The sequence below is a fragment of the Mesorhizobium sp. 10J20-29 genome (assembly GCF_054130485.1).
The window spans coordinates 1620634-1678304 of sequence record NZ_CP199156.1; the positions used below are offsets into that span (position 1 = coordinate 1620634).

44 protein-coding genes and 1 tRNA gene (2 of these 45 only partly in view) are annotated in these 57671 nt (G+C 59.8%); 19 read left to right on the forward strand and 26 right to left on the reverse strand.

The window, feature by feature from the left end; genetic code table 11:
- The 6 genes from ACT2BZ_RS07790 to ACT2BZ_RS07815 form a co-directional block, all read right to left on the reverse strand.
- A protein-coding gene (locus ACT2BZ_RS07790; RefSeq protein WP_457940310.1) for a complex I NDUFA9 subunit family protein crosses the window boundary here: on the reverse strand, positions 1-265 show its 5' end (the start). The gene continues 710 nt to the left of window position 1, outside the view; only the first 265 of its 975 coding nucleotides appear in the window; the start codon lies at positions 263-265; its stop codon lies beyond the left edge, outside the window.
- Between the two features lie 124 nt (positions 266-389).
- Positions 390-1397, reverse strand: a complete 1008-nt coding sequence (locus ACT2BZ_RS07795) for an Ldh family oxidoreductase (RefSeq protein ID WP_457940311.1) — start codon at positions 1395-1397, stop codon at positions 390-392.
- Between the two features lie 3 nt (positions 1398-1400).
- Positions 1401-2216 (reverse strand): ABC transporter permease, encoded by an 816-nt coding sequence (locus ACT2BZ_RS07800; protein WP_457940312.1) that lies wholly within the window; start codon positions 2214-2216, stop codon positions 1401-1403.
- Entirely contained in the window at positions 2213-2944 is a 732-nt protein-coding gene (locus ACT2BZ_RS07805; RefSeq protein WP_457941249.1) for an ABC transporter permease, read from the reverse strand. Before ACT2BZ_RS07805 ends, ACT2BZ_RS07800 begins: the two co-directional genes overlap by 4 nt.
- A gap of 143 nt (positions 2945-3087) precedes the next feature.
- On the reverse strand, positions 3088-3867 hold the full coding sequence (locus ACT2BZ_RS07810) for a transporter substrate-binding domain-containing protein (RefSeq protein ID WP_457940313.1): 780 nt from the start codon (positions 3865-3867) through the stop codon (positions 3088-3090).
- Positions 3868-3908: 41 nt separating this feature from the next.
- Positions 3909-4724 carry an ABC transporter ATP-binding protein gene (locus ACT2BZ_RS07815; RefSeq protein WP_457940314.1) on the reverse strand — a complete coding sequence of 272 codons (816 nt, stop codon included), beginning with the start codon at positions 4722-4724 and terminating at the stop codon, positions 3909-3911.
- A gap of 229 nt (positions 4725-4953) precedes the next feature.
- Between ACT2BZ_RS07815 and ACT2BZ_RS07820 the strand changes: the two genes are divergently transcribed.
- The 3 genes from ACT2BZ_RS07820 to ACT2BZ_RS07830 are packed head-to-tail and all read left to right on the forward strand — an operon-like array spanning position 4954 to position 8139.
- A complete protein-coding gene (locus ACT2BZ_RS07820) occupies positions 4954-5808 on the forward strand; it encodes a dimethylarginine dimethylaminohydrolase family protein (RefSeq protein ID WP_457940315.1) in 855 nt (284 codons plus the stop codon).
- Position 5809: 1 nt separating this feature from the next.
- Positions 5810-7399, forward strand: coding sequence for a 5-guanidino-2-oxopentanoate decarboxylase (locus ACT2BZ_RS07825; protein WP_457940316.1), 1590 nt, complete (start codon positions 5810-5812; stop codon positions 7397-7399).
- A 32-nt stretch (positions 7400-7431) separates the two neighbouring features.
- The gene (locus tag ACT2BZ_RS07830; RefSeq protein ID WP_457940317.1) at positions 7432-8139 is read left to right on the forward strand and encodes an SDR family NAD(P)-dependent oxidoreductase; all 708 of its coding nucleotides are present in this window, start codon (positions 7432-7434) and stop codon (positions 8137-8139) included.
- 26 nt (positions 8140-8165) lie between these two features.
- On the opposite strand, the gene ACT2BZ_RS07835 is transcribed toward ACT2BZ_RS07830, so the two are convergent.
- Entirely contained in the window at positions 8166-9809 is a 1644-nt protein-coding gene (locus tag ACT2BZ_RS07835) for an MFS transporter (RefSeq protein ID WP_457940318.1), read from the reverse strand.
- Between the two features lie 327 nt (positions 9810-10136).
- On the opposite strand from ACT2BZ_RS07835, the gene ACT2BZ_RS07840 reads away from it, so the two are divergent.
- Positions 10137-10457: a hypothetical protein gene (locus tag ACT2BZ_RS07840; protein WP_457940319.1), complete on the forward strand. Its 321-nt coding sequence runs from the start codon at positions 10137-10139 to the stop codon at positions 10455-10457.
- A gap of 119 nt (positions 10458-10576) precedes the next feature.
- Here ACT2BZ_RS07840 and rpsA read toward each other — a convergent pair whose 3' ends face one another.
- The 3 genes from rpsA to aroA form a co-directional block, all read right to left on the reverse strand.
- Positions 10577-12277, reverse strand: coding sequence for a 30S ribosomal protein S1 (rpsA, locus tag ACT2BZ_RS07845; RefSeq protein WP_457940320.1), 1701 nt, complete (start codon positions 12275-12277; stop codon positions 10577-10579).
- 201 nt (positions 12278-12478) lie between these two features.
- Positions 12479-13126 (reverse strand): (d)CMP kinase, encoded by a 648-nt coding sequence (gene cmk / locus ACT2BZ_RS07850; RefSeq protein ID WP_457940321.1) that lies wholly within the window; start codon positions 13124-13126, stop codon positions 12479-12481.
- Positions 13123-14478 (reverse strand): 3-phosphoshikimate 1-carboxyvinyltransferase, encoded by a 1356-nt coding sequence (gene aroA / locus ACT2BZ_RS07855; RefSeq protein ID WP_457940322.1) that lies wholly within the window; start codon positions 14476-14478, stop codon positions 13123-13125. The genes cmk and aroA overlap by 4 nt, the downstream gene beginning before the upstream one ends.
- Before the next feature lie 212 nt (positions 14479-14690).
- Here aroA and ACT2BZ_RS07860 point away from each other — a divergent pair, with 212 nt between their 5' ends.
- The gene (locus tag ACT2BZ_RS07860) at positions 14691-15080 is read left to right on the forward strand and encodes a TIGR02300 family protein (protein WP_457941250.1); all 390 of its coding nucleotides are present in this window, start codon (positions 14691-14693) and stop codon (positions 15078-15080) included.
- 178 nt (positions 15081-15258) lie between these two features.
- Positions 15259-15334: transfer RNA gene (locus ACT2BZ_RS07865), tRNA-Ala, on the forward strand.
- Between the two features lie 294 nt (positions 15335-15628).
- Here the strand turns inward: ACT2BZ_RS07865 and ACT2BZ_RS07870 are convergent.
- From ACT2BZ_RS07870 to ACT2BZ_RS07880, 3 genes are read right to left on the reverse strand one after another with little or no spacing between them, the layout of a single operon-like run.
- A complete protein-coding gene (locus ACT2BZ_RS07870; RefSeq protein WP_457940323.1) occupies positions 15629-17332 on the reverse strand; it encodes a recombinase family protein in 1704 nt (567 codons plus the stop codon).
- Positions 17329-17829: a DUF2924 domain-containing protein gene (locus tag ACT2BZ_RS07875; protein ID WP_457940325.1), complete on the reverse strand. Its 501-nt coding sequence runs from the start codon at positions 17827-17829 to the stop codon at positions 17329-17331. Before ACT2BZ_RS07875 ends, ACT2BZ_RS07870 begins: the two co-directional genes overlap by 4 nt.
- A gap of 5 nt (positions 17830-17834) precedes the next feature.
- A complete protein-coding gene (locus ACT2BZ_RS07880) occupies positions 17835-18194 on the reverse strand; it encodes a DUF3489 domain-containing protein (RefSeq protein ID WP_457940326.1) in 360 nt (119 codons plus the stop codon).
- A 365-nt stretch (positions 18195-18559) separates the two neighbouring features.
- Here ACT2BZ_RS07880 and ACT2BZ_RS07885 point away from each other — a divergent pair, with 365 nt between their 5' ends.
- From ACT2BZ_RS07885 to ACT2BZ_RS07900, 4 genes are all read left to right on the forward strand, one after another.
- Positions 18560-22009, forward strand: a complete 3450-nt coding sequence (locus ACT2BZ_RS07885) for an adenylate/guanylate cyclase domain-containing protein (RefSeq protein ID WP_457940327.1) — start codon at positions 18560-18562, stop codon at positions 22007-22009.
- A 390-nt stretch (positions 22010-22399) separates the two neighbouring features.
- Positions 22400-24076, forward strand: coding sequence for an adenylate/guanylate cyclase domain-containing protein (locus ACT2BZ_RS07890; RefSeq protein ID WP_457940328.1), 1677 nt, complete (start codon positions 22400-22402; stop codon positions 24074-24076).
- Between the two features lie 611 nt (positions 24077-24687).
- A complete protein-coding gene (locus ACT2BZ_RS07895; RefSeq protein ID WP_457940329.1) occupies positions 24688-26526 on the forward strand; it encodes a UvrD-helicase domain-containing protein in 1839 nt (612 codons plus the stop codon).
- Positions 26527-26530: 4 nt separating this feature from the next.
- Positions 26531-26980 carry a hypothetical protein gene (locus ACT2BZ_RS07900; protein WP_457940330.1) on the forward strand — a complete coding sequence of 150 codons (450 nt, stop codon included), beginning with the start codon at positions 26531-26533 and terminating at the stop codon, positions 26978-26980.
- A 486-nt stretch (positions 26981-27466) separates the two neighbouring features.
- Here ACT2BZ_RS07900 and ACT2BZ_RS07905 read toward each other — a convergent pair whose 3' ends face one another.
- The 3 genes from ACT2BZ_RS07905 to ACT2BZ_RS07915 all read right to left on the reverse strand — a co-directional run bounded on the left by ACT2BZ_RS07905 (position 27467) and on the right by ACT2BZ_RS07915 (position 30497).
- Positions 27467-28573, reverse strand: coding sequence for a hypothetical protein (locus ACT2BZ_RS07905; RefSeq protein ID WP_457940331.1), 1107 nt, complete (start codon positions 28571-28573; stop codon positions 27467-27469).
- The gene (locus ACT2BZ_RS07910; protein WP_457940332.1) at positions 28557-28991 is read right to left on the reverse strand and encodes a DUF5681 domain-containing protein; all 435 of its coding nucleotides are present in this window, start codon (positions 28989-28991) and stop codon (positions 28557-28559) included. The genes ACT2BZ_RS07905 and ACT2BZ_RS07910 overlap by 17 nt, the downstream gene beginning before the upstream one ends.
- A 192-nt stretch (positions 28992-29183) precedes the next feature.
- The gene (locus ACT2BZ_RS07915) at positions 29184-30497 is read right to left on the reverse strand and encodes a site-specific DNA-methyltransferase (protein WP_457940333.1); all 1314 of its coding nucleotides are present in this window, start codon (positions 30495-30497) and stop codon (positions 29184-29186) included.
- A 148-nt stretch (positions 30498-30645) separates the two neighbouring features.
- Here ACT2BZ_RS07915 and ACT2BZ_RS07920 point away from each other — a divergent pair, with 148 nt between their 5' ends.
- Positions 30646-31263 carry a hypothetical protein gene (locus tag ACT2BZ_RS07920; RefSeq protein WP_457940334.1) on the forward strand — a complete coding sequence of 206 codons (618 nt, stop codon included), beginning with the start codon at positions 30646-30648 and terminating at the stop codon, positions 31261-31263.
- 181 nt (positions 31264-31444) lie between these two features.
- Entirely contained in the window at positions 31445-32524 is a 1080-nt protein-coding gene (locus ACT2BZ_RS07925) for an alpha/beta hydrolase (protein WP_457940336.1), read from the forward strand.
- A gap of 1201 nt (positions 32525-33725) precedes the next feature.
- On the opposite strand, the gene ACT2BZ_RS07930 is transcribed toward ACT2BZ_RS07925, so the two are convergent.
- From ACT2BZ_RS07930 to ACT2BZ_RS07955, 6 genes are all read right to left on the reverse strand, one after another.
- Complete coding sequence (locus ACT2BZ_RS07930) at positions 33726-34850, reverse strand: hypothetical protein (RefSeq protein ID WP_457940337.1); 1125 nt, start codon at positions 34848-34850, stop codon at positions 33726-33728.
- A gap of 74 nt (positions 34851-34924) precedes the next feature.
- A complete protein-coding gene (locus tag ACT2BZ_RS07935; protein WP_457941251.1) occupies positions 34925-35653 on the reverse strand; it encodes an acylneuraminate cytidylyltransferase family protein in 729 nt (242 codons plus the stop codon).
- On the reverse strand, positions 35646-35891 hold the full coding sequence (locus ACT2BZ_RS07940) for a hypothetical protein (protein ID WP_457940338.1): 246 nt from the start codon (positions 35889-35891) through the stop codon (positions 35646-35648). Before ACT2BZ_RS07940 ends, ACT2BZ_RS07935 begins: the two co-directional genes overlap by 8 nt.
- Before the next feature lie 51 nt (positions 35892-35942).
- Positions 35943-36257 carry a hypothetical protein gene (locus tag ACT2BZ_RS07945; protein WP_457940339.1) on the reverse strand — a complete coding sequence of 105 codons (315 nt, stop codon included), beginning with the start codon at positions 36255-36257 and terminating at the stop codon, positions 35943-35945.
- Positions 36238-37770 (reverse strand): N-acetylneuraminate synthase family protein, encoded by a 1533-nt coding sequence (locus ACT2BZ_RS07950; protein WP_457940340.1) that lies wholly within the window; start codon positions 37768-37770, stop codon positions 36238-36240. Before ACT2BZ_RS07950 ends, ACT2BZ_RS07945 begins: the two co-directional genes overlap by 20 nt.
- 11 nt (positions 37771-37781) lie before the next feature.
- The gene (locus ACT2BZ_RS07955; RefSeq protein ID WP_457940341.1) at positions 37782-38876 is read right to left on the reverse strand and encodes a Gfo/Idh/MocA family protein; all 1095 of its coding nucleotides are present in this window, start codon (positions 38874-38876) and stop codon (positions 37782-37784) included.
- Positions 38877-39289: 413 nt separating this feature from the next.
- On the opposite strand from ACT2BZ_RS07955, the gene ACT2BZ_RS07960 reads away from it, so the two are divergent.
- The 5 genes from ACT2BZ_RS07960 (at position 39290) to ACT2BZ_RS07980 (ending at position 47341) form a co-directional block, all read left to right on the forward strand.
- Positions 39290-41023, forward strand: a complete 1734-nt coding sequence (locus ACT2BZ_RS07960) for an ABC transporter ATP-binding protein (protein ID WP_457940342.1) — start codon at positions 39290-39292, stop codon at positions 41021-41023.
- 460 nt (positions 41024-41483) lie between these two features.
- The gene (locus ACT2BZ_RS07965) at positions 41484-44219 is read left to right on the forward strand and encodes a non-ribosomal peptide synthetase (RefSeq protein WP_457940343.1); all 2736 of its coding nucleotides are present in this window, start codon (positions 41484-41486) and stop codon (positions 44217-44219) included.
- A 75-nt stretch (positions 44220-44294) separates the two neighbouring features.
- Positions 44295-45797, forward strand: a complete 1503-nt coding sequence (locus ACT2BZ_RS07970) for an ArnT family glycosyltransferase (RefSeq protein WP_457940344.1) — start codon at positions 44295-44297, stop codon at positions 45795-45797.
- Between the two features lie 51 nt (positions 45798-45848).
- A complete protein-coding gene (locus ACT2BZ_RS07975) occupies positions 45849-46565 on the forward strand; it encodes a sulfotransferase family 2 domain-containing protein (protein ID WP_457940346.1) in 717 nt (238 codons plus the stop codon).
- Positions 46562-47341, forward strand: coding sequence for a hypothetical protein (locus ACT2BZ_RS07980; protein ID WP_457940347.1), 780 nt, complete (start codon positions 46562-46564; stop codon positions 47339-47341). Before ACT2BZ_RS07975 ends, ACT2BZ_RS07980 begins: the two co-directional genes overlap by 4 nt.
- 75 nt (positions 47342-47416) lie before the next feature.
- Here ACT2BZ_RS07980 and ACT2BZ_RS07985 read toward each other — a convergent pair whose 3' ends face one another.
- Positions 47417-48379 carry a glycosyltransferase family 2 protein gene (locus tag ACT2BZ_RS07985; protein ID WP_457940349.1) on the reverse strand — a complete coding sequence of 321 codons (963 nt, stop codon included), beginning with the start codon at positions 48377-48379 and terminating at the stop codon, positions 47417-47419.
- A gap of 365 nt (positions 48380-48744) precedes the next feature.
- Between ACT2BZ_RS07985 and ACT2BZ_RS07990 the strand changes: the two genes are divergently transcribed.
- Both ACT2BZ_RS07990 and ACT2BZ_RS07995 read left to right on the forward strand, forming a co-directional pair.
- Positions 48745-49515 carry a hypothetical protein gene (locus tag ACT2BZ_RS07990; RefSeq protein WP_457940350.1) on the forward strand — a complete coding sequence of 257 codons (771 nt, stop codon included), beginning with the start codon at positions 48745-48747 and terminating at the stop codon, positions 49513-49515.
- Positions 49516-50381: 866 nt separating this feature from the next.
- Complete coding sequence (locus tag ACT2BZ_RS07995) at positions 50382-51806, forward strand: surface carbohydrate biosynthesis protein (protein WP_457940351.1); 1425 nt, start codon at positions 50382-50384, stop codon at positions 51804-51806.
- Between the two features lie 405 nt (positions 51807-52211).
- Here the strand turns inward: ACT2BZ_RS07995 and ACT2BZ_RS08000 are convergent, their stop codons facing one another.
- From ACT2BZ_RS08000 to ACT2BZ_RS08010, 3 genes are all read right to left on the reverse strand, one after another.
- Positions 52212-54932 carry an AMP-binding protein gene (locus tag ACT2BZ_RS08000; protein ID WP_457940352.1) on the reverse strand — a complete coding sequence of 907 codons (2721 nt, stop codon included), beginning with the start codon at positions 54930-54932 and terminating at the stop codon, positions 52212-52214.
- A 608-nt stretch (positions 54933-55540) separates the two neighbouring features.
- A complete protein-coding gene (locus ACT2BZ_RS08005; protein ID WP_457940353.1) occupies positions 55541-56869 on the reverse strand; it encodes a recombinase family protein in 1329 nt (442 codons plus the stop codon).
- Between the two features lie 83 nt (positions 56870-56952).
- Positions 56953-57671, reverse strand: a protein-coding gene (locus tag ACT2BZ_RS08010) for an IS3 family transposase (RefSeq protein ID WP_457936118.1) (it continues 633 nt past the right edge of the window). Within the gene, positions 56953-57671 belong to an annotated coding region that runs on past the window's edge; the region does not span the whole gene.

A 57671-nucleotide genomic window follows, 5' to 3' on the forward strand; every position in this document is an offset into this window, starting at 1 on the left:
CGAACAGGATGCCGACGAGGTTGACGACATGGTCGGCGCCGTGCACGGCGCGCTCGACCGACCAGCGCACGCGCAGATTGGCCTGCACCGCCTGGATCTGGCCGACATTGCCGAGCGGCTGCAGGTGGCCGGCCAGTTCGGGCCTGCGCGTCGCGACGCGGATGCGGTAGCCCCGCTTGGCCAGCGCCCGGACGACATGGCGGCCGAGGAAGCCTGATCCACCAAACACGGTGACGAGCTTCGGGGTTTGCAGGATCTCGGTCATGACGGGCTCCGGTGGCGTCTTGAGGCGCGGCTTTCAGCGCTTCTTAGTCGTTTTTGAGGGGAAGGCAAAGGCCATCATGCATGGCGCGACAGCGTGTCGTCGTGGGCATCTGCGGCCCGGGCGCCTAGGTCCGGCCGGCCGCTTCGGCGATGCGATCATGCACGGCGCGCTCGACCGCGAGGCCCGACGCTGCGGCCCGCTCGCGCATCGAAGCCTTGCCCTGACCCGGAACATAGACGCCGTAGTCCGTCTGCAGCCGCTCCACCTGGTCGCGCATGCGGCTCTCGAAGCCGGGGTCGAACAGTTTCGGGTCGAGCGCGAGCACGAAGAGCCCGGTGCCGGGGTTCTGCGAGCCGGACGCGAAGCTCGGCGCGTCGAGCGACCAGTTGGCGCCCGAGATGCCGGCGGCCAGCACCTCGACCATCAGCGCGATATTGGCGCCGCGCTCGCCGCCGAAGGCGAGCAGCGCGCCCTTCATGGCTTCGGCAGGATCGGTCGTTACATATCCCTCGGCATCCACCGCCCAGCCCTCGGGGATCTCATGGCCTTCGCGCGCCGCCTTGCGGATCGAGGCGAAGGCGGTTGCGCTCGACGACTGGTCGATGACGAGCGGCGGGCCGTCGGCGACGGGTGCCGCGAAGGCAAGCGGGTTGGTGCAGTAGACGGGTTTCGTCGAGCCTGAGCCGGCGAGCAGCGCCGGCCCGTTGGTGGCGGCGATCGAAACCAGTCCGGCCTTGGCGAGGCGGGCGGCGAAATAGCCCAGCGCACCGCTGGTATAGGCGTTCTTCTGCGCGAAGACCGCAACCCCGAACAGCCGGGCCGCCTTGGCGAAATCGTCGAAGCTGCGATCGAAGGCGGTGTAGGCCGAACCCGCCATGGCGTCGGCCAGATAGAGGGCCAGCGCCGGCCGCGTTACCACCGGTTCGGCGGCGCCGTCGAGCCGCCCTGAGCGCAGAGCGTCCAGGTAGGAGACGAAATGCGAAAGCCCCATCAGGGAATGGCCCTCGGCCTCGGCGGCGACCGCTGCGCTCGCAAGGCCGCGCGCGGTCTCCTCGCTTGCGCCTGAAGCCATTGCCGCCTCTTCGCAGAGCGCCTGCGCCTCGTCGATGCCGATGTAGACCATATCGGCCATGGCTCAGGCGATCCTCACCGGAATGCGCGCCTCGAGCTTCTTGAACGCGAGAACGATGATGCCGGTGATGATCAGGTAGATCAGCGCCAGCAGCAGCAGTGGCTCGTAGACGATGAACGTGTCCTGCCTGACGCGCGAGGCGACGGCGTAGATGTCGACGACGGTGATGGTCGCGACCAGCGGCGTTGCCTTCAGCTGCAGCACGGTCTCGCCGGCAAGTGTCGGCATGGCGCGGTAGAAGGCCTGAGGCAGCCAGATGCGGCGAAAAACCTTCCAGCGGCTCATGCCGTAGGCGCGGGCGGCCTCCAGCTGGCCGCGCGGCACGCCGGCAAAGGCGCCGCGCATCACCTCGCCCTCATAGGCGGCGTAGGAGATGGTCAGCGACAGCACGGCATAGGGCCATGCCTGCCTGAGATAGGGCCAGAGTTCGGACTGGCGGATCCAGGGAAATTGCGGGAACAGCGAGCCCAGGCCGTAATAGAGCAGCCAGAGCTGCAGCAGCAGCGGCGTGCCGCGAATGACGGTGCAGAAGGCCTGAGCCGGGATGGCCAGCCAGGCGGGTCCGGCGGCCTGCGCAAGCCCGAGCGGCACCGCGAGCAGGAAGCCCAGGATCACGGTGACCACCAGGATCCATAGGGTGCGCCAGATCCCTTGCAGCGCGAGGTCGTAATATTGCGGGATCCAGTCCCAGCGCATGAACATGGCCGCGGCGACAAACAGCGCCAGCGCCACCACAATGAGGACGATTCGGTGCGGCTGCAGCCAGAGCGAGGCGCGGGCCGAGGCGTCGACGATGCCGGCGGTGGGCTGCGCGCTCATTGTGCGCCTCCCGCGACGGAGGGCATGCCGCGCCGCGACCAGCGCTCGATGCGGCCGATGATGACGTTGGAGACCAGCGTAAGCGCCAAATAGAGCGCGCCGGCGGCCATGAAGAAGGTGAAGTACGCCTTGGTCTGGCCCGCCGCAGTGCGTGTTTCCTGGGTGAGCTCGCTGAAGCCGACGATCGCCAGCAGCGCGGTGTCCTTGGTGGCGATCAGCCAGAGATTGGCGAGGCCCGGAATGGCGAAGGGCAGCATTGCGGGCAGTGTGATGCGGCGCAGCATCATGCCGGGCGACATGCCGTAGGCGCGCGCTGCCTCGATCTGGCCCGCCGGCACGGACAGGATGGCGCCGCGGATGACCTCGGTGGCGTAGGCACCCTGCACGAAGGCGAGCACCCAGATGCCGGCGACGAGACCGTTGACGTCGATGCGGGCATAGCCCATCGCCTCGAGCACGCGGTTGATGAGGTCAGTGCCGGCGAAATAGAGCAGCAGGATCAGCACCAGCTCGGGTACGGCGCGCACGATGGTGGTGTAGACCTCGAGCAGGTCGCGCACCACCGGCCCGCCATAGAGCTTGCCATAGGCGCCGCCAGTACCGATCAGCAGGCCGAAGCCAAAGGCGCCGACCGCGATCTGCACGGAGTTGAACAGGCCGCGCAGCAGGTTGCCGCCCCAGCCGGGCGGGCTCAGCGCCAGCAGGTCGAAAATGCTCGCCTGCGACAGCGGAAGAAGCAGCGCTTCGATCGGCCCGGTTCCACTCTATGCCGGGCGGGCGCCCCTTTCCGGGGTCTGGTCCCGCCGTCCCCTCTGATGCTGGCCGCGCCCGATGGTGGTCAGGCGCGGCCGTGAGTCATGATGGCAGCCGATCAGCCGCCGTAGATGTCGAAATCGAAGTACTTCTTGGTGATCTCGTCGTACTTGCCGTTCTCGCGGATCGCCTTGATCGCGGCGTTGATCTTTTCCTTCAGCTCGGTGTCTTCCTTGCGCACGCCGGCGCCGACACCCGGTCCGAGAATCTCGAGGTCTTCGGCGACATGGCCCTTGAGGTCACAGCATTCCTTGCCCTGGTCGGTCTTCAGGAAGGCGCCGAGCGCGATCGAATCGGCCTGTGTGGCGTCGATGCGTCCGGCGGCGAGGTCCTGGTTGGCCTCGTCCTGCGTCTGGTATTCCTTGATCTCCGCGGCGTCGGCGAAATGCTTCTTGGCATAGGCCGAGTGCGTGGTGGAGACCTGCACGCCGAGGATCTTGCCCTTCAGGTCCTCGGGCGTGGCGCCAAAGGTTTCGCCCTTGGGGCCGACGATTGCGGTTGGCGTGTTGTAGTACTTGTCGGAGAAGGCGATGGTCTTCTCGCGCTCGGCGGTGATCGACATGGAGTTCATGATCGCGTCGATCTTCTTGGTGGTGAGCCCCGGGATCAGGCCGTCCCACGGGATCGGCGTCATGACGCAGTCGAACTTGGCCTCCTCGCAGATCGCGTTGACGATATCGACTTCCCAGCCGGTCCAGTTGCCCGAGGCGTCGGCCGAGTAGAAGGGCGGGTAGGCTTCCGGCGAGAAGCCGACCTTGACCTCCTCTGCATTGGCGAAGGCGATGCCGGAGGCGCTGAAGATGAGCGCTGCGGCGGCGGCTTTCAGGATATTCTGCATTGTATGACTCCCATTCTTGCAGGTGTTCTGACTGGTTGTTGCTAGTGGATGTTGCTGATGAACTGCTTCAGCCGGTCCGATTTGGGCGCGCCGAAGATCTGTTCGGGCGGGCCCTCCTCCTCGACGAGGCCGTTGTAGAGGTAGACCACATGCGTCGCGACCTCGCGGGCGAACTTCATCTCGTGCGTGACGAGGATCATGGTGCGACCTTCCTCGGCGAGGTCGCCGATGACCTTGAGAACCTCGCCGACGAGTTCCGGGTCGAGCGCCGAGGTCGGTTCGTCGAACAGCATGACGCGCGGCTGGATGGCGAGCGCCCGGGCGATGGCGCCGCGCTGCTGCTGGCCGCCGGACATGAAGGCCGGGTAGACGTCGCGCTTGTCCGCCAGGCCGACGCGGTCGAGCAACGCCCCGGCGGTGGCGACCGCCGCGTCGCGCTTGATGCCGAGCACGTGGACGGGAACCTCGATGACGTTCTCGAGCAGCGTCATGTGGCTCCACAGGTTGAAGTTCTGGAACACCATGCCGAGCTTGGAGCGGATGCGTTCGATCTGGCGGCGGTCGGCGGGCACGGTGTGGCCGTGGCTGTCGGCCTTGAGCTTGATTTCCTCGCCATTGACCCGGATGATGCCGCTGGTCGGGTTCTCGAGGCAGTTGATGCAGCGCAGCAGCGTCGACTTGCCCGAGCCGCTGCCGCCGATGATCGCCACCACGTCGCCGTCGCGTGCCGACAGCGAGACGCCCTTCAGCACGTGCAATTGCCCGAATTTCTTGTGCAGGTCTTCGATGTGGATGGCTTCGGCGGCGCCGTTCTGCGTCTCTGCGGTCGCAAGCGAAGTGGAAGCGGAGTCGCTCACGCCGACTGTTCCGCGCACCCGAAGGGCATTTTCAGCACTCGTCTACCCATAAACCCGTCACAACAATCATGTCCCTGATGCAGGATGGACCCGCCGCCTTGCCTCCGTCAACCCGGCATTGCTGGCCCTTGCGGCAGCCAGGATGCCTGTCTATTGACGGCCAGCAGCAAGCCCTTCCGGAGTATGTGAGATGAATGTTCAACCGCAGAGACTGTTTGGATCGCAATCCATGGCAGCGCCCCTGAAGCGCGTCCTGATGCGGTCGGCGGAAAGCGCCATGCGCCGCGCGCAGCCTGCGGAGTGGCACTACGGTCCGGGCTTCGATCCCGAGCGGGCGGCATTGCAGCACGCCATCTTCTCCGGCCTCGTGGAAGCCTCCGGCGCCCGCATCGACTGGCTGACCGAGGAGGATGACGGGCTGGCCGATTCCGTCTTCACGCACGACCCGTCGTTGATGACCGACCATGGCGCCGTCATCCTGTCGATGGGCAAGCCGCTGCGCAAGGCCGAGCCGGGCCTGCACGAGGCGGCCTATGGACGGATGGGCATTCCGGTGCTCGGCCGCATCGAGGCGCCGGGTACCGTCGAGGGCGGCGACTGCGTATGGCTCGACGCGATGACACTGGTCATCGGGCGCGGCGTCCGCACCAACCAGGAAGGCATCCGCCAGATGGCCGAGCTCCTGGCGCCGAACGGCATCGAGGTGCTGGGTTTCGACCTGCCGCTCTGGCAGGGCGAGGAAGCCTGCCTGCACCTGATGTCGGTCATCAGCCCGCTCGCCGACGATCTGTCGCTGGTCTATTCGCCGCTTCTGCCCGCCGCCTTCTACCAGCTGCTCAAGGCGCGCGGCATCCGGCTTGTCGAGGGCGATGCGGAGGAGTTCGCCGCGAGCAACGGGCTTAGCCTCAACGTGCTGCCGACCGCCCCGCGCGAGGTCATCGCGGTTGCCGGCTTCCCGAAGACGCTGGCCGCGGTGGAGGCCGCCGGCTGCACGGTCGTCACCTTCGAGGCCGATGCCCTCTGCATCGCGTGCGAGGGCGGGCCGACCTGCCTGACGCGCCCGGTCCTGCGCGGGCACGCCTGAGATGGCAACGGTCGGCGAAGCCCTCATCAGCCTGCTCGAGCAGCATGGTGTCGACACCGTGTTCGGCATTCCGGGAGTCCATACGGTCGAGCTCTATCGCGGCCTGGCAGGCTCGAAGATCCGCCACATCACGCCGCGCCACGAGCAGGGCGCGGGCTTCATGGCCGACGGCTACGCCCGCGTCACGGGTCGTCCGGGCGTCGCTTTCGTCATCACCGGGCCGGGCCTGACCAACACCATCACCGCGATGGGGCAGGCGCGCGCGGATTCGATCCCCATGCTGGTCATTTCCGGCGTCAACGCCACCGCCACGCTCGGCAAGGGGCTCGGCCACCTGCACGAGCTGCCCGACCAGCACGGCATGATGGAGAAGGTGGCGCTGTTTTCGCAGCGCATCACCGAGGCGGCAGAACTGCCGGGGGCGCTCGACCGCGCCTTCCAACTCTTCGCACGATCCCGGCCGGGACCAGTGCATATCGAGATCCCGATCGACGTCATGGGCCTGCCCGCGGATGCGATGGGCGCCGAGGCGCATGACTATGCGACCCTGTCGCCCGGCCCGGCGTCGATCGCCCGCGCAGCAACGCTGATCGCCGCGGCGACACGGCCGCTGATCGTCGTCGGCGGCGGTGCCAAGCGCAGCGAGCCTGCACTGAAGAGGCTCGCCGAACGGCTCGATGCCCCGGTGGTGATGACCACCAATGCGCGAGGCCTGCTGTTCGGCCACGCGCTCGGCGTCCCGGCGAGCCCGAGCCTGAAGCCCGTGGCCGCGCTGATGGCGGAGGCCGATCTGGTGATCGCCGCCGGCACCGAGTTCGGGCCCACCGACTATGACATGTATGGCGAGGACCGTTTCGTCGTGCCGCCCAATCTGGTGCGCATCGACATCGACATCGACCAGCTGTCGCGCTGGCCGGCGTCCGTCGCGATCGAGGCCGACTGCACGCTGGCGCTGGAAGCGCTGTGTGCCGCGCTCGACGGCGAGACTGTTCCCACGCGCGCCGACGGCGACGGCGCGGCGCGCGCGAAAGCCGCGCGGGATGCTGCCTATGAGGAAATCGGACCGGTACTGAGGTCGCAGGTCGCGGCCGTCGAGGCGATCCGCGATGCGCTCCCGGGCGCCATCATCGTCGGCGACTCCACCCAGCCGGTTTATGCGGCCAATCTCTATTACGACCACGACCGGCCGGGCGGCTGGTTCAACGCCGCGACCGGCTACGGCGCGCTTGGCTACGGACCGCCGGCCGCGATCGGCGCCTCGCTGGCGGCGCCGGGTGCGCCGGTCGTCTGCCTGACGGGCGACGGCGGCTTCCAGTTCACGCTGCCCGAGCTCGCCGTGGCGGTCGACGCCGGGACGCCGGTGATCTTCGTCGTCTGGAACAATTCCGGCTACCGCGAGATCGAGACGTCGATGCGCGCCGTCGGCGTCGAGCCGGTCGGCGTGTCGCCGGCCCCGCCGGACTTCTGCAAGCTCTCCGACGCCTACGGCATCGCGGCCGAAAGGCTGACCGCAATCGCCGGGCTGCCGGACGCCCTGCGGCGTGGACAGGCGACGGCAAAGCCCTATCTCATCGAGATAATCGTCGAATAGACGAGCCGGCAATACCGGCTCCCGGAGGCTTCATGGCTGGCATGTTTGAGGGAAGGCAGATCGTGGTGACCGGCGGCACCGGCGCGCTGGGCGGGGCGGTGCTGAAGCGGCTGCTCGACGGCGGCGCGACCTGCCACGTGCCGACCAGCCATGGCAGCGCGCCGGACGACTTCGCTTTCAGCGGCCATTCCGGGGTAAGGCTCGCGCCGGATGTCGACCTGACCGACGCGTCGGCGGTTGATGCGTTCTATGCCGCCGTTCCCGACCTCTTCGCCTCGATCCATCTTGCCGGCGGCTATGCCGGCTCGCCGATCGGCGACACCTCGGCGGACGACTTCTCCCGCATGATGGACATGAACGCGCGCACCGCCTTCCTGTGCTGCCGCGCCGCCGTCCGCGCGATGCGTGCCTCAGCGACCGCCGGGCGCATCGTCAATACGGTCGCGCGTCCCGCACTCGAGCCGCGCAACGGATCCGGCAAGATCGCCTATGCCGCCAGCAAGGCCGCCGTCGCCGCGATCACCGTGGCGCTGGCCGAAGAGGTCAAGGGCGACGGCATACTGGTCAACGCCGTGGCGCCTGCAACGCTCGATACGCCGGCCAACCGCAGCGCCATGCCCAAGGCCGATTTCTCGAAATGGGTTCCGCTGGACGACGCGGCGCAAGCGGTCTGTCATCTTGCCTCGGCGGAAAACCGCGTGGCGAGCGGCGCGCTGGTGCCGATCTTCGGCAGGGGCTAGTCCGCGAGGCGTTGGCAGCGCGCCGGTCAGTGCAGGTCGAGCATGCCCTTCAACTGCCCATGCGAGGCCGTCCAGTCGGTCGGCCGCTCGATCATGCGGTGCACGCGCGGCGGCTCGGTTCCGCTGTGCAACTGCCTGATCTTCTGGCCGACTTCCGCGTCGGCCTGGGTGATGCGGGAATTGTGGCGGACATATTCGATCCAGGTCGGCGCGTGGTAGCTCTCGATCCAGAGCTCCGGATTCTCGACGTCGCGCAGCAGCGTCCAGTTGCGCGCACCGTCGCGCCGGCGCACCCGCCGCCGCTCGGCCATGGTGTCAAGAAAGGCGTGCAGGTTCTCCTCGCGGATGATGTATTCGATCATCACCACGATCGGGCCGCTGCGCGGCTTGATGTCGAGCGCCAGATGCGGCTCGCGGAAACGGTTCAGCGGGTCGAGGTTGAGCGCCGTCTGGTCGGGCAGCCGGAACCAGAGACCGATGAGCGCGCCGACGAGCATCAGCGCCGCGGAGGAAATCAAAGCGACGTCGGGACCCTGCGCCTCCGCGATGACGCCCCAGATCCAGCTGCCCAGCGCCATGCCGCCGAAGGTTGCCATCTGGTAGAGCGACAGGGCCCGGCCGACGACCCAGCGTGGCGTGGACAGCTGCACCGTCATGTTGAAGAGCGACAGCGTCATCACCCAACTGGCGCCGCCGATGAGCAGTCCCGCGCAGGTCAGCACGGCATTGCTGCTCAGGGCAGAGACGGTGGCGGACACGGCGAAGGCGACGAAACCCAGGCGCACGATCCATTCGTTGGAAAGCATGGCGCGCAGCCGGCCGACCAGCAATGCGCCGCCGATCGCGCCGACACCATAGGCGCCGAGCAGTACGCCGTAGAGCAGCGGTCCGCCCTGGATAAGGTCGCGTGCCACCAGCGGCAGCAGCGCCAGCGTCGAGATGGCGCTCAGGCCGAAGGCGAAGCCGCGCAGCAACACCTTCTCGATGTTGGGTGACATGGCGACGTAGCGCAGCCCGGCCGAGATGGCGAGGCCGATGGATTCGCGCGGCAGCGCATTTGCCGGCAGCGCGGGTTTCCAGCGGTAGAGAACGACGATCAGTGCCGCATAGCTGACCGCGTTGGCCGCAAACGCGGCAGCCGCGCCCGCCGCCGCGACGATGGCGCCGCCGATCGCCGGGCCGACGCTGCGCGTCAGGTTGAAGCTCATCGAGTTCAGCGCCACGGCGGCGGGAAGATGGTCGCGCGGCACCATGTCTCCGACGGCCGCCTGCCATGACGGGTTGTTGAGCGCCGTGCCGCAGCCGATCAGGAAGGTGAAGCCGAGCAGCAGCCACGGCGTCATCACGCCGGCATGGGCGGTGACGGCGAGCGCGACCGAGACGCCGAGCATGAAGACCTGCGCCACCAGCATGACCGAGCGGCGGTTGTAGTTGTCGGCGATGGCGCCCGAGACGAGCGAGAACAGCATGATGGGCAGCGCCGTCGACGCCTGCACCAATGCGACGAGATCTGCCGAGGTTGAGATCGACGTCATCATCCAGGCAGCACCGACACCCTGGATCAGCGCGCCGAGGTTCGAGGCGAGGCTGGCAAACCAGACTTTTCGGAAGATGTCGTGTTCGAACGGAGCCATGGCCGCGGCCCGCCCGAGTGCGGGTTGATCTACCATGCGCGGTCGTTGCTGGGGCTCATTGGATTCTCGCGATGCGTAGCCGGCAATCTGGGTCAGCGGCCAGACAACGGCAAGGGTGATGCCCTGGCAAGCCGCCGGTTCCGGTCCGCCGATCGCGCCAGCGGCAGCGAATTTCCCTGGCCACACGGCGAGCCTGCCGCCGCATGCTGCGGAAAAAATCGTTTCAGGACAACCGGTTGGCGTGCCGCGGAGCCCGTCGGACGGGAATGGCGAAAAATTTTCATGAACCATCTGCGAGGGCGGCACGACTGAGGATCAGGAACCGAGGTTCCACCCGAAGAAACCAGCCAAGGATTACCGAGAATGAACAGTTCCACCTTTCGCAAGATCGTCCAGGCCGCTGCCATTGTCGGCATTGCCACCGTCTCGATGTCGGCCACCGCGACCCCGTCGCTGGCCTATTCCTGCAAGGCCTACCCCGAGCAGGCCGACGCCTACCTGAAGACCAAGTTCGCGGCCCGCGCCAAGGCGATCAAGAACTGGTCCTACAAGACGAAGAACCAGTACGGCCTGGCATGGTCGGTCTGGGATATCGCCAAGGACAAGTCCGTCGAGTGCAAGAAGGTCAGCGGCAAGTGGTCGTGCAAGGCCAAGGCCAAGCCCTGTCTCTACGTCGTTCCGTGACCTGACGCGGCCGCACGCCTAACGCATGCACCGCACCGAATGCAGAAAGGCCCGCCGGATTGCTCCGGCGGGCCTTTCGCTGTCCGTTGACTGTCGCCGCCTGGGGCGGCGTCAGGCGACTAGTTTTCGCCCTGCTTCTTCAGGGCAGCGCCCAGAATGTCGCCGAGCGATGCGCCGGAGTCGGTCGAACCGTACTGCGAGATCGCCTGCTTCTCTTCGGCGATCTCGAGGGCCTTGATCGACACCGTGATCTTGCGCGTCTTCTTGTCGAAGGCGATGACACGGGCATCGACCTTCTGGCCGACCGAGAAACGCTCGGGGCGCTGCTCGTCGCGATCGCGCGACAGGTCGTTACGCTTGATGAAGGTATCGATGTCGTGGTCGACGAGCTTGACTTCCAGCCCGCCGTCCTTGACGCCGGTGACCTCACAGGTGACGACGGCATTCTTGCGCAGTTCGCCGGACGTGGCGGCTTCGCCGATCGCGTCCTTGCCGAGCTGCTTGATGCCGAGCGAGATGCGCTCCTTCTCGACGTCGATGTCGAGAACCTGCGCCTTCACCATGTCGCCGCGGTTGTACTCCTCGATGGCCTGCTCGCCCGGACGGTTCCAGTCGAGATCGGAGAGGTGCACCATGCCGTCGACGTCGCCCTCGAGGCCGATGAACAGGCCGAACTCGGTCTTGTTCTTGACTTCGCCCTCGACGACCGAACCGGTCGGGTGGTTGTGCAGGAAGGACTCCCACGGATTCTCGAGCGTCTGCTTGAGGCCGAGGGAGATGCGGCGCTTGGCCGGATCGACCTCGAGCACCACGACCTCGACTTCCTGCGTCGTCGACAGGATCTTGCCGGGATGCACGTTCTTCTTGGTCCACGACATTTCCGAAACGTGGATGAGACCCTCGATGCCCGGCTCCAGCTCGACGAACGCGCCGTAGTCGGTGATGTTGGTCACCGTGCCGGTGATCTTCTTGCCGATCGGGAACTTGGCGCCGATGTCGCTCCACGGATCCGCCTCGAGCTGCTTCATGCCGAGCGAGATGCGGTGGGTTTCCTGGTTGATGCGGATGATCTGCACCTTGACCGTCTGACCGATGTTGAGGATTTCGGTCGGATGGTTGACGCGGCGCCATGCCATGTCGGTGACATGCAGCAGGCCGTCGATGCCGCCGAGGTCGACGAACGCACCGTAGTCGGTGATGTTCTTGACGACGCCTTCGACCACCTGGCCCTCTTCGAGGTTCTGGACGATCTCCGAACGCTGCTCCGCGCGGCTCTCCTCGAGCACGGTGCGGCGCGACACGACGATGTTGCCGCGGCGGCGATCCATCTTGAGGATCTCGAACGGCTGCGGGTTGTGCATCAGCGGCGTGACGTCGCGGATCGGACGGATGTCGACCTGCGAGCGCGGCAGGAAGGCCACGGCGCCGTCGAGATCGACCGTGAAGCCGCCCTTGACCTGGTTGAAGATGACGCCTTCGACGCGTTCACCCTTCGAGAATTTCTCTTCGAGCTTGACCCAGCTTTCCTCGCGGCGCGCCTTGTCGCGCGACAGCATGGCTTCGCCCAGCGCGTTTTCGATGCGCTCGACATAGACCTCGACGATATCGCCGACCTTGAGGGTGGAGTCCTTGCCCTTGACGCCGAATTCCTTCAGCGGCACGCGGCCTTCGACCTTGAGGCCGACATCGATGATGGCCATGTCTTTTTCGATGGCCGTGATGATGCCCTTGACGACCTGGCCTTCACCGGAATGTCCGTCAGAAAAGGACTCTTCGAGAAGCGCCGAAAAATCGTCGCGGGTTGGGTTGGATTCAGACATTGTATCTCCTGCAGAGGTCCGCATCTTCGATGCCGGACCGGCGCCGTGGGTTAGTGTTGCGTTTGCCTGTCAGTGTCTCGGGCCAATGGCCCTGCGCCGCTTTCGCGGCGGCTCCGGCGCAGGAAGACTCTGGCAGGCGGGTTTCCGGAGGCTCCGGGACGGTTTGATCGGCGCCACAGCGGCAATCGCGGGTCCAGAGCTTCAGGCAGTGCTTCTCTTGGCCATGACCACGTCTATGATCGATTTGGCCGCGAGAAACGCGGCTTCTATAGACATTTCCGACGTATCGAGCAAGTGCGCGTCTGCTGCCGGCCTGAGCGGCGAGTCGGCGCGATCCGTGTCGCGCGCGTCGCGCAGCACGATATCCGCCAGAATTTCGGCGAGCTCGGCATGGCCGCCGCGCGATTCGATGTCGCGCAGCCGCCGCCCGGCGCGCACTTCCGCGCTTGCCGTCACATAGAGCTTTACGTCGGCGTTCGGGCAGACGACGGTGCCGATGTCGCGGCCGTCGAGCACGGCGCCGCCGGGCTGCGCGGCAAAGGCGCGCTGCTTGTCGACGAGGATCTTGCGCACCTGCGGGAAGACGGCAACGCGCGAGGCGGCATCGGCTACCGCGTGGGCAGACAGCGTGTGCTTGTCGAGGTTGGAGAGATCGACCTGGCGGGCCGCGGTCTCGGCGGCCGATTCATTGTCGAGCGGCAGGCCGTGCGTCAGGAGCGCATGCCCGACCGCGCGATAGGTCAGCCCGGTGTCGAGCAGGCGCAGGTGATAATAGTCGGCAAGCCGCCGCGCCAGCGTGCCCTTTCCCGAGGCGGCGGGGCCGTCGATAGCGATGGTGAAGGAATTCACGCAGCCGCCTGGGCGGTTTCGATCTCGGCGCCCAGTCCCGTCATCAGCCCCATGAATTCCGGAAAGCTGGTGGCGATCATGGCGGCATCGTCGATTGTCACCGGCTTTTCGGTGGCGAGCCCGAGCACCAGGAACGCCATGGCGATGCGGTGGTCGAGATGCGTCTTGACGGTGCCGCCGCCAAACCCCTTGCCGCCAGGCCGGCCGCTCACGGCGAGCGTTGTCTCTGCCTCGGTGCAGTCGATGCCGTTGGCTTCGAGGCCGCGCGCCACGGCGGCGAGACGGTCGCTTTCCTTGACCCGCAGTTCCTCCAGCCCCTGCATCAGCGTCTCACCCTCGGCGAAGGCGGCCGCGACCGCAAGCACCGGGTATTCGTCGATCATCGACGGCGCGCGCTCGGCCGGCACGGTGACGCCCTTGAGCTCGGAACCGCGCACGCGCAGGTCCGCGACGTCCTCGCCGCCCGCATTGCGCGGGTTGAGGATCTCGATGTTTCCGCCCATTTCCTGCAGCGTCAGCAGCAGGCCGGTGCGCGTCGGGTTCATCAGTACGTTCTCGATAACAATGTCGGAGCCCGGCACTATGAGGGCCGCGACCAGCGGGAAGCCGGCGGACGAGGGGTCGCCCGGCACCGCGATTGTCTGGCCGGTAAGCTTGCCCTGGCCCTCGATGAAGATGTGGCGCACGCCCTGCTCGTCGGTCTCGACGGTGAGATTGGCGCCAAAACCCTGCAGCATCCTCTCGGTATGGTCGCGCGTCATCACCGGTTCGATGACCTCGGTGATGCCGGGCACGTTGAGGCCGGCGAGCAGCACCGCCGACTTTACCTGCGCGGAGGCCATAGGCACACGGTAGCTGATGGGTGCTGCCACTTTCGGACCGCGCAGCGTGATCGGCATGCGGTCGCCGGGCGAAGCCTTCAGCACCTGGACGCCCATCTGGCGCAGCGGGTCGAGGACCCGACCCATCGGCCGGCCGCTGAGCGAGGCGTCGCCGATGAAGGTGGTTTCCATGTCGTAGGTGCCCGCCAGACCCATGGTCAGGCGTGATCCGGTGCCCGCATTGCCGAAATCGAGCGGCGCTTCCGGCTGCAACAGGCAGCCATTGCCGGTGCCCTGGATGATCCATTCGTCGCCGTCCTTCCGGATCCTGGCGCCAAAAGCCTTCATCGCCTCGCCGGTACGCATCACGTCCTCGCCCTCGAGCAGGCCGGTGATGCGCGTCTCGCCCGCTGCCAGGCCGCCGAACATGAAGGAGCGATGCGATATGGACTTGTCGCCCGGCACGCGCGCCGTGCCCTGGAGCGAGGAGGATCGCCGGGCGGTGGCCGGCCGTGGAAGCGCTTGGTGCATCGTGATTTATCCCGTGGCGGGAGGCCCTTGCGAGGAAGAACGCTCCCGGTCGTTTCGGCGGTCTCCTAACATGCCCCGCCGCGATGGTCATCTGTTTCGGTCAGGCCTTTCCAAACAACAAGTCCACGCCGCGAATATTAAGTGACTTTTGACTTTGACAGAGCCGCTGCTAGTGGCTATGGGGACCGACCTTTCAGGAACGAGGCTTGGCAGTGGCGAAACCCGAACTTGGCACAAAGCGTGTCGACCCGGAGACGGGTCAGAAATTCTATGACCTGAACAAGGACCCGATCGTGTCTCCCTACACGGGCAAGACCTATCCGCGGTCCTATTTCGAGTCCGGCAGCGAAAAGGCGATCGAGGAAGAGGTCGAGGAGAAGGAAGAGGTCGAGACCGAGGACGATGCACCCGAGGTCATTTCTCTCGAGGAGGCCGACGAGGACAGCAAGAGTTCCGACGACGCCCCCGAAATCGAGGACGAGGAAGACGTCGACCTCGGCGATGACGACGACGACGACACCTTCCTGGCCGACGACGACGAGGAAGACGACGACGACGTTGCCGACATCATCGGTGTCGGCGAGGACGACGACGAGAGCTGAGTCGTCGGCGCGCGCCGTCACGGCGCGGCGTGCCACCCGGGCGGCTTGAAAATAAGCCGGCCCGGAACACTTGATCTTGCCGCGCGGCGGCGCTAGAAGCCGCCAGCACCAGAGGCGAGGACCGGATGTCCCCGCCTAGCGACTTCGCCGGAAACGGCGCGCCGGCGAAAGCCGGCATGGGGCCATAGCTCAGCTGGGAGAGCGCCTGCATGGCATGCAGGAGGTCAGCGGTTCGATCCCGCTTGGCTCCACCATCCAGTCTTCTCCATTTCGGTGGATATTGAAGACTCAGAAATTACTCCGACATTTCAGCGGCTTAGCGCAGTAGAGACGGCATTGCGTGGGCAAGAAACTGCGTTTTCGCTGCAAACCCAGCACTTCCTGGCTGCCGGTCTCTCAGGCCCCATTTTCGTGACCACTTAGATTCGAGTTTGGTGCTCGGAGCATCACGATGATGCTGCCGTGATGCGCTCAAGTTGCGCGCGCGCTTCAAGACTGTTTGGGCGGGCGCGGGTCGATCGGGACTGGAAGTTTATGCCGTGCCGATTTCAGAACCGGAGCGCGGCTTCCTGATCGTGCCAGGCAAGCGGCAAATCAATGAGGCGGGCTAGTCGTCTTGATGTGAGGTCGACTGGTTGGCGTCCGATGAGGATCGCCTCGACGATTTTCGGTGAGAGGAAGGCAAGTGGCATGACGCGACTAATGTCGGCGCGATGCACGCCGCATTGTTTCGCAAGGTCTGCAATGCTTTGCACCGTGCCGTCTGTAAGCCTTGCCAGATAGAAGTGCGCTCTTGCGATGGTATCTACCAGAGTTGCATCTGGCAGTCTGGCCTGGACGTGATTGGCGATGATCGCACGGGTCTCTACGCCACGTCGCTTGATTGTGATTGGCAGCTCGATTGTGAACAAGGTCGATCCCGTGTCCGACTCGGCTTCGATGTCAGCATCTTGCGTCGGCTTGATCTCGACGCCGAGTTGCTCAAGCAGGGTCTGTCGATTGATTTGGAAGCTGATTCTGCTGGGGCTCAGTGTGATCCTGGGGAAGACCGACCGAAGGATTGCTCTTTGATCGTCAGCGTTCAGTTCAAACGCTTTGGCTTTTTCGAGGACCGCCATAACGCTGTTGCCGGAGGCGGTGCAATGCTGGACCCAATCGGCAAGCCGGGTTTGATTGGCGAGAAGGTCCTGGAATTGATGCCTGACGAGGCCTTCCAGTTCGCTCGCGGGAATCCTCCATCCGCCATCGCCCTTTGATTGTGAGCTCTTCAGTCTGGACGAGATGTAGTAGCGATATCTCTTCCCATGATTCCTTGCATGAGTTGGGCTGAGACGATCCCCCGTTTCGTCGAACACAATTCCGTTGAGAAGATGGAAATCAGTGATATTCGGCGATGAGCCTTTGCGTCGCTGCGATTGTCCTTTGAGAAGCGTCTGAACTTCCGCGAATTGGTCAGCGTCGATTATCGCCGGATGCTCGCCATCAAAATGCTGGTCGTGATGCTTGACCCTTCCGACATAGATCTGATTCGAGAGCAGGTAGTAGAGTTTCCCCCGGCTCCACCTTGCTGGTTTTGAACGGGGTTCGTCTCCCGGATCTGAATGGCGGTCGTCATCAAGCTTCTTGTTGAACTCCTCCGCCAGGGCAAGCACTGACTTGAGCTCGAGATAACGGCGAAACAGATAGCGGACGGTTTCCGCATCTTTCGCATCGACCACAAGTTTTCGATCTTTTACCGCATATCCGAGTGGGACCCGTCCTCCCATGTACATGCCCTTCTTGCGGGATGCGGCAATCTTGTCGCGGATACGCTCCGCCGTGACCTCACGTTCGAACTGGGCGAAGGACAAGAGGACATTGAGTGTCAATCGTCCCATGGAGCTTGTCGTGTTGAAGGACTGCGTAACCGAGACGAAGGAAACCCCGCTTGCGTCAAAGATCTCGACGATCCTGGAAAAGTCCATCAGCGATCGGGTTAGCCTGTCTATCTTGTAGACGACGACAACATCGATCCGGCGTTCACGAATGTCCTGAAGCAGGCGCTGTAGGGCAGGCCGCTCCATAGTGCCGCCAGAGATGCCGCCATCATTGTAAAGTGAAGGGATCAGTTTCCATCCCAGGCCAGCCTGGGAGGCAACATAGGCGGCACATGCCTCTCTTTGTGCATCGAGGGAGTTGAACTCCTGGTCGAGACCTTCTTCCGACGACTTTCGGGTATAGATCGCGCAGCGAAGCTTGGCTGGCCCGCTCATAGTCCAAAGAACCTTGGCCCGGACCAGTGGGCATCGGTGATCTTGCGGGCAATCGCGGAAAGGGAGCGGTAACTTTTGCCCTCGAAGAGGAAGCCACCCTGGACCACATCGACGACGTTGGTGCGGCCGTTCCATTCCCGGATGAGTCTGGCGCCAGTCTGAAGGTCCGTGCGCTTGATTGGTACTTGGTTAGAAGCCCTCTCGTCCGAAGCAGGCAGACCTTCGTCAACACTGGCAGCAGTTTCGCAAGGTGGTGGCGGCGCCAGCCTTGATGCCACATCCGCAACTGCTGCTTTGAGCGCCTTTCTGGCTTCTGCGGGCAAGCCGCCGAACCGCTTGGATTGCAGCTCCGAGGCAACGGCGTATCTCAGCAGGTCACGTCGTACCCCAAGAGGCGGTGGATATCGATAGATTCTTGTCCAATGCGCGACCAACTCGTCGCGATCAAGGCCGCCGACACCGGAAATCGCGAAGTCGGTCTGATCCGTCGCAGACATGCCGATCACTCCCCTACTGCGGGTTTTGCAATCCGATAGCGCCGTGTACCATCCTTGCCGACTTCGCTATCGACCGTATGGCCGAGTTTCTTCTTGACGGTGCCTGAGAGAAATCCCCGAACCGAGTGCGCCTGCCAGCCGGTTGCCTCCACCAGCATCTGAATGCTGGCGCCTTTCGGCGATCCGAGCTTCCTCAGAATAACATCCGCCTTACTCGGTCCTGGCCGAGCCTGCTTCATCTTGCCTGATCGGGGTGCGGATTTTGATGATCTGGCGAGGCGGCGACTTGGGACCGGGTCGTTAGTGGGCCTACCGCTCCGGCCAGAAGCCGTCGCCGAATCGTTGTGTTCAGCAATCTGCGTCATGTTGATCTCCATCAGTCAGGGCCGGCCAATCTGGCGCCTGTACCGACGGAAGCCCGCGATCAGGCGGGCGAGCTATGAGATGGGATGGTTCGTCCAGCCTCATGAGGACAGCAATGCTTCCTGTTCGACGGAAGTCCAGAGGAATCTGCAGTTGAAAAGTGAGAACGACGCTTCGTCATAGGACGGTAGTCAGAACGCCTATGCCTGGACGACTGAAACGGTGCCGGCAGCGGACCAGCAGCTTATAGCTTCCAGAGAACTATTGCGGTCATTTGAACGAGGTAGGGCCAGCGTCAAGCCAACTTAACCGGCTGACCGCAGCCGACGATCGTCAACTGCCAATGTGTTGAGCGTTCTTATCTGGTATGAAGTCGGTTGGGGGGCATGATGACGTGAATGAAGACATCAGGACCTGGCTGACAATCCTGGGGCTCGGAAAGTACGCGGATGCCTTTGTCTTCCATGACGTCGGTCCCGACGTGCTTGCCGACCTGACGGAAGAACATCTGAAGGAGCTTGGGGTCTCGCTGGGCAATCGGCTGCGCCTGCTCAAGGCGATCAGGGTCGGCTCTACCGGCATGATCAAGCCAGACCAGCTGCCAGAAAGCAGCACCGACAACCCAACCCCGCCGCTGGCCGAACCTGCAGCCTCACCACCGCTTCCGAGCGATGCGGAGCGACGGCCGTTGACGGTCATGTTCTGCGACCTTGCCGACTCGACGGCGTTGTCGACCAGGCTCGATCCGGAGGATTTGCAGGACGTTATCCGGACCTACCAGGAAATGTGCACCGGACTTATCCGGGAGTATGGCGGCTACGTCGCCAAATACATGGGCGACGGCATCCTGGTCTATTTCGGCTACCCGAAGTCGCTCGAGCGCAACGCCGAGCGGGCGGTGCGCAGTGCGCTTGGCATTGTCGAGGCGATGGCCGGGTTGAACCAGACGCTGGGCCGCGACAGGGACATTAAAATCGCGGTGCGCATCGGTATCGCCACCGGCATGGTGATGGTCGGCGAAGTCGTCGGCGAGGGGATGGCGCAGGAACGCACGGTGATCGGTGAGGCGCCCAACATGGCCGCCAGGCTGCAGGGCCTGGCCGGGCGCAACGGCGTCGTCATCGGCTCTCTAACCAAGGAGCTTTCGGGCGATGCGTTTGCTTACGAGGACTTCGGTACGCATGAATTGAAAGGCATAACCGGACTGGTCCACACCTGGAGTGTGACCGGCCTGCGCGGCGATACCGCCAACGAGGATGAGGATCGCGAGACAGACGGGACCACAGTGGTACTCGAACTGGTCGGGCGCGACGAAGAGACGGGGCTGCTGCGCCGCGCCTGGCAGAGCACCAAGGACGAGGGCCGCGGCCTGGTGGTGACCATCAGCGGCGAGGCCGGCATCGGAAAGAGCGTGCTGGTCGACGGGCTGAAGGCGGAGGTTCGGGCCGAAGGGCTGCCACGGCTGACGCTGCGCTGTTCGCCTTACCACGCTGGCAGTGCGCACTATCCGGTGATTGAACACTTCAAGCGGCTGGCCGACTGGCAACCCGATGACGATGCCGAGGCGCGCCTCGCAAAGCTCGAGGCGATGCTTGCGGAATACAGCCAGCCGCTCGCCGAGACGGTGCCACTCATCGCTTCGCTCCTGGCGCTGCCGCTGACGGACGATCGCTATCCAGCGCTGACGCTGCCGCCACAACAGCAGAAGCAACAAACTCAGGATGCCATTGTCGCCATGACGCTTGAGGTTGCGGAACGACAACCGCATCTGCAGCTTTGGGAGGATCTGCACTGGGCCGATCCCTCGACGCTGGAACTGATCGGGCTGCTGATCGAGCAGGTGCCGACCGCATCGCTGCTGATGGTGCTGACGGCGCGACCGGAATTCGTGTCGCCATGGCCGGCCCGTTCGCACGTTACGCCAATCACGCTCAATCGCCTGGAGCGCCCGCATGCCGAGGCGCTGGTCGCCCGCATCGCCGGCATGAAGCCGTTGCCGGCGGAGGTTGTCGACCATGTTGTCACCAAGACCGACGGCGTGCCGCTCTATGTCGAGGAACTGACCAAGACGATTCTCGCATCCGACATCCTGCGCGACACCGGCGAAAGCTATGAGTTGACCGGGCCGCTATCGTCACTGTCGATACCCGACACGTTGCAGGAATCGCTAATGGCCAGGCTCGACCGGCTACCGCAGGTACGCGAGTTGGCCCAACTTGGGTCCGTGCTGGGGCGCGAATTCGCCTACGAGATGATTTCCGGGCTCTCCACGCTCGGCGACACGCTGCTGCAGGAAGGCCTCAGCCAGCTCGTCGAGACCGAACTGCTCTACCAGCGCGGCCGCCCGCCACGGGCCCGCTACATCTTCAAGCATGCACTGGTGCAGGACGCGGCTTACGGCTCGCTGCTCCGGCGGACCCGCCAGCAGACGCACCTGCAGGTCGCCGAGCTTATGGAGAATCGCTTTCTCGAAACAGCGAAGGCCCATCCGGAACTGCTGGCGCACCATCTGGGCGAAGCCGGACAACCCCAACGGGCGGTCGGGTATTGGCTGAAGGCCGGCAAAAGGGCGGCAAAGTCATCAGCAAATGCCGAGGCCTTTGCGAGTTACATGCAGGGGCTTGAGCAAATAGCGTTGCTTCCTGAAGGCATGGACCGCGATCGACTCGAACTCGATCTACAAATCGCGCTGATCAATCCCCTCATCGCCTTCAAGGGCTACTCGGCGCCGGAAACCAAGGCCGCTTCCGAACGCGCCACTGTACTTTGCCGGCAAACAGGACAGGAATCCCGCGTCTTCGAGGCCATCTACGGTCAATTGGCCTACTGCTATGTCTCCGCCCAGATCAGTCGCTACCAGGAGCTCGCCGTCGAATACCTCGACCTGGCAAACGGCCAGCAGGAAGTCGTTCATCGCGCCGTGGGACAAAGAATGGTGGGAACCGCGTCGCTGGTCGCCGGATCATTGACGCCAGCCGTACAGCATCTGGAAAAGGCTTGGGCGCTGTACGATCCGGAGCGCGACGCCGGTTCAGCCCTCGTCTATGGCCAGGATCTTGGAACCGCAACCTCATCCTATCTGGGCCTTGCCTCGGTGCTTTGCGGACTTCCGGATCAGGGCCGTGATTGGGGGCATAAAGCTGTCGCTCGCGGCCAGGATGTCAATCACGCAAACACGCTGGGCTTTGCACTGCTGCATGCCATCCTCGCGGCTTTTGTGGCAGGGGACCGTACGACGGTGGAGCAGCACCTTGGTCAGTTGCAAGTCCTGATCGACGAACACGATCTGCCGGTATGGCGGGCGAGCGCGTTGACGCAGCAGGGCGCGGTTCTGGGCTGGCAGGGGTTGCCGCAGGACGGGCTAGTAAAAGTCGAACAAGGCTTCGCAATGATGGCCGACATGCAGTTCAAGCTGTTCAGGCCGCTGTTTTCACTGATCCGCGCCGGCCTGCTAACCGAGCTGGGTCGCTCGCAAGACGCGCTGGTCACCATCACAGATGCCCTGGCTGCTATCGCCATAACCGGCGAACGCTGGACCGAAGCCGAACTGCACCGCGTTCGCGGCGAACTCCTCCTGTCGCAGTTCAAGGAAAGCGAAGCCGAGGCGGCATTCACGACCGCCCTGACGGTCGCGCGCGAACAGGGCGCCAAATGGTGGGAACTGCGCGCCGCTACCAGCATTGCGCGTCTGTGGCAACAGCAGATCAGGCTGGTCGAAGCGCGCGACACGCTGTCGGGGGTATATGGCTGGTTCACGGAAGGCTTCGACACTGCCGATCTGAAGGAGGCCAAGGCATTGCTGATCGAACTGGCCTGAATTTAACTAATGCGCAACGTTGACGTAGAGTTCGCTGTCGCCGACGCCAGCTATTGCGCGCTGCCAAAGACGACTTGAATGACCACTATGAGGCGCGAAGCAAACATTCGAATGGTGAGCAACAGGGCGTCTTGTTCAGGTCGGAATTGACATCTGGCGGGTGGGCTTTTCGTGCTGATGTTGTGGCCAATTAATTTCGGCTTTGCCCCGGTTCGCTGGATTTCTGCCTTTGGGCTAGGATCTGACCGGCAGCTTGTAACCTAAGCTGGTTGATTTGGCCCGAACTAGCGTGGCGGTCGAATTACGAATACAAACTGACTTATGACTGTAGAGCGTTCCAACCGGCGATTGTCCGCAATCCTCGCCGCAGATGTTGTGGGCTACTCGCAAATGATGGGCGCCGACGAAACCGGCACTTTTGACGCTCTCAGACGGCACCGAGATGCAGTTTTCAACCCTATTGTTGCTGCCCATGGGGGGCGCGTCTTCAAGATCATGGGTGACGGGACTCTGGTAGAGTTTGCCAGTGTCGTCGACGCAGTGAACTGCGCGATCGACATTCAACGCACCATACAGGCTGAGCAGCCGAAAGACGGCAACAGCATTGTCCTGCGGATTGGTATCAACCTCGGTGACGTCATCGTCGACGGTGACGACATCTACGGCGACGGAGTGAATGTTGCAGCCCGGCTGGAACCACTCGCCGAGCCTGGTGGAATTTGTGTTTCGGCGATCGTCAATGACAGCGTCGCCACTCGTATCAACGACTCGTTTTGCGACGGCGGCGAGGTTTCCGTAAAGAACATCGCGCGGCCGATCAAAGTGTGGAGATGGCATCCTGACCAGCTAGCGACCGGCAAATCGGCCGCGCAGGCCGGTCAGCCGACAGAACTGCTGCGCGAAAAACCGTCCATCGCCGTGCTGCCCTTTGTTAACATGAGCGGGGACGCCGATCAGGAGTACTTCACTGACGGGCTGACTGAAGACATCATCACCGATCTCTCGAATGTACCCGGTTTCTTCGTAATCGCCCGCAACTCCACCTTCGCATACAAGGGCAAGCCCAGTGATGTCCGTCAGATCGCTCGCGATCTTGGGGTCAAGTACATACTCGAGGGCAGTGCACGGCGATCCGACAAGCGGATGCGTCTCAATGTGCAGCTAGCCAATGGGTTGGAAGGCGGCAATCACGTCTGGGCTGAGCGCTTCGACCGTGATGTCGCTGACATTTTCAGCGTGCAGGACGAGGTAACGCGACGCGTCGTTGAAGCAATTTCTGGCAAGCTTGGTGTCAAGAATATTGTTGCCCGTGCACGACCGTCAAATCTCGAAGCCTACGATCTTTGCGTTAGGTCGCGAGACAAATGGAACATTTCGTCTTCGGATAACCGTAGGGCGTGTGCTGATTTGGAACGTGCCGTTCAGATCGATCCAAACTACTGTGAAGCGCACAGCAATCTCGCCATCTCGTTGCTATTTGGCTGGATTATCTGGGGAGAGCCACAGATACCCGGCCGTGGAAAGGCCCTGATGCACGCGCAGCGAGCCGTGGAAATCGATCCAAGCGATTCCCACGCCCGCAGGATCCTAGGTTGCGTTCAGCTGTATGAGCGAAATTGGGATGACGCAAAATTCCAGTTCGATGCTGCTGTTCGGCACAATCCCAACAATGCAGATGCTGTTGCATGGATGGGTGAGCTTCAAATCTACCTAGGCAACTCGCATGATGCGCTGATGGCTTGTGCCGAGGCCCTGCGCTTAAATCCTCGTCCACCCGGTTGGTATTTCTGGATCATGGGAATGGCGCAAATTTCATCTGGTCAGTATGTAGACGCTGTTGCGTCCTTGAGCCGGGAAGAAACCTACGGAACGGGTTCGAGGGAGCACCTGATTGCCGCGCTTGCCCTTTCGGGCCGGCTTTCTGAGGCGCAAGAGGAAGCCCGCCTATTTATTGCGAGCAATCCCAATTGGAAAATCGGGGATGTGACGGCGAACTCACCCTTCAAAGGCATGAGCATTCCAAAGCCGTTTGTTGATGGCTGGCGTCTGGCCGGCCTGCCGGACTAGGCAAAATGGCAGTTAGTCCCGAGCACCTAGTTTGTCCAAGACTGTAGCTGAGTGACTGTGCCTTCCTCTACGGTGGCCAGTATAATATTTGAGACGCGAAGCAGACTCGATTGGTGAGCAACAGGGCGTCCTGTTCAGATCGGAACTGACATCTGGCGGGTGGGCTTTTTCGTGATGATGTTGTGGCCAATTAATTTACGTTCTGTGTCGGTTCACTGAACTTCTGCTTTTGGGCCATCACTATTTTTGGGAATGAGCAGTCGAGTTCAGCAATCGCACCAGCCGCGACAAGATGATTGCGGAATTGCACAGTGACGGTGATATGTTCGAAACCATCGATCGCGACCTTTACGCTGAATTGGCTCCAATCCGTGAGAAGCTCGGGATGAGCGGCGAAAATTTTAAAAGTATCTCGCGCAGTTTTACGCTGCACACAACGTCGTCTTTTCGACGGAATAGCCGTCGCTGCCAATGGGGACATAATACTTTTTGGGGGTAAAATGCCTTGGTCTGATGGGTTAGCGGTAGGAAGTCCTGCCTACCAGATTGCGTCGTCAACGAGTCTCCGCGTGCGCGTCGTGGCAGGTCCCGGCACAGGGAAGTCGTTCGCGATGAAACGGCGGGTGGCACGGCTCTTAGAACAAGGAATCGCGCCAGCTTCAATCCTGCCGGTCACGTTTACTCGCGTCGCAGCAGAAGACCTCCATCGTGAGCTAGTCAGCATGGACGTGGCAGGTAGCAACGGACTGATGGGCGTGACGCTCCACAGCCTCGCCATGCGTATGCTGATGCGAAATCACGTGCTTGGCGCAACCGGCCGAGTGCCAAGGCCGCTTAACGACTTTGAACTGGAACCGCTCATTTGCGACTTGATGGGCGCACATGGAGGAAAGAAGGCGGTAAAGAAGTTTAAGCAAGCGTATGAGGCGGCCTGGGCTCGACTGCAACATGAACAGCCCGGATATTTCATTGATCCCGCAGACGCGGCGTTTCAGCAGGATCTGCTAAGTTGGCTCCGCTTCCACAGCGCTATGCTAATCGGCGAGGTAATCCCTCAGCTATACCAATATCTCCGAAACAACCCGACAGCGCAGGAGCGCAGCGAGTTCCAGCACATTTTGGTTGACGAATATCAGGACCTCAACCGCGCGGAACAATCGGTCATCGTGCTTCTTTCCGATCACGCACACGTCTGCATTGTTGGTGACGACGACCAATCGATATACAGCTTCAAGCACGCTCATCCGGACGGGATTCGCGAATGGCTTGTTGCAAATGCCGGCGCGGATGATCTTGGGCTAGATGATTGTCGCCGCTGCCCGACTCGCGTCGTTCATATGGCCAATAGCCTGATCGGCCACAATCAGATCAGGCCAGTCCCTCGCACGCTGGTCCCGCTGCCCGCCAATGGGTCGGGCGATGTCCGGATTGTTCAATATCAGTCGCTCGCGAATGAGGTGAACGGCGTTGCGAACATCATCGCGGCGATGGTGGCGAACGGCACGCCTCCCGGCGACATATTGGTGCTTGCGCAGCGTGGCGTGATTGGAACGCCGATCTATGAGGCGCTTGTGGCCCGGCAAATTCCAGTACGGTCTTACTATGCGGAAGCGGAACTGGACGCATTGGAAGCCCGTCGCGCGTTCGCGAAGCTGAAACTCTTCATCAACAGAGACGACCGTGTCGCCCTGCGATGGCTGGTAGGCATCGATGGCAACAATTGGCACGCAGCAGGCTACCGTCGTGTGCGCGAGCATTGCGAGGCTTCCGGTCTGACGCCGTGGCAGGCGCTAGAGCAAATCGCAGCCGGAAACCTCTCCTTGCCTCATACAGGCGGGATCGTCGTTGCCTTCAACGAGCTCGTGGCTGAGCTTGATGCCTTAGAGGCACTTCCCGATCTAGCGTCTATCGTGGATCAGCTATTTCCGGACGGGCAGATTGCAACACGCGATATCCGGCAACTGTCGCTCGACATTCTTGCGGAATTGGACATGGACGAAGGCATTGAAGGTGAGGACATCAACGGCGAGTTCCTGTCGCGGCTTCAAGAGGCAATAAACCAGCCTGACATCCCTTCGGAAATCCAAGACGTGAGGATTATGAGCCTTCACAAGAGCAAGGGGCTCAGCGCGCCTGTCACAATCATTGCGGGCTGCGTTCAAGGTTTGCTCCCAAAGCAGCCCGACAACACCCTTCCCCCTGCGCAGCAAGCGTTGGAAATGGAAGAGCAACGGCGGCTGTTCTATGTCGGCATTACGCGAGTGAAAGCAGCGCCAAATGCTGGCAAGGCGGGCACGCTGATTCTGGCCTACTCACAGACCATGCCGGTGGCATCCGCCCTTGGGGCTGGCATCGCGCCAGCGCAGATGCAGTATGGCCTCGCATCTCTTCATGCGAGCCAATTTATCGCCGAACTAGGTCCGGCAGCACCACAACCAATCGCCGGCTAGGCCATTGGCGACACGCGATGAACTCTACGCAAAGTTCGGCATAACGGCGGAAGCCGCACAGCTATTCGAGGTTGAACTAGGCTCGCTGCTTCTGTGCGCCCGCGCGATCGAACGAGGCTTGCACTTCAAAGCGGACCCCGACAAGGCGCAGAAGCTTCTTCACGACATTGATCGAAGTACGCTGGGCCACCTGCTTGGTAGCTTGAAAAAACGCGTAGAGCTGGGCGATGGATTGGCTGACCGCTTCGTGTCCGCGCTGCAAACGCGGAACAGGCTGTTTCATCGCTTCTATGAATCTCACAACTTCAAAATCCAGACCGACCAAGGACGCGATGCGATGATGGCCGACCTTGAGACTATGCACGTCGAGCTTTTCAACGCATGGCAGGTAGCTAGCGGCATGACCGCTGCGGCGACAGCATTCTTGATTGAACTAAGAAGCAAGAAAGCTTAGCCGCCGTATCGATCTACGGTGCATATTCGCCCGGGAGGTCCGCTTTTCGGCGAGGGCAAAGTCTGCTTGAATGTCTGTATTGAGGGCGCATTTCAGACCAGCAGTTTGCGGCATCGCCGCAGCCAACCCAACCATTTGACGGTCTAAAAGTTGGTTCAGGTTGAATTGGCGCGATCTGTCCGAGTTCTGCGATCTGTCCGAGTTCTAATGACAACCCTATCGATCGACGAAATATCGCATTAGGACGAATTTGCGATAATCCGGCGATGAGGTTTCGCCGACATTCTCGTTGGTCCGCAACTGGCGGACATCTTCGCACCAAGCAGCAGCCAGTTCCGGGCAATGCCGCTCATTGGGGACAATGGCGAACAAAGATGATTCAGGACATATTGTTGGGTGCCGCAATCCTCGGCCTATTTGGGCTTGTCGCATATCGTCCGCTATCAACGGTGGGCCGGCCGGTCAGGGCATCGAAGTCGTAGACCCCTAGGTGGGTCTTTCACGATCAGGAGCGGAATGGAGCTCCTGCAAGCGCCGGCTATTCGCGACGGCCATCACGGTCCATTCCTCCAGCGAAAGTGGCGAGTGACCCAGCCACTTTGCATGTTCCGGCAATGGATGGCCGAACGCGCGGTGCATAATCATATATTGATACGCCAGTCTATATAAGCCGCCGCGAAGATGTGAGTTTTCCGGTGTCCAGTTTGGACCCTTTGGTTCAAACAAGAACCTCCGTGGACCGTTCGTGGAGCCACACGTATCTTGCAGGTACTGCGTCGCGTAGACAAAGTCGCCGACCTGATTCCAGAGTTCTGCTTGCTTCTCCGGGCTGTCGATGGCGGAATTCAAGACGCTGCCCTGTTTTCGGATCAGGCATTGTCCATCCGACAGGATCCATTCCTCGTCGTCAGTTGCGATTGAGGGCAGTACGACAGATTCGAATTTCTCGGATCCGGACTCGAGATGGCCTGACAGATCACCGCCGCGCACGCGTTGCATTACCAGAACCATTGCGCCCTTGTCGCGGTTGTTCAGACGCTGAAGGACCTCTGCGACCACCCAGTTATTCACCTCCTGGCAAAGATGATCATCGGCCGCGTGTGAGGGTGACAGCGGGTCGTCAATGACAACCAGATCAGCACCATGGCCACTGAGCTGCTGGCCGACGGTCACTGATCTTACGCCACCGCCGTGACCGGTCTGAATCGTTGTGCCGGCCATCGCCAACCGCATATGCGGAAAGATGCTGCGATAGCGATCGGATCCCATCAGCCGACGCAGACGTTTCATGAGTTCATTTGCCAACGCTGGGTGGCCAGTGATGAGCAAAACTTGTTTGGTCGGATCGCGACCGAGATATAGCGCGATAGATGCAAGCGTCGCGATGAGGGTCTTTAGTGTTCTTGGAGGAGCATTGATAATCAGGCGATTGGTCCGGCCCTTGATGACGGCGTCAACTCGGTCGGCGATGACATCGAGGTACCAATGCCAGATCAGCTTCTGGCCTGGGTGGAGTACGCCGAACGCAAACTTAATAAATGCCTTGGTGTCTGTCCTGTAGAGGGCAATGACTGCATCATTCCGACTGATCATCCGGGGGGACTCCCTCATCGTCTTCCCCGCCGCCGCTCTTCTGACGGCGACGCACACGCTCCAGGAATTCATCGAGTACGGACTCATCCTCCTCGGTGGCCACGAATGGTTCGGGTGGCGGCGCAACGTCCAGTAACTTGAGCAGATCGGACCGCGCACGCGGCTTGTTGTTGATTGCGTCATTGACCAGTGACGTCATAAACGCTTCCCGTTTAGTAATCTGACGTTCCTTGTTGCCGTCGCGAACCACGATCAGCTTGTCGAGTTCGATCTGCAGCAATGTGGAGGCGTTCGTCACACGGGGCTTGCGACCTTTGGGGTTGCCGCTTTGTCCCTTCTTGAAGCGGGTGTGGTTAGGCGGCTTGCGGTAGCCGATTTTATCATTCGTAGACGGATCGTCATCAGACTGGTCGCTCATCGTGCGGGATCCTTTTCGTCGCAGTCGCGGGTTGTGGATTTCAGACAGCGGAGTTTTCCGAGGGAGAAATCGTCTCCAAGTTGGCAGACTCCTTTTTTGTCGCGCTTCGGGCGACTTTTCGGGTTATCGCTCCCTTCCTGAACTGCCGTTCTTTCGGCGGTTCGCCAAACCCGACATGGTTGTCCTCGGCGCTCATGCTGCGTCCTCCGCAAGGTGTCCGCGCTGTGCCCGAATTTGCGAAAGTGGGATCTTGTCGGGCATGAGGAGGGGTTCAATGCCCGTCTGTTCGTGAAAGCGGCGCAGCGTGACGTCGACAAACTTTGGTTCGATTTCGATCAGTGCCGCACGCCGGCCGGTAGCTTCTGCGGCCAGCAAAGTGGTGCCCGCGCCCCCAAATGGGTCCAACACAAGATCGCCAGGCTTGGTCGCGTCACGAATAGCATCCGCCACCATCGCAATCGGTTTGACCGTCGGATGATCCGCTAGGTCTTTCTTCCGTGACTTGGAAAAGCCGGAGGCGCCAGGGTATTGCCAAAGGTTCGAGCGATACCGCTTCAACCGGCCAAGCTGGACATTGTTCACATGGGGCGCATCGCCGTTTTTGAAGATGGCGCATAGCTCATGCTGGGACCGATATAGGCTGCCTAATCCCCCATTGGCCTTAGCCCAAACTGCGACATTCATCAGCTTGGAATAGATTGAGCGACCGACAAATATGAGGTCGGCTATGCCACGCCAATCCATGCACACATAGTGCAGTGAGCCATCGCTTGAAAACGAGCGGGCGTGCTGAAGTGCCGTCGTCAGAAATCCCGTGAACTCGTCCAGTGTCATCTCACCGGAGGCCATTCTAAACTCGTCGTGGCGGGTCTCGCCGTTGCCGCTCACATGGCCAGAAATCGGCACGTTCCACGGCGGATCTGTGAAGACCATTGCCGCCAATGAACCACGCATCAGGCCAGCAAAAGTCCATGAGTCGAGCGTGTCGCCACAGATGATGAGATTGTTGCCGAGAAGCCAGAGGTCACCTGGCCGGGTGACCGGGACCACCGGTGGTTCGGGATACGGTGCTTCATCACTGCCGGCCAACGACACGCTGGGGGCAAGGATCTGGTCGAGTTCTATGGCATCGAAACCTGTGTCGCAAAGATCGTATTCTAGGTCGATCAGGCCCTTCAATTCGATCGCCAGAAGGTCCGGCGCCCACGAGGATTCTTCCGATACGCGATTGTCAGCAATGCGTAGGCCGACTTTCTCTGAGTCAGTCAGACCGATAATGCGGACCACCGGCACGGTTTCCAGCTTCAGAGAAAGCGCCGCTTCGAGCCGGCCGTGGCCGGCAAGGATTACCCAATCCTCGTCACAAACGATTGGCTGCGTGAAACCGTACTTGCCGATCGATGTCGCGATCTTACGAATGCCCGCCCTCGTGCGTTTCCGCGGGTTCCCGGGGTAGGGCTTGAGAAGGGTCGGTTCGGCAAGTTGAGTGGGAAGGATGGTGGGCATTAGAATCTCTCAATTGACTATCGGGACGCCGCAGACTATCGAGTGTTTTATCGTCGATAAGTGAATATTGGTTGTAAAAGAGTCGATTGTCAATCCATCGATTGGAATGAATCCGACGTGAGAGCTGACGCCGGTTTGAGGAGTGCGAATGGCAAGACCTGGAGAGTTGGCACAGCTCATCGCAGACGAGTTCTTGCTTGATCCCAAGACAGTCAGGGAACAAGCGCGTGCGCTGCGCGATGCAGGCTACATGGCTAAAGAGAAGGGCGGCCGCGGACCGGGTACGATGTCGGTTCGAGACGCAACCAATTTGCTAATTGCAGTTGCGGGTACGGGCAAGGTACGGGACAGCGTGTTGCCGGTAGAACAACACGGAAACACGGAAACGCAGCAGGGAAAGTGGACCGGCGTCAGTACATTGCCCGAGCTCTCCAAACTTCCGCGCAACCACAAATTCGCTGACGCCATCGAAGCGCTCATTCGATCTGCGATGAACGGCGCTCTCGAGAGCCCGCTTTCAGTGAGCGTGAAGCTGCATGAGCCGATCGCACGATCCAGCATCAGCATTACTCGCCGAACCGTCGATGAAGAGGGCTCCCTGCAAGAGGAGCCTATCGAAGAGAAGCTCTATGAAACCCAGATCTCTCCGAGGCCTGGTATTAGCTTCGACCCGCCTCTGGCAGCTAGGCCAGAAAGCGGTCTTTGGCATGAGCACATGTTCACGGCTGGGGTGATAAGAAGGATTGCCGATCTGATGCGTAGTTGAAATCGGTCCTTTCAAAAGCTGCGACTTGGAGTCCTCGGTGATGGGAAGAAAGAGTCTACGAATCAAAGGGCTATGCAAGGTCCCCGATTGTCCGCCTTTTGATCGATATCCGACGAGTATTTACAGAACCTAGAGGTTTCGCCAGGCTTGGAGTAAAGTAGACGATATGGGAGTGTTGGTTATGTCGAGATTGCTTTTTGCTATCTTCCTAGTGAGCGCACTCAACCTTGGAATATCGGGACTGGCGCTTGCCCAGTCGTCGTCTGACGCTGACAGCCGCCTGATTGAGATCGAGGTTCCTGCCCCTGCGCTGGTTGGTAATCTGCTCGGAACGTCCGACGTTCAGGATGTAGCTGTCTATCTGCCGCCGAGCTACGACAGCGATCCCGAACGCCGCTATCCTTCAATCTACCTGCTGCACGGTATCTTTGACGACTACGGCGTCTGGCTCAAGTTCGAGGAGGTTCCGGCACGCCTCGACCGTCTGATTACAGCGGGGGCGATTCCGGAGATGCTGGTGATCATGCCCAATGGCGGCAACAAGTACGGCGGAGGCTACTATCGCAATTCGCCCATCAGCGGGCACTGGGCAGACTACATAGCTGATGATCTCGTCGGTCATGTCGATGCGGAGTTCCGTACCATTGCCAGAGAGGGAAGCCGTGCAGTCGTGGGCCATTCGATGGGTGGATACGGAGCGCTTCATTTGGCGATCAGCCGACCTGGCGTGTTCTCCGTCATCTGGTCGATGAGTCCCTGCTGCCTGGCTGCTACCGATGATTTCGGTTTCGGTAATGACGCGTGGAAGCGGGCTGCAAGGGTTGAAACCTCGGAGGATATTGAAAATCTCATGGCCAACCGAGATTTCTATGCCGTCGCTGCGTTGGGTGTCGTGTCGGCTTTCAGCACCGAGGTTGGAGAGCCTCCGGTCTTTGGCGATTTCCCTTTTGATATCGTGCGCGGTGAGGTGGTGCTCGACAATGCCGCCTATGACAAGTATCTCGATTCTCTACCAATCCGTCAGGTTCGCCAGGCGCGCGATAACCTGCGCAGATTGCGCGGACTGGGGATTGGCGTTGGCTTGGGCGATCAGTTCTTGCATATCCCGCCCGGGACCATCGAGCTTTCACAGCGTCTCGGGTCGGAGCGCATACCCCACCTTCTTGACGTTCATGATGGGGACCACCGCCAGAGAGTGGGCGAACGTCTCGAGACCCTTGTGTTGCCGTGGGTCGGTGCGCGTATAGCGCACGCCGACTAGACCGGTCCTACTCAAGGATTGCCGCTGTTGCACCCGATGCACTCGCGCTGGAACATTGACTGACGAGCCGAAAGGATCTGGGCATAGGACAGTCACCGGTTGCGCCGCTCGCGGGGCCTCTGCACGCGGAACCGACGCCGCTTCGAAACCTTGAGACTATTTTGCCTAGCCAAGTTGCTCTGGAACGCAGGACGATCGCCGATGACTTGCACGGCGCTGTCCGCCGCCGGGCGCGATGCCGACATGAGTAGGCCGTGCGCGAGCTCGACACAAATCGGAATAGGCAGAGCTTTAAGACGAGACAACGCTGCTAACAAAACTCTCAAGCGAATTGCTGTTGTCTATTATACGGTGTCGATGTGCTTCCTTCTTTGCAGCATCAATCCATGCTGCATAAATGCAATTGTATAAGCGATCGTCTCGCTTTTTGTATATCGCATCAAAAACATGTGACTCACGCGTATGAAATTGACCGATTCGCTTTTCGATGCTCCTGGACAATCTCCGCATAAATGATCTTTTATTTATCAGAGATCGCTTCTCTACACGCTCGACTGCAACCAAAAAATCGCACGTGAGCGTAACAACAAATATCTTTTCATAATGGCCAAACATTGTAGAAAAATATCTCTGAAAGAACTCAGAGATTTGTATACGATCGATAAAACGCAGATCTCTCGGATACTCATTCTCAATTAGTTTGCATATATCGAAATGCAGCAGAACTGGAACATTCAGTCTAAGAGTTGATTGATCTGCAATATCAGGGCCATGTAAGCAGATTTTTCTTATTATTTTCTTGTCGACGCCGTATTGCGGACATTTAATGTATTTGAACTGAAAGAAATCATCGCTATTCCCAAACAGGGGGATCTTGTTTTCTAGGCAGAAAGTGATGATCGTGCTTTTCCCAACTCCTGGAGCGGAGGCGACAATGTACAGATTGTTGAACATCGGCCTCCTCGGTGCGAAACAAGTTTTCCTTGGGTTCTAGTTAGCACTAGAATGTTGGGTGTCGGTTAGGCGGTAGCGCAATTGGCAAATTGCATGATGCGATTTGGGAATCATATTATGCGGTGAGGTTGCCGTGCAGCAAGTTCCTCCTGTCGGGAGGGTGTCGGTCGACCAACGTAGGCGTCGGAGAGTATCCCATTGTTTGAGCGCTAGGTGAGCCCGTGGTTCGCTACATCGCACATGGGGCTCAACCACCACCTAGTTCGGGGGCATACCGCCGGACAGTCGACAGAACGACAGCGGCGTTTTCCTCTAAATGGGCTTTGAGACGGACTGATCCGGCCGGATCCAGTCGCTTGCCCGCCGCGATGCAAGAAAGAAAGTGAAAGTCGTAGTAGCGCATGGCGTTGCCGAGTACGAGTAGTTCATCCATCAGATTAACTGTCCCCATCGGCGAAGTTATGTCGCAGACATTGTCGGAGCCTATTTTTACCTGCACGCCATTCGCGACCAGATCCAGTACCCGAGCAATGCAGTTGTAGGTGGGCGACGGGAATTGTCGGTACTGCCGCATGCTAATGGCCGCACTCGGGCACGAAATGACGCCAATGTTCAGTAATGCCATCTCTTCGACCAGACGCGAAAATCGGTCTTCGTCATAGGTCGATGGCGATATGAAGTGGACGAGCCAGATGAAGGGGTCGGCCTCGGCCGTGGTTCCGAGGCCCATGTCGCGCACGACGCGCACGATCAGTTCTGAGCAGCCCTCGTAGCGGTGGAAGGCTTGGTCGGCGTGGATGTGGATTTGCTTTCCCAGCCGATGCGCCAGCGACAACGCGCGGCGGCAACTTTCCTCGAACCCGATATGGTCTGGATAGTCGGCCTTGTCGTCCCGCTCCGGCAGCAGCCCGATGAAATCGGCCATCGCCGCGCCCTCTTCGAGCAGCGCCCAGCGCTGCGGTTCATCGTCGCGGAATCCCAGCGGTGAATACGCGCCGAACCGCAGATCGATCCTGTCGGCGTGGCGCTCCTTGAGGCGCGCGAACGTCTCGAGCGCAGTCAGGCCGACGCGATCGGCGGTGGTGTCGACGACGGTGTCGGCGCGCGCCGTGCCGACCGAGATCATGTCGAGGACGTAACGCTCGACCCGGTTGTAGAGCTGGGCCGGATCGTAGCAATCGCTGGCATGAATACCCGGAATCACCGCGTGCTTTCCCGGCAGCGACAGCGATGCGCCGTCCATCACCCCCTGGGCGCGCAGCAACTCGACCGTCGGGTGGAAGGTTCCGGCGCGATCAAGGTGGAGGTGGGCGTTGAAAAAGCCTCCATGAGACTGGATGAGTTCGTGCAGTTCCTGAAAATATGGGGTCATGGGATCCTGAGCCGCGCGGGCAGTCCTGTTGCCCACAATTTGGGCGAACTGTTTGACCGAAACCGCAAGTGGAATCAAGGCGCGGGAGCAAGCGGGTCGCCGTTGCGGCGAAGCAGGAATTCGGCCCATTCGAGGTCGAGCTCTGTGTCGATATTGGGCACCAACTGGTCGACCACCACAGCACCCGTTCTGGCTCCCTTGATAGTTTTCTTCTCAAAGAGGCATTCGCGGGTTACAGCGTATGCGAGCCCGTTGCGGTAGTACACGGGCTGCAGCTGCTGGCGCGCAATGATGGCGGCGCCGCGCGGATCGTAATACTCTAGGCAACCGTCTTCACCGACTACAAGCTGTTTCAGCGGATGGCCTTTGCTGTCCGTCTCGCTGACCGTCCAGACTGCATCGAACTGCCGGTCGACGAGATGGCGCAGCGTTGTTTCCACATGCGCCGGTGTACGGCCGGGCGACGTCGGCTGCAGCATCAGCACGATGTCGTAGGTAGTGTCGTCCAGCGTCTCCATGGTGAGTAGCGCATGGTGTAGGACGTCCCAGTCGGCTATCCGGTCGCCCGACAGCGCCTCGGGTCGCCGGAAGGGAGCGGCCAAGCCTGCTGCTTCGGCAGCAGTAGCGATCTCGTCATGATCCGTCGAGACAACGGCTCGATCGATCGACGAGACTCTGCAAGCGGCCATACCTGCACGCGCGACCAAGGATATTCCACCCACGGTGCGCAAGTTCTTCAACCGAATTCCCTTGCTGCCGCCTCTGGCCGGAACGACTGCCAGAACCCGCCTTTGTTCAATCATCGCCACCCACCATATCCAGCATCTTCGCCGGCCATCCCGGCACAGGCTCGAGGTAATGGCGTCGCGTGACGCGAGCCGCCTCGGCATCGCTGACGCCGTAGCCGACCACCAGTATACGCCCTGGCGGGCATCGATGCCGACCGGGCAGCGTCTCGAGGATCGCCGGTTTCCGGTTGCGATAGCTGTAGGCCTGCCTGATCCACTGCCCCCAGCCGCGTTGCACGATGTGAGCCAACATTTCTTCTCGCGATGTCATCGAAACGGTATAGACAGAGGCATTTTCCGACGCCTATTGCAACGCGCCCGCCGCCTCTGGCACATCGCCCGCATCGCTCATGCCGGCCGCGACGCGCGCGGCATAGGCCTTGATCAGGCCTTCGGCGGTGATTCCGGATGTGTCGATATCATTGGCCGCAGTCGCAGCGAGCATGGCGGGGATGACGGCGTAACGCGAGCCGTCCGGATCACGTGACAGGACAGACGCTACCGCCGTCTCGCAGCCTGGCGGAAAGATCTCGGAGAATGCCTGAAGCTTCACACGTGCCAATTGGACCAGCGTGTCGTCGAAGTCGAACACGAGGACGTCAAACTCTATGCCGGTCACGGAAATAGGTAAGCCAGTGATCGACCTTGGTCTTGCGCTCGGCGCGAGGCAAGCTCGCGATTGACGGATCCTCGTAGAAAGAGTCGTCGGCATAGCTGGTCGAGGAGACTTCTTCGAAAACGCACCCTTCCAAGGTGTGGAACTTGTGCCACTCGCCCGGTTCGACGAGCAGGGTGTCGCCCAGCTCGAGAGCAAAGCGGTGACCTTCCTTGATGATCTCGACATCGCCGGCAAGCAGCTGGAAGGTCTCTTCCTTGCGCTTGTGGAAGTGATATGGATGCTTCTGCCGCGGCAACTGGATTACCAGCTTCTTGGCGTAGTCACGGTTGATGCAGGTGATCAGGACGGCGCCGAACTCGCGAAAACGGTGCAGACCGTAGTGATGCGAAATTTCAATGGTCGCAGCTTCGTTGATGTAGATGCCGGCCATGTTCAGCAGGCCGCGCACCTGCAGCATGATCTGATAGACGATCTGGTCGTCCGACATCCCGTGTGGCACAATTGCCGTCGACAGTCCCTCATTCGCGGCATAGTCGCGGTCCGCTATCATGCCGATGCGGAAGCCGCCCGATGTCATAGAGCCGTCGCTATACGGCATCGCGAAGAAGACATCGGCGGCCTTCAGCACGTCGCCTGCCTTGATGTCGTGCCGCGCGAAAACACCGCGCTTCAGTTCGGCCAGGGTCTGGTGCTCGTCGGGCCGGGCCGGCGCGCGTTCTCTTGCGCCCAACATGGCGCGGGCGCTGTTGAAAGCGCCCAGCCAGCTTTCGACCTGCGAAGGGGTCGATGAATAGGCGTTAAGATTGTACTTTTCCGTATTGAGGCCGACATGCCGCTCAAACATGCGGGCTCCCAACGCATAGGCGATCTGGATTGCGTTCAGATTGTCGGGCGATTCATGCGTCGACCAGCCAATCTCGATGCCGCGGTAGCGTTCCTTCATCTGGCGGATCTGATCTAGCTGCAGCTTGTCGTCCGGCGTCGGATAGAGCGCCACGCAATGCATGAGGGAAAAGTTCACCCGCTCAAATTGCATGAAGTTCACCAGCCAGTCGATGTCGTCGATGCGCAGCCCGGCGGTCGAGATCACGACGGGCTTGTTAACGCGGGCGACCTTCTCGAGAAGGGGGCGATCGTCGGCCGAACAACTGGCGATCTTGATGACGTCGAGATCCATGTCGCAGATTATGTCGACCGATTCTTCGTCAAAAGGGGTGCTCATGGTCAGCAGTCCCGCCTGTCTCACGATCGGCACGAGATCGCGAAATTCGTCCATCGACAGCCGTGTCTCGGTGAACCGCTTGACGTATTTGTGGTCGGTTCGATTCTTGAAATCCGGATGGATGAACGTGTCGAGTTGCCTAAACTGGAACTTCAGCGCTCCACGCACGCCGGCAGCGTTGCTCGCCTTGCCGATCTCGCGAACTATGTTTGCCGCGTGGTCGACATCGCCCTGATGATTGTTTGCGAGATCGTAGACGAAAAGATTTTCGAAAGAGAATGCGTTCCGCATTGACAGGGCTTTCAATCCATGGCTTCGGGCAAATAGCCGCGTGACCAGTCGATCTGCACGCGTCGACCGAGTTGATGCGATCGGTAAACTGCAGCGATTACCATCATAGTGTCGAGGCCGCGTTCAAGCGAGATGGGCGAGATCTGGAGATTGCCGGCCATGACGTCCGCCAGGTGGTCGATTTCAGCGATAAAGTCGTCCGGCCTGGACTTGTCTATCAGAATTTCCTCGGTCGCGCCGTCCATTGTGCCGAAAGCCACCTTGTCCTTGCCGGGAGCGGCATTCACCTTCCATTCGAGAAAGCCCTTGTCACCCTGCAGCCGGGCGGACTTGTCGGCAGGCGCCGTGACGACATCCTGCACCACATCGCCGACGAAACCCGTGTCGGTCTTGAGGGTGATGAAGGCGGCGCGGTCGTAGTCCAGACCGTTTGCAGTGACGCGGTCGAGCGCCGCCGAGACTTCAACGACCCGCCCAGCGCCTGTCAGATGCGCAAAATGCTGCCAGATGTTGATGGCGTGGGAGTGTTCCCCCGTTGCGCCGCCGCCACGCACGGAAAATCCGAGATATGAATCGGCTGGGCCGGAAAGCCAGGGATGCGCGTTGAAAATCCCTTGCCAGTGCTCACGTGTGCGGGCGGAGATCGTGATAACGCTGCCCAACCGTCCGCTCCGGACAAGCTTTTCTGCTTCGATCGTGTTCTTGCCCAGGCAGTGGTTGTAGCCAACAGCACAAAAGACCCCAGCGTCCTGAGTGGCCCTAAAGAGCTCATCGCAGCGGGCCAAACCTGGGCCGGCCAGCGGCTTTTCGATGAGCAGAACCTTCGGCTTCGCATGTCCGAGCGTCTCGATCGCCAAGGCGACGTGGGTGTCGGGCGGAGTGCCTATGAACACGACGTCTGCGTAGTCATCGACTGCATCGCGGGACAGCTTCAGACGGATAGCAGTATCCCATGCACCGTAGCGGGCCGGATAGATCTGGTCGCGGGTCCGATCGAGAGCCGCCGGGTCAACATCGGTCAGCGTTACGCGCCAATCGCGCGACCGGGCAGCATGCGCCAGATGATTGCCGATCGAGCCTGCGCCGACGATCCTGATGCTGTACATTCAAATTCCTCGGAGACGAACTCCGAACCACCTAGCGGCAGTCCATACGGAAGTCCAGAATTCCTGAATGCCGAGGAAACGGCGGTACATCCCGACGTGCTCGGCCCGGTCGGACAGCCTATATTGCCTGATCTGTCTCGCTGGTCGTTTCTATCTGGGTTGGGTCCAGCGACGATCCGCAAGACTTGGATAGTTGTGGTGAATGACATGAACCGCTATTTTTGGGCGCCTCGGCTCCCTAGGAAAGATGTCAGATATCTCAAGGTAGTCACTTCCACGCGCCAAGGGTTCTCCGACAGATTGAAACAATTGGTACGAAACGCTGCTAGGTTTGGATATCCAACGTCATGAGTCGAAAGTGGAGGAAAGAGCGTGTCGAAACTGGCCGGGCGCTCGAGCTAGGGAAGCGGGTCGTGCGGGAATCCATTCCGCCAAACCTTAATATGTATATCCTTTCGCTGATTTGCGTACTCGCCCTCGCGAGCTCAACTTCTGGGCTCGCACTGGCCATGCGCTATATCGTCAACAACATTTTCGTGAACCGCAATTCAGGACAGGTGCTGCTGATAGCCGCCGCCATTGTGGCCCTGTCCTTCATAAAAGGGCTCGCGACATACTTCCAGACCATTACGGTTGGCCATATCCGTCGTACGCTCGTAACCGACTTTCAGGTGCGGCAATTCTCGAAACTAGTTTCGTCTGAGTTGCGCTTCTTTGGAACTCGACATTCAACGGAGTTTGTATCGGACCTTCTTTATGCCGCGCGAGGGGCCGCCAGCGCGGTGCTGACCCTGACCAACAACCTCATCCGTGATTTGTTGACGCTTGTTTTTCTGGTTGGCGTAATGATTTCGCAAGATCCGATGATGTCGCTCTGCACCATTGTCATACTGCCGGTCGTCATCCTTGCGCTCAGCTTCGTAGTCAAGCGGCTAAAGAAACTCGCCAACCAACAGGTGCAGCTCAACGCTCAAGTCTCTGCGGTGGCAACGGAAGTTATAGCGGGAATCAAGGTGATAAAGTCCTTCGGTTTGGAGGAAAGAGCGCAACACGCATTCCGCAAATCCGTGATAGCGCTTGAGCGGAGTAGTCTGAAAATCAACCGTGTGACGGCCCTAACCAGCCCCATCATGGAGACGCTCGGCGGCGTCGTGATCGGCCTTTTCGTCCTCTATGCGAGTTGGCAAACCTTGGGCAACGAACGGACCCCGGGCGAATACATGGCGTTCATCACGGCGTTCATATTCGCATATGAACCGGCCAAGCGGATCGCGGGCGTCAATGTCGATTTACAGAAGCAATTAGTTGCTGTCGACAGACTCTATCAACTACTGGACCGGCCCGGTAGCGAGGCAGACACTGCGACACAGTCCGCCGGTGCCGTTCAGATCAGTAAGGGCAGCATTGAGTTCAGAAATGTATCGTTCTTCTACAATCCCGGCGAATCGGCGCTGCACGATGTGTCGTTCCGCATCCAGAGCGGCGAACGGGTAGCGATCGTCGGCCGTTCAGGTTCTGGAAAAACCACCGCAATCAACCTGATGCTTGGATTTCTCACCCCTGACAGTGGCGCAATCATGATTGACGGTCATGACATCACGAGGCTGCGTTACGATTCGCTTCGCCGCGGGATTTCGCTCATCGCCCAGGACGTCTTCCTTTTCGGCGGTACCATCCGCGAAAACATCCGGGACGGCGATCCCAAAGCCGATCGCGCCAGGATAGAGCAGGCAGCGGAAGACGCTCATGTGACCGCCTTCAGCGAACAACTGCCGCTGGGGCTGGATACTCCAGTTGGCCCAAACGGCTCATTTCTATCGGGCGGGCAGCGGCAAAGGGTTTCGATAGCCCGAGCCATTGTCAAAGATGCGCCGATCCTAGTTTACGACGAAGCGACCTCAGCATTGGATGGTGAAAGCGAGCGCGTCGTCATGTCGGCTTCGCAGAAGAACAATTTCGAACGGACAGTGATATGCATCGCTCATCGGCTTTCCACCATTCGAACCTTTGACCGGATCATCGTTCTCGACAAAGGTAGGGTCATCGATTCCGGCACTTACGGTGATCTAACGAAACGCAACGAGACCTTTCGCTCTATATTTCATATTGGGGAACCAGACAGATCCGCCTGGATCAGCGCTACGTGATCCCAGACAATCTTCAGCGGAGCACATCATATCCCAGACTGATAGGCTCTGCGGTTCAAGAGTGCCTACGCTATGAGCGTCCGGGAAAGCATTAGGGTCGAGTAGCTCGTGATCGGCTGGAAATCGGCGGAAGGACGGTCAAGGCCCATTCAATCGTGTTGCTGCTTATAGCGTCGGCAATTCGCAAACCGTCGTCTTTTGCGGAGCCCGGCCGCTTCATCTTAGATTACATCAAACCGAATCACGGTCCGCTTGGACACCGAATCCACGCAAGCATTGGGCGGATGCATATAAACGGACTTCAAGTCCGCGCTTGGATTACTGTTTGATGGAACGCGCCCGATCCGGCAATTTAGACGCGACGTAAATGGGAATCGTGTGCGGAGCATCGCTAGCCTGCCATCCTCCGGACAGTTATGCGGGAAACTCAACCGAATTGACATAGGACCAGTCTTCAAGCGTGCAGGAGATCATCCAAGACATAGCCACGCTGCTCCGCAGCAGGGCGGAATTGCATGGCGATCTGTCGGCCATCGAAACCGAGGCCGGCGAAACAGTCACCTATTCAGAACTACACCGGAGAGCGTCGAGTATCGGGGCAAGCCTCCTGTCGGCGAGACTGAAAAGAAGAGGTCGCCGGCCCCGGGTCGGGATCGTTCTTCCGAACGGCTCGAGCATGACGATAGCCCTTCTGGGGATAACGATTGTAGGGGAAGCCGCGCCTTTCAACTCTGCCAGCACAGCTGCGGAATTCGACATGTATTTCGAGAATGCCGGCATCGATGCCTTGCTGGTCAACTCGGAAGATGACGGACCAGCGGTCTCGATTGCCGAAAAGCGGGGCATCCCTCTACTGCGTTTGTCCGAGCGAGGCCAACTGGGCGGCTTTGAAGGTTTGTCGGCGTTCGTCTCTCCGCCCAAGAGTGACGACATCGCGCTTGTGCTTATGACGTCCGGGTCCACCGGTAGGCCAAAGCTCGTCCCCTTGACGCACATGAACGTATGCACATCCGCTAGAGATGTTTGCCTTTCGCTGAGCCTTGGCACAGCGGATCGGTGTCTGTCGATGTGGGAGCAGTATCACGTTGGCGGGCTGGTGGACCTGTCACTCGCGCCGCTCTTATCTGGTGGATGCATCATATCCACGTCAGGGTTCAATGCTCGCTCCTTCTTCGACTTGCTGCCCGCCCAGAAGCCGACATGGTTTCAGGCGGTGCCGACGACGCTAAATGAACTTCTGAATCAGGCTTCCCGAAATGGCGCTGCGTTGCGGCCAAACACGTTGCGCTTTGTCCGGTCTGTCGCCGCCCCACTACCGCCTGCCCTGATGCGCGATGTCGAAGAATTGCTAGGTGCTCCCGTCATTCAAACATTTGGGATGACCGAGGCCGGACCGCTGATTGCATCTACAGCCTTGCCGCCGGCGATCCGCAAGCCGGGGTCGGTCGGCCGTTCGTGCGGCGCAGAAATCAGGATCTTCGAACCCGCCGCCCCGGAAAAACCGCGCCACGGAGAGGTCGCCGTGCGCGGCGCCAACGTCTTTCACGGATACGAAAACGACGATGCGGCTAATCGATCGGCGTTCCGTGACGGCTGGTTCCTTACAGGAGATATCGGCTACTTTGATGCCGATGGCGACCTGTTCCTGACCGGTCGCATCAAGCAGATGATCAACCGCGGTGGCGAAAAGATAAACCCGCAAGAAATCGACGACGTTCTGCTGTCGCATCCGGCTGTCGCGGAGGCCGCGTCATTCGCCGTCAAGCACAGGACTCTGGGCGAAGACGTGGCCGTCGGCGTTGTGCTTAAGCATCCTGTCACGACGGAAGAATTGCAGAAGTACCTCGGCACCCAACTTTCCTCATTTAAGGTGCCGAGCCGGATCGTCGTACTGGACCGGCTCCCGCGCAATCCGGTTGGCAAGATCGACCGTTTAGCACTTGCCGGCACCACTGAGAAAGCCCACGCAGAAGTTGGGCATGTGGCCCCACGCAACGACCTCGAGGCTTTCATTGCAAATCTGTGGTCAGAAGAACTCAGCGCCGGTCTCGTCGGGATCTATGACGACTTTTCTGCACTCGGTGGCGATTCCCTTTCTAGTGTGCGTATTTGGATGGCGCTGGAGGCATCCCTTGACGGGGTGATTCCGAAGGAAGCGCTAGCGAACGCTTCGACGGTGGCCGGCCTGGCAAAAGCGCTAGTCGATTCCGGACTCAGCCTGAAAGGCCAAACAGCCGGTGCAGATTCGGATACCCCCCGGGTTAAGGGAGTTGCGTCGATCTTGTCGGCGGTCAAGGCTGGCAGCGTGGGGATCGAGAACGATTCACGCCTTCTGGTGGACCGGCTGGAAGACGTAAGTTCGCCGAACGAACTCCGGATGCTCCAGGATGCCATGACGCTGTATGGTACTCCATCCGAACTCTCTCAGCTTCTGGACCAGACCCGACATGGGCAACCGGGACGCGCTCGCAGCACAGGGATCGTGGCCTCAATCGGCCTGAGGCTCAGGCAGGAACGCTGGAGGCGACAGCTTGCTCGCGAGATTGCCGCGGCGCCCGCCGCTAGTCAGTGGAAGCGCACTGTCATATCGAACGACATCATCCATTACTCGAACGGGGCTGCCGATGTTTCTGAAAAAACGCTGATAGTGGGTTTTTCGGGCAATCAGATGCGACTGATGATCCCCACCTACCGCATTTTGAACTGCATTGATCCGGGCAAGTTTGACCTCCTGCTTCTCTGTGATCGGAAACGCTCGATGTTCTCCCAAGGCGCTGAGGGAGCGGGCTCAACCCTCGAGGAAATCGTGGAGTTCGCCCGCCGCTTCGTGGCAGATACAAATTTCCCACGCACCGTTTCTTTTGGCACGAGCGGAGGAGGCCTACCGGCGATCCATACCGCGGTCGACCTTGGATGGTCAAAGGCCATCACGGTGGGATCCGCCAGCCCGGCGCGCAGCCTGGAACTCGCAGCAAGATTGAAGAGACTGGCCGCAACTACGGCCAGCCAACATACCAAAATTCTAGCGACGTTTGGAGCCAATGCGCGGGACGCGGATGCCGCCAACCAACTTAGGAGCATTTTTCCAACCGTCTCCCTCTATCCGGAACCACGCTTTCCGCAACACAATCTGTTGCACGAGCTTTACAAGAACGGCCAGCTCGCGGCTTTCATGGAAATGGTTCTAAATGACTAGCGCTCTGAGGATCGAGACGGCAGCCGCGCACAAGGCCGGCCTGGCAACGGTCATTGCTCATAAGCGGAGAGGGGCGTGCGATTGACCATAGGGCACGACGCAGCCGAAAGAATGAATCATAGGCGAGACCGCATTTTGGCGCCTCTTGGGGTCGCAGTCGCGCTGATCTTGATTTTGGCAGTCTATTATAGCCAGCTATTGCCGGTCGGATCGCTGCAGCATACGGATGAGTATCTGACGCTTGACCGAAGCCATTCCTTCACGCTGCGGGACGACTGGCTGACCGTCTATTCGGAAAACATCCCGACTTTCAAGAAGCCGCCATTGCAATATTGGATCGGCGCTTGGCTGCTCGAACGAGGCTTCGATCCGGAGCTGTCACTTCGGTTGGCATCCTTTGTCTTCGCAATCGCGACTCTCGCCCTTGTTGGTACATTCGCGTGGATGATCCTCCCGGCAAATCCGTGGGTCTTTCCGGCAGCAGTTCTGCTGTTGGCGAGCTCGAAGCGGTTCTGGGAGGCGGCCATATCGGCCATGCTCGACAGTGGTGCGACCTTCTTTGCCACGTTGGCGCTGGTTGCCACGTTTGCCGCGGTTCGTCAGCCCAGATGGTGGTATCTTGTGGCCATCGCGTGCGGCGCAGGTGCGCTGCAGAAGGCCCCTATTGCCGTGGGCTTTTCGGGGATGGCCATTGCCGGGATAGCGCTCACACGTAGATGCCACGGCCTACCCCTCCGGCGCTCCTTGATCAGCAAGCATTTTATCTTCGCTATGGCGATAGGATTTGTTCTCGTGCTGGGTTGGCCGGCCCTGCAGTGGTTCCGGTACGGTCAAGTATCCTTTCAACAGGCCTTCATGAGCCAAATGATCGAGCGGTTCTCGCCCTTCGGAGAAGACTGGGAGAAGCGTCCTTCTCTCTACTCTCTGCTAATTGCCGGAGAACCCATACTGCGCCTTCCTGCCATGGCGGCGGTTCTGTGGCTGCCCTGGCGGTTGCGGCGCATGGAGCTAGTCAGTCTCCCCGCCATGATTGTGCTCTACGCAATGGTAACCGCCGGTGCATCCGGCATCGTCTCGCCGCGTTACTCCTTGCTGTTTGTACCACTACTTATCTCGGGTTTTGCGGCTATCATTCTCGCGGCTGCGCGTGGCTGCCGATGGCAGACGGCTATCGTCGCTTTGGTTTGTGTTGCAAGCGTAGGGCCTTTCAAGACTGCAGGACAGCTCGGAATTCTGGAGAATGACCAAGCGGAATTCGAGCCGGTGCTGCGACGTGTCGGTGCTGCGCTTCGGCCCGATGAGACGCTGTTGGTCTGCGGCAAGGGGGATGGCGGGGCGCGTGTTTATACCGGCGCAGTTTCGATCTATGCAAGTGCCGGGCGTCCTTTCTACAAGGTCCGATCGCCGGAGCAGCTCATCGCGCTACAGGCCGATGGTTCAATCCGGCCACCCTATCGCTTCGTTTGCGTCGCCGACCGTTTCGAAGCGTTGCGCCCGTTCCTGCAAGACGTAGCCATTCTGGAGGAGCAGGGATCGCTCGTGCACTGGACGGCCGCAAGCATATCGAGCAGTTGGTGACGGATAGGACGACCCTGCATGAGAACGTGCGCAAAGAGGTAATCCCCTGATATGCTTTCTCATCATCACAGGACGATCTTCATCCATATTCCCAAATGTGCTGGCCAGAGCGTCGAGCTGGCCTATCTGAAAGACCTCGGGATGAGCTGGGAGACACGCGCGCTGCTGCTCCTGCGCGCCAATGATCAACCGGAAAGGGGGCCGCCTCGTCTCGCCCATTTGCTCGCTGGCGACTATGTGCGTTTCGGACACCTAACCCAAGAAGCATTTGATGCCTATTTTCGCTTCGCCGTGGTGCGCAATCCTTGGTCGCGTGCGGTCTCGCTCTACAGACACCTGAACCTGAACATGCCATTCCGCTCGTTTGTACTTGATTGGTTGCCGCAGCAGTTTGCGCATCGCGGCTGGGGGGGCTCATTCTGGTTCGTTCGCCCGCAGTCCAACTTCGTGATGGAGGATGGGCGTTTGCTGTGCCATGAAGTCCTGCGGTTCGAGACATTGGCCGAGGATTTCAGCCGGGTTGCTGCCGCCAGCAACTTAGTCTCGGACCTGCCTCACGCGAATCGCAGTGGTAGTCGCATGCCGGTGCGGCCGAGGTCACTTCTCCGACGCTGTCAGGCAAGGCTGGTGCGCGACCGTCGCGACAGATTCGAAAACTGGAACGATTTTTATGACGAGGACACCGTAGTCGAGGTAGGGCGACTCTACGCAACCGATGCAAAGGAATTCGGCTATGAAAGGCCAGCGTCGGGAACGTCGAGGCGATGATCCGCATTCTTCGCAGCATGCTGCTTTCGCGTTCCGGGATCCGCTCTCCAGTAGGGAACCTGCGCAAGATCGCCGTAGTCGGCGCACTTCGCAGCGGAACCAATTTCCTAAAATACCTGCTTGAGCAAAACTTCCTGGTCTCCGCCGATTTCAATGCCTTTGGCTGGAAGCATTCAGGCATTCCGGTGCTGAGCCACAATTCGGCATTGGATTACCCAGACGTTCCATTAGCCTACATCGTGAAGAACCCCTACGCTTTCGCTGTCTCACTGCACCGTTACCATCAACGCATATCGACGCACGGCGACAGAATAAGTATCAGCGGCAGCGAGGGCTGGAGCGCCTTCCTAGTCAACCCGATTGTCATCTCTGACAGCCAGTTGGCCGGGTCGCCGCAGATGAGATTTGCGAACCCGTTCCAGTACTGGAACTTCCTTTACTGGAATCTGGAGACGCTGGATCAGAAGCGCTTCTGCGCCGTGGGTTTTAACTACGAGGATCTTATCGCCGATCCCGAAACTGTGCGCAGCATCGAGAGGGTCGTCAGGCTGCGGCGGCGGCCGTCCGCGCTGGTCACCCCAGGCAATCAAATGCGCCGGTTGGGGGGGCGCACAGCGCCGACGTCAATAACCGGCTATGAAACCCCCGAACGCTTCGATCTCAACTATTATACGGAGAAGCGCTACCTTCACCCATACACGCCCGAGCAACTGGCTTTTGTCCGGTCAGAGATCAGCATATGGCTTATGGAGCGGCGTGGCTACCGGATCATCTGATCTTTGCAATCTCGCAAGCGCTGATCGAAGTGTTACGAGGGCGATCCGAACTCCAAATCGCCGACGCGCCTATTGTCACTTGTAGAGCGCGGAACGCTGGCCGAACAGAGCCTGCATTCGCCCGACCGACCACCCTAGAGAACGGACAGCCATAACAGGGGAGGCGAGGCCGAAAATGGGGATCACCAAAAGAAATAGCGCCAGAACAAGGCGGATCGCGAAGAACAGCAAAGACGCCGTTGCCAGGGGAATAGATATATTGAGGCGCTTCATCACGAAGTGAGTGTTTGACTGCGCTGCACCACGAACGAACTGATAGGTGAGTGACAGCCGTTCCAACTCCATCGTCTCGTAGACGATCGCGTCAGAACACCATGCGGGCTTTGCCCCGGCAGCCCTTGCTGCCCGGTAGAAGGCGGTGTCGGAGCCTCCGCTTATCAGCATTCTCTCGTCAAAACGCACTCCGGACCGCCGCTGCCAGCCGAGGTCGCAGAGCCAATTGTTCGTCACGACGGTGTAACGCCCACCTGTCGCCGCCCGCTGCGCAGTCATCCGGTTCTTGCGGCGCATGCGTGCGGCGAGGCTCGCATTGATTGCACGTTGCCAGACGCTTGCCACGTCGGGCGGGGTTGCCACTTCGACCGGCCCCCCCACAAGGTGAGCGCCCGTCTTTTGCCAACAGGTGATGAGCCGATTCAGCCACAGGGGGTCGGGGCGTTCGTCGTCGTCGATGAAGCACAAGGCGTCGGCCTTCAGGGACAGCGCCTCATCGAGCGCCCGATTGCGTGCGATCGGAATCCCGCGTCGGCTTTCATGAAAGTAGCGAACATCGCAAGGGCCGGACTGACGTAACTCGACGATCTGGCGCGCTGACCCAAATGGATCATTGTCGATGACGACGAGCAGGTGACGATATGAAACCGGATTTTCCATCGCCGCGTAAGAATCGAGCAGGCGGTCAAGCAGCTCATTCCGCTTGTAGGTCAGAACCGCGACCACAACCAAACCGCTAGCTGGTATCTGGGAAGCGTCATTCAATCTACGACAGACCTCATTTTGCCTCAGTCATTCTGATGGGGATCCCAGCGCTTACGACAAGGGACAGTACCGAATTTTCACGGTCCTTGCCACATAAGGACTGAGATCGTTTTGAGCTGGGTGCCTTCCCCATACAAGAAGGCTGAGGGCGCTTTACAATCTTGTGCTGTAAACGGCGCTACGAAGGTCACCAGCGTGGGGTCCTTCGGGAGACAGAATGTTGTTCTACCCGTGTCGCGCCCAATTTTTTCTTGCGCGAGGGTCGCTTATCGCTGAGTGGAACGTACGAGAACCCGCGCTAAAAAAGGAACCGGCCGCTGACCAAGTCGCGAAACGTTATCTCGCTCACCACCATCCCGCCTCGAATGGACAAGGTCGGTCCGACCTTGGAGTCGCTCCTGCGCCAAAATGCAAATATCGATACGGTCATTCTCTGGATCCCGGAGAGTTACCGTCGCTCGGAATTCGGCGAGTTCACGATCCCTGCAATGCCGGAGGGGGTTGAGGTCAGACGCTGCCCGCTTGACTATGGGCCTGCTACGAAGGTGTTGCCGGCGGTCGAGCGATTCATGGGCCAAGACGTGCGCATCCTTTATTGTGACGACGACCGAATCTATCATGCCGGATGGGCGGCCAATTTGCTGCACGAGAGCGACCTTTACCCAGGGGAGTGCATGGCAGAGGCCGGCGAATGCGTGCGGCTCGCTATGCGCAGAGCGTTCAAGGCCAGCCCAGCCTACATGGCCCTGAAGATTTTGACTTTGGGGACACATAGCTATTTCTTTCGCCGGACGAACCGGCTGCTTGACCCCGGTCACGGTCTGGTGGACATCTGCCATGGCTACGGCGGGGTCCTTGTTCGCCCCGAATTCTTTACGCCCGCTGCCTTCGAGATTCCTGATCTGTTGTGGACAGTTGACGACATCTGGCTTTCCGGGCAACTCGCATTGAATGGCGTATCGATCCGAAAGATCGCGCGCAGCCCCAATTCCGACAAAACCCACGTAGCGACCATCAGCGCGCTGATCGATTATGTCGATCAGGATCACAATCGTCATCAGTCCAACCAGGCATGCATCCGCTATTTTCAGCAGTCAGCAGGTATTTGGAAAGGTTCACTCGTGGCCGCAAGGTGAAACCAGATCTAAGCCACTCCCGGTTGCAAGACAGATTGCACCGCAAATCTAGCTACGTCTTGCACTTGCTGATCGGTTGATCCTGTTGCTGGCCGAGCCTCCGCAACTGCCGTTGGGCTGAGATTTTGTCGAGACCGCCTTTGCCATCCTCGAGAATGGGCACACGATACGCCGTATCCGGTTAGTCCATGCGAGCGACGGGAGCTGCGATGCCTTATCGGTGGTTATGATGCCCGGCGCATTGACCTTTGAACCGCCTAGTCCAGTGGTTCGAGATTCGCTGGGCTGGCACCTTGCGAACGGATCGGTCCCTTGATGGCGATGAGGTAGAGGAACCTCGAGGGCACCGGAAGACACGCAATGTCTGCCGCCCAAACCTGGTAGTGGCCAGTCACACCGTGCCCGCAGCAGATGCGGCCAGATCCCGAGTCCCTTCGCAGGCCTGCTCCAGTTGAACTTTTGGTTGATCGGCATCAGGCCACCGAACTGACCATCTGGCGGCCGGCGACCAGCGTCTTGCCGCCAGCTTACATGTTCTACGGCGACGAAACTTACTAGTTACACTAGGTGCAGACCCTTGTTTTTGCTTGGCCTGCGGGTTCCGTCCAGCGGGTCAAATTGGACCATGACGAGGATCTGTGTTTTCGGGCTCCCGCCCAAGCGCACTGAGGCATCGGCTAGAACATCCGATAGGGCCACGGCTCTTGAGGACGGCAGAATTGTTGCGAGCCTGTTCGACAATTTGCCGGAGTGATCCGACCATCATACCTGGAGTGGCGGCGGGCCTCGATCGTACGTCTCGCTTGAACCGAATGGCTATTGTGGCGTAGCTGACTGGTGCCTGCTGCATATCGCCGAGGGATACTTTGGTAAGCATTTATCTGCCAGTCACCAGCCAACCGCGAGAATTGGACGCCAAGCTTCTGCTCGCACTGGTCGCGAGGGAGCGAGGCCACAAAGTTTGGATTGGGTACAAATCGGCCTTTCAAGACCGCCTCTCGTCGCTCGCCCAAGGCGTCTTCATCATCCACAATGCTCGCCAGGATGCGGAACGTGTGCGCCGGATACGCCACCATGGTCATCGAATCTTCGTCCTCGACGAAGAGGCGTTGGTTCGGCAAACAGATGAGATTTTCATCAAAAAACACCCGAAGCTTGCGTTCGACTCCGTGTCTAAGATTCTTTGCTGGGGAAAGGACAATTCCGACCTGTGGGAGCGCTACGGTATTGATGCTGAGGGTGGGAAGGCCATTGTCGGCAATCCGCGTTTCGACCTTCTTCGACCCGAGATCGCCGGCTTTTTTGCATCGGAGATAGACAGCATCAAAGCCCGTTTCGGGGACTACATCTTGCTAAATACCAACTTTCCCACCGTCAACAATCTAACGCGCGAAGGCGGCGGTGTACGAATCTCGGCTTGGGCAATGGACAAGCGCGGGCAGGACCTCAGCAATCGCTTTGTTGCCAACAAGCAGGCGACGCTCAATGCGATGCTCGCGCTTATTCCGCCGCTGGCAGCGGCAATTTCTCCAATGTCGCTCATCATTCGACCCCACCCGAACGAAGATCACACACCGTGGGTCGCTATGGTGCGAGAGATTCCGAATGCTCATGTCATTTTCGAAGGGGGCGTAGTGCCTTGGCTACTAGCTGCCAGGGCCCTGCTGCACAATAACTGCACCACGGCAGTTGAAGCCGCCGCCGCCGGCATTCCCACGATCAACTTTCTGCCATGGGCGTCAGATTACGACAACCGGTTGGCAAATTCGTTCGGACGCGCTTGTGCAACCACCGAAGAAATCATCGTCGCCCTGATAGAGATCGGGAAGAACCGCGGCGCAAGCCTCTCGCAGGATGAACTCGACCTACTGCAGCATTACGTTGTCAGTACCGACGGACCGCTGTCTTGTGAACGCATCGTGGAACTGGCAGAGCGCGAATACAGAACACTTGAAGGCATTGAGGCCGTCCGCTGGGGAGCGACGCAAAGTTTGGCACAGGCGCGGTTGAAGCTATTGTGGTTGAAGCGATTTCTGAAGCTTTATCGCTCGAAGCGTGGCCGCCGAAGGCGCGCTTATCTGAAGAAAAATTACCCGTCCTTGCGTATCTCGAGCTTGGACTACGAACAGCTGAACTACAGCGAAGGCAAATTCGATTTATTGATGAGGCAGTTTCCACCGCTCGACGAAGCAGTCCTGAACGACAAGATCAGACGCTTCTCCGAGGTGACGGGTCGGTTCGGATCGCTCAAAGCCGAACTACTGTCCCAGCATCTGTTCCGAATTGTATGAAAGCTGCTTCGGAAGGCGGTCGAGAGAAAGGAAGGAGTGGCCTCCGGCTCATGGTCACCGAGGTAACGTGCGCTGCGTGTGGAGCCGTGCGAACCCTTGAGCCTCGTATCCACTACCCTGTTTCGCCGGACGTTTTGCCTGTTCTGGCAAACCGAACAAGTTCCATGTCCCGATGCCTAGGGATGTTGTCTCCAAACCGCTGGAAAAACAAGACGAAGACGGAAATTCTCGACCTCGCGCGAAAGGAGCCGCGCGGCTTGAAGGTGTGGGGGCCGGAGAGGAACTTGTAACGCTTTGGAGGCCCATTGCGCCGCTTGAAACTGTAGAACCTAGCCCCGCACTGGGGGAGCGCTTGGCTGAAAGGCGCTCACGCTTGACTGAGCTGATGGATTCCTCGTCCGAGTTCTAATCCATCGAACCGCTTGCAGACAGCCTCTTTTGAATTTCAGCAGCCAAGCCTGTGACATGGGGGCGATCGATAATGTGGGGCAAAGGAAGCACCTTGTCGCCCGGAGGTTCAGGAAGAGACACGACCTCAATGCGGCCATTGGACAGGGTAACCCAGCCAACATGATTGTGCGGCTTCCCAAAGCAGAACAAGGTGGCTGGAATGGTCAACGGAACAGGCCGGTAACGCTGGAAATCGCGGCGAAACTGCCGATCCAGAAAACCCGTAACCACCGGTGAATCCGGAGCCAAGATCCTCGCGCCACGGTGTAGCAAAACGCGAAGTCGACGGCTTAGTCCACGGGCGGCGTGAGCCATCTCTCCAACCTTCCCCGATCGTGGCGTGTTCCTGGAACCCGGGAACGCTGTGTCAATCAAGCCAAGAAAGGAGACCTCGCCGCCTGCCGCGATAAGCTGCCGCGCGACCTCGAATGCGACCACGCCCTCAGAGCAGTTGCCGCAAAGCTGGTAGGGGCCCTTGCGCTGGATCCGCATTATTTCCAGGGCATAGCCTCTGGCCAAACTTTCAACCACTCGGTCTTTGCCGAGAAGATCATTGAAGGTGGCTCTCTCAATGGCCACTACCGGGTGATCCGGCGCCAGCATCTCGGCCAAATCCCGATACCCGCGTGATCGGTGAATGATAAACAGTGGGATGGCGTTGCCCGAGCCCTGAAGGGTCGTTGCAAGGGTCACGGGACGTGCCGACCCCATTAGTCGGTCCAGCTCGAAGACGCTCCCCACCTCGAACGGGAACTCTGGAGGGCAAGGGACCAGCAGTCTCCTCTCGATGAGCAAAGCCAGTTCTGCTGCCTGCAGAGAATCCCCGCCGAAATCGAAGAAGTTGTCGTGCAATCCCACGTCGCACTGTTCGAGGACCTCCATGAAACAGCGCAGGAGCAACCGTTGCTGTTTGCTGCCGGCAATGCTTGCCCTCCGTGGGAGAGGCGAATTCACCGGGGGAGGCAGTCGGTCTCTGCGTACCTTCTGGTTGTCGTCCAGCGGCAGTTCGTCGAGAAATGCAAAGCGCGTCGGCACCATCGTCCTGTGCAGTTTAGCTAGGAGAGACTTGCGCAAAGTTCGAACCTCGGGACGGCATTCTGATGCCACTACATACGCCACAAGCTGTTGCCGGCCGGGCTTGTCTTCCCGAACCATGGCTGCCGCTTGGCGAACACCAGGCAAGGCACGCAGCGCATCCTCAACTTGTGCTATTTCGATGCGTTCTCCCCGCAGTTTTATGCGGAAGTCCTTCCTTCCCAGATACTGCAGACAACCGCCGGGGAGCATCCGTCCGAGATCTCCGGTCCTGTAGATCCTGCGCGTGCTGTCTTCGGCATCCTGCCGGAATGATTGAGCTGTAAGCACGGGCTTACCCCAGTAGCCTACCGCAAGATAGCGGCTACATACGCTGATCTCCCCCACCGTCCCTCCGGGCACCTCCCTTCCTTCGTCATCGAGAAGCCTGATATCCATATCCCGGACCGGGTAACCTATGGGAACCGCACCCGGCGGCACGACAGTACCTGGGTCTACAAAGTACTGTCTAACGATCCCTGTCTCTGTCGTTCCAAGACCGTTGACCAAGGTACAATTTGGGCCGAATCGCCGCTGGAAAGCCGCGATGTGTCGGCTCGAAGCCTGGTCACCCTCTAGACGTATCAATCGAAGCCCTGTGAAGTCTGCTGAGGTCTCAAGCATCTGCTCAAAGATCATGGGGACGGAGTGAAAGATCGTCAGCTTTTCATCGTCGACCCATCTTGCGAGCCTTTTCATGCCCAGCCCCTTCAGGTCGAATGGGAAGGCGGATGCTCCGTTTAGCAAGGCTCCAAACAAGGATGATACCGTTCCACTGAAGGCGCATGCCTGGATCAGCGACAGACGATCATGACAGGTAATATGCAGATTGTTCGTGTAGCGATAGATGTTGTGAAGGACGTTCCGATGACTGTCGCACACGCCTTTGGCAGCGCCTGTCGAACCTGACGTGTAGTAAATGTAGGCCAGATCGTCTGGCTTGATTGTGCATTCCAGCGGACTGTCAGGCGCACCAGAGCCAACCGCGTCAAGATTGACGCACTGATAACCATGGGTCAATCGACCCACTCGATCAAAATGCTTGCTATCTGTCAAAACCAAGCCTGGCCGGCAGTCGGCCAGAATGCGGTTCAGTTCCGGCGGCGCCCAGGACGGGTCCAGCGCCACAAAAATTCTCGCAGCTTTCAGGATGCCCAAAATCGTCACTGCAGCGGTAGAGCTCTGGTCGAGCAAGAACGCTACGGGCGCATCGCTGTTATCGCGGGCAAGGATCTCGTGAGCGACCGTGTTGCTCAGCTTGTCGAGCTCGCGATAGGTGAGCTTCAGACCATCTGCTGACTTGATCGCCAGTCTGTCTGGATAGCGCTGAACCTGCGCAGAAAATCGTTCGACGATCGATTTCCCAACGTCATCGTCTTCCCATCTCCAAATCAACTCGTGAACTGCGTCCGTTGGCATCGGCACCCAAGTGTCAAGAATGGCGCGGGATCGTTGCTGGCCGCAGTGGGCGCACGAAATCCCCAAGGTACAAATGCTCGCCCAATGCCCGGCATGAATCAAGGTATTGGGTACGTTCGCGACATTGCCGATCTCCTTGTCCAGGAAACTTGTGAGGTGCTGGCCCGCCTCGAACGCTGACATTCAATCCCTTGGCGGATCGCGTTGCATTTTCAGGTGACGTGAGCCAGTCGATGTTGGCCCACCGCCGACTATTGTTCCGTTGCCCTGTTTCGCCTGAAAGATTGCCTGTTCCGGAAATTTCTTTCCCTGTTATGACGGATTAAATTCCCTGTTCCAGTGCACAGGGAACTTGCCCATAAACCATTGTAATTTTGCGGGTATTCGCGGCGAAAATCTTCTCTATGGCGTCAAAACACGTGAAGTTCCCTGTTTTTTGCCTGTAAGCAGGGAAATCCAACCAGAGAAGGGTTCGCCCCTGACTGCCTCCACCACCATCCAGTCTTCTCCATTTCGGTGGATATTGAAGACTCAGAAATTACTCCGACATTTCAGCGGCTTAGCGCAGTAGAGACGGCATTGCGTGGGCAAGAAGCTGCGGTTTCACTGCAAACCCAGCACTTCCTGGCTGCCGGTCTCTCAGGCCCCATTTTCGTGACCACTTAGATTCGAGTTTGGTGCTCGGAGCATCACGATGATGCTTCCGTGATGCGCTCAAGTTGCGCGCGCGCTTCAAGACGGTTTGGGCGGGCGCGGGTCGATCGGGACTGGAAGTTTATGCCGTGCCGATTTCAGAACCGGAGCGCGGCTTCCTGATCGTGCCAGGCAAGCGGCAAATCAATGAGGCGGGCTAGTCGTCTTGATGTGAGGTCGACTGGTTGGCGTCCGATGAGGATCGCCTCGACGATTTTCGGTGAGAGGAAGGCAAGTGGCATGACGCGACTAATGTCGGCGCGATGCACGCCGCATTGTTTCGCAAGGTCTGCAATGCTTTGCACCGTGCCGTCTGTAAGCCTTGCCAGATAGAAGTGCGCTCTTGCGATGGTATCTACCAGAGTTGCATCTGGCAGTCTGGCCTGGACGTGATTGGCGATGATCGCACGGGTCTCTACGCCACGTCGCTTGATTGTGATTGGCAGCTCGATTGTGAACAAGGTCGATCCCGTGTCCGACTCGGCTTCGATGTCAGCATCTTGCGTCGGCTTGATCTCGACGCCGAGTTGCTCAAGCAGGGTCTGTCGATTGATTTGGAAGCTGATTCTGCTGGGGCTCAGTGTGATCCTGGGGAAGACCGACCGAAGGATTGCTCTTTGATCGTCAGCGTTCAGTTCAAACGCTTTGGCTTTTTCGAGGACCGCCATAACGCTGTTGCCGGAGGCGGTGCAATGCTGGACCCAATCGGCAAGCCGGGTTTGATTGGCGACAAGGTCCTGGAATTGATGCCTGACGAGGCCTTCCAGTTCGCTCGCGGGAATCCTCCATCCGCCATCGCCCTTTGATTGTGAGCTCTTCAGTCTGGATGAGATGTAGTAGCGATATCTCTTCCCATGATTCCTTGCATGAGTTGGGCTGAGACGATCCCCCGTTTCGTCGAACACAATTCCGTTGAGAAGATGGATATCAGTGATGTTCGGCGATGAGCCTTTGCGTCGCTGCGATTGTCCTTTGAGAAGCGTCTGAACTTCCGCGAATTGGTCAGCGTCGATTATCGCCGGATGCTCGCCATCAAAATGCTGGTCGTGATGCTTGACCCTTCCGACATAGATCTGATTCGAGAGTAGGTAGTAGAGTTTCCCCCGGCTCCACCTTGCTGGTTTTGAACGGGGTTCGTCTCCCGGATCTGAATGGCGGTCGTCATCAAGCTTCTTGTTGAACTCCTCCGCCAGGGCAAGCACTGACTTGAGCTTGAGATAACGGCGAAACAGATAGCGGACGGTTTCCGCATCTTTCGCATCGACCACAAGTTTTCGATCTCTTACCGCATATCCGAGTGGGACCCGTCCTCCCATGTACATGCCCTTCTTGCGGGATGCGGCAATCTTGTCGCGGATACGCTCCGCCGTGACCTCACGTTCGAACTGGGCGAAGGACAAGAGGACATTGAGCGTCAATCGTCCCATGGACTGTCCGTCGTCAGAACATTTGGCGTGGCACAGACTGCAGCTTTGATTAGAGGAGTTTCGGCCTCGTCTCGGTGTTGATGTTATGCGGCTAGCTTGCGGTGCTGCAAGCGCCGCTGTTCGATGGTCTGACGTTTGATCCTTTCTCGTTGTTGGATGATTGCCTCCGCTCTGCCGAAGTAGGCGTCGGCGGGCGTCACGTTGCCCAGGCTCTCGTGGTAGCGCTGGTGGTTGTAATATTCGACGAACGCCTCGATCTGGCGTTCGAGGTCTCCGGGCAGGAAGTAGTTCTCGAGCAAGATGCGGTTCTTGAGGGTCTGGTGCCAGCGCTCGATCTTGCCCTGCGTCTGGGGATGGAACGGAGCGCCACGCACATGGCTCATGCGCTGCGCCTCGATATAGTCTGCCAGATCACTGGCGATGTAACTCGGGCCATTGTCGCTGAGCAGGCGCGGCTTGTGCCGGACATGAGCCTGGTCGCAACCTGAAGCGGCCAGCGCCATATCCAAGGTGTCGGTGACGTCCTCGGCCCGCATGGTGCTGCACAGCTTCCAACTGATGATGTAGCGGGAGTAGTCGTCGAGCACCGTGGACAGATACATCCAGCCCCAGCCGATGATCTTGAAGTAGGTGAAGTCGGTCTGCCACATCTCGTTCGGGCGAGTGGTCTTGGTGTGGAACGCATCAGCGGCCTTGATCACCACATAGGCCGGGCTGGTGATCAGATCATGGGCCTTGAGCAGGCGGTAAACCGTGGCCTCCGATACGAAGTAGTGCTTCTCGTCGGTGAACCGCACGGCCA

Excerpts from the sequence above, each read along its gene's own strand:
- ACT2BZ_RS07915 (WP_457940333.1), bottom strand. The coding sequence starts at position 30,497 with ATGCCCACCATCCTTCCCACTCAACTTGCCGAACCGACCCTTCTCAAG.
- ACT2BZ_RS07955 (WP_457940341.1), bottom strand. The coding sequence starts at position 38,876 with ATGTACAGCATCAGGATCGTCGGCGCAGGCTCGATCGGCAATCATCTG.
- ACT2BZ_RS07880 (WP_457940326.1), bottom strand. The coding sequence starts at position 18,194 with ATGACGCAGATTGCTGAACACAACGATTCGGCGACGGCTTCTGGCCGG.
- ACT2BZ_RS07890 (WP_457940328.1), top strand. The coding sequence starts at position 22,400 with ATGATGGGCGCCGACGAAACCGGCACTTTTGACGCTCTCAGACGGCAC.
- ACT2BZ_RS07925 (WP_457940336.1), top strand. The coding sequence starts at position 31,445 with ATGTCGAGATTGCTTTTTGCTATCTTCCTAGTGAGCGCACTCAACCTT.
- ACT2BZ_RS07795 (WP_457940311.1), bottom strand. The coding sequence starts at position 1,397 with ATGGCCGATATGGTCTACATCGGCATCGACGAGGCGCAGGCGCTCTGC.
- ACT2BZ_RS07875 (WP_457940325.1), bottom strand. The coding sequence starts at position 17,829 with ATGTCTGCGACGGATCAGACCGACTTCGCGATTTCCGGTGTCGGCGGC.
- ACT2BZ_RS07950 (WP_457940340.1), bottom strand. The coding sequence starts at position 37,770 with ATGCGGAACGCATTCTCTTTCGAAAATCTTTTCGTCTACGATCTCGCA.
- ACT2BZ_RS07810 (WP_457940313.1), bottom strand. The coding sequence starts at position 3,867 with ATGCAGAATATCCTGAAAGCCGCCGCCGCAGCGCTCATCTTCAGCGCC.
- ACT2BZ_RS07830 (WP_457940317.1), top strand. The coding sequence starts at position 7,432 with ATGGCTGGCATGTTTGAGGGAAGGCAGATCGTGGTGACCGGCGGCACC.
- ACT2BZ_RS07975 (WP_457940346.1), top strand. The coding sequence starts at position 45,849 with ATGCTTTCTCATCATCACAGGACGATCTTCATCCATATTCCCAAATGT.
- aroA (WP_457940322.1), bottom strand. The coding sequence starts at position 14,478 with ATGCACCAAGCGCTTCCACGGCCGGCCACCGCCCGGCGATCCTCCTCG.
- ACT2BZ_RS07930 (WP_457940337.1), bottom strand. The coding sequence starts at position 34,850 with ATGACCCCATATTTTCAGGAACTGCACGAACTCATCCAGTCTCATGGA.
- ACT2BZ_RS07870 (WP_457940323.1), bottom strand. The coding sequence starts at position 17,332 with ATGAGCGGGCCAGCCAAGCTTCGCTGCGCGATCTATACCCGAAAGTCG.
- ACT2BZ_RS07920 (WP_457940334.1), top strand. The coding sequence starts at position 30,646 with ATGGCAAGACCTGGAGAGTTGGCACAGCTCATCGCAGACGAGTTCTTG.
- ACT2BZ_RS07820 (WP_457940315.1), top strand. The coding sequence starts at position 4,954 with ATGGCAGCGCCCCTGAAGCGCGTCCTGATGCGGTCGGCGGAAAGCGCC.
- ACT2BZ_RS08000 (WP_457940352.1), bottom strand. The coding sequence starts at position 54,932 with ATGTCAGCGTTCGAGGCGGGCCAGCACCTCACAAGTTTCCTGGACAAG.
- ACT2BZ_RS07840 (WP_457940319.1), top strand. The coding sequence starts at position 10,137 with ATGAACAGTTCCACCTTTCGCAAGATCGTCCAGGCCGCTGCCATTGTC.
- ACT2BZ_RS08005 (WP_457940353.1), bottom strand. The coding sequence starts at position 56,869 with ATGGGACGATTGACGCTCAATGTCCTCTTGTCCTTCGCCCAGTTCGAA.
- ACT2BZ_RS07885 (WP_457940327.1), top strand. The coding sequence starts at position 18,560 with ATGAAGTCGGTTGGGGGGCATGATGACGTGAATGAAGACATCAGGACC.
- ACT2BZ_RS07895 (WP_457940329.1), top strand. The coding sequence starts at position 24,688 with ATGAAACGGCGGGTGGCACGGCTCTTAGAACAAGGAATCGCGCCAGCT.
- ACT2BZ_RS07910 (WP_457940332.1), bottom strand. The coding sequence starts at position 28,991 with ATGAGCGACCAGTCTGATGACGATCCGTCTACGAATGATAAAATCGGC.
- ACT2BZ_RS07935 (WP_457941251.1), bottom strand. The coding sequence starts at position 35,653 with ATGATTGAACAAAGGCGGGTTCTGGCAGTCGTTCCGGCCAGAGGCGGC.
- ACT2BZ_RS07825 (WP_457940316.1), top strand. The coding sequence starts at position 5,810 with ATGGCAACGGTCGGCGAAGCCCTCATCAGCCTGCTCGAGCAGCATGGT.
- ACT2BZ_RS07980 (WP_457940347.1), top strand. The coding sequence starts at position 46,562 with ATGATCCGCATTCTTCGCAGCATGCTGCTTTCGCGTTCCGGGATCCGC.
- ACT2BZ_RS07940 (WP_457940338.1), bottom strand. The coding sequence starts at position 35,891 with ATGTTGGCTCACATCGTGCAACGCGGCTGGGGGCAGTGGATCAGGCAG.
- ACT2BZ_RS07990 (WP_457940350.1), top strand. The coding sequence starts at position 48,745 with ATGGACAAGGTCGGTCCGACCTTGGAGTCGCTCCTGCGCCAAAATGCA.
- rpsA (WP_457940320.1), bottom strand. The coding sequence starts at position 12,277 with ATGTCTGAATCCAACCCAACCCGCGACGATTTTTCGGCGCTTCTCGAA.
- ACT2BZ_RS07835 (WP_457940318.1), bottom strand. The coding sequence starts at position 9,809 with ATGGTAGATCAACCCGCACTCGGGCGGGCCGCGGCCATGGCTCCGTTC.
- ACT2BZ_RS07905 (WP_457940331.1), bottom strand. The coding sequence starts at position 28,573 with ATGATCAGTCGGAATGATGCAGTCATTGCCCTCTACAGGACAGACACC.
- ACT2BZ_RS07800 (WP_457940312.1), bottom strand. The coding sequence starts at position 2,216 with ATGAGCGCGCAGCCCACCGCCGGCATCGTCGACGCCTCGGCCCGCGCC.